52 protein-coding genes and 2 pseudogenes (2 of these 54 only partly in view) are annotated in these 55436 nt (G+C 70.2%); 29 read left to right on the top strand and 25 right to left on the bottom strand.

Features of this window, described 5'->3' with window-relative positions:
• The 3 genes from ACJ7VY_RS14905 to rarD form a co-directional block, all read left to right on the top strand.
• Positions 1-679: the final stretch of a M28 family metallopeptidase gene (locus tag ACJ7VY_RS14905; protein ID WP_240212553.1), read on the top strand. It extends 974 nt beyond the left edge of the window; the window shows 679 of its 1653 coding nt (coding positions 975-1653); its start codon lies off the left edge, out of view; it ends in the stop codon at positions 677-679.
• Between the two features lie 301 nt (positions 680-980).
• Complete coding sequence (yedA, locus tag ACJ7VY_RS14900; protein ID WP_104939797.1) at positions 981-1880, top strand: drug/metabolite exporter YedA; 900 nt, start codon at positions 981-983, stop codon at positions 1878-1880.
• Entirely contained in the window at positions 1877-2788 is a 912-nt protein-coding gene (gene rarD, locus ACJ7VY_RS14895) for an EamA family transporter RarD (RefSeq protein WP_104939796.1), read from the top strand. The genes yedA and rarD overlap by 4 nt, the downstream gene beginning before the upstream one ends.
• Before the next feature lie 44 nt (positions 2789-2832).
• Here rarD and ACJ7VY_RS14890 read toward each other — a convergent pair whose 3' ends face one another.
• From ACJ7VY_RS14890 to ACJ7VY_RS14865, 6 genes are all read right to left on the bottom strand, one after another.
• Positions 2833-3966 carry an alpha/beta fold hydrolase gene (locus ACJ7VY_RS14890; RefSeq protein ID WP_409475943.1) on the bottom strand — a complete coding sequence of 378 codons (1134 nt, stop codon included), beginning with the start codon at positions 3964-3966 and terminating at the stop codon, positions 2833-2835.
• Between the two features lie 191 nt (positions 3967-4157).
• Entirely contained in the window at positions 4158-7013 is a 2856-nt protein-coding gene (locus tag ACJ7VY_RS14885; protein WP_409475942.1) for a TonB-dependent receptor, read from the bottom strand.
• Positions 7014-7253: 240 nt separating this feature from the next.
• Positions 7254-8561, bottom strand: a complete 1308-nt coding sequence (locus ACJ7VY_RS14880) for an ABC transporter permease (protein ID WP_409475941.1) — start codon at positions 8559-8561, stop codon at positions 7254-7256.
• 10 nt (positions 8562-8571) lie between these two features.
• Positions 8572-9732, bottom strand: a complete 1161-nt coding sequence (locus ACJ7VY_RS14875) for an FtsX-like permease family protein (protein ID WP_312345952.1) — start codon at positions 9730-9732, stop codon at positions 8572-8574.
• Between the two features lie 83 nt (positions 9733-9815).
• A complete protein-coding gene (locus ACJ7VY_RS14870; RefSeq protein WP_104939792.1) occupies positions 9816-10502 on the bottom strand; it encodes an ABC transporter ATP-binding protein in 687 nt (228 codons plus the stop codon).
• Between the two features lie 681 nt (positions 10503-11183).
• The gene (locus ACJ7VY_RS14865) at positions 11184-12434 is read right to left on the bottom strand and encodes an efflux RND transporter periplasmic adaptor subunit (protein ID WP_409475940.1); all 1251 of its coding nucleotides are present in this window, start codon (positions 12432-12434) and stop codon (positions 11184-11186) included.
• 203 nt (positions 12435-12637) lie between these two features.
• Here ACJ7VY_RS14865 and ACJ7VY_RS14860 point away from each other — a divergent pair, with 203 nt between their 5' ends.
• The 4 genes from ACJ7VY_RS14860 to ACJ7VY_RS14845 are packed head-to-tail and all read left to right on the top strand — an operon-like array spanning position 12638 to position 16175.
• Positions 12638-13564, top strand: a complete 927-nt coding sequence (locus tag ACJ7VY_RS14860) for an ABC transporter ATP-binding protein (RefSeq protein ID WP_409475939.1) — start codon at positions 12638-12640, stop codon at positions 13562-13564.
• Positions 13564-14349: an ABC transporter permease gene (locus ACJ7VY_RS14855; protein ID WP_312345942.1), complete on the top strand. Its 786-nt coding sequence runs from the start codon at positions 13564-13566 to the stop codon at positions 14347-14349. The genes ACJ7VY_RS14860 and ACJ7VY_RS14855 overlap by 1 nt, the downstream gene beginning before the upstream one ends.
• A 36-nt stretch (positions 14350-14385) precedes the next feature.
• A complete protein-coding gene (locus tag ACJ7VY_RS14850; protein WP_409475938.1) occupies positions 14386-15576 on the top strand; it encodes a sensor histidine kinase in 1191 nt (396 codons plus the stop codon).
• On the top strand, positions 15573-16175 hold the full coding sequence (locus ACJ7VY_RS14845) for a response regulator transcription factor (protein ID WP_104939788.1): 603 nt from the start codon (positions 15573-15575) through the stop codon (positions 16173-16175). Before ACJ7VY_RS14850 ends, ACJ7VY_RS14845 begins: the two co-directional genes overlap by 4 nt.
• 105 nt (positions 16176-16280) lie before the next feature.
• On the opposite strand, the gene ACJ7VY_RS14840 is transcribed toward ACJ7VY_RS14845, so the two are convergent.
• The 10 genes from ACJ7VY_RS14840 to ACJ7VY_RS14795 form a co-directional block, all read right to left on the bottom strand.
• Positions 16281-16817 carry a cytochrome b gene (locus ACJ7VY_RS14840; RefSeq protein WP_240212432.1) on the bottom strand — a complete coding sequence of 179 codons (537 nt, stop codon included), beginning with the start codon at positions 16815-16817 and terminating at the stop codon, positions 16281-16283.
• A complete protein-coding gene (locus ACJ7VY_RS14835; RefSeq protein ID WP_409475937.1) occupies positions 16814-17920 on the bottom strand; it encodes a catalase family peroxidase in 1107 nt (368 codons plus the stop codon). Before ACJ7VY_RS14835 ends, ACJ7VY_RS14840 begins: the two co-directional genes overlap by 4 nt.
• Before the next feature lie 141 nt (positions 17921-18061).
• Complete coding sequence (locus ACJ7VY_RS14830) at positions 18062-19444, bottom strand: leucyl aminopeptidase family protein (RefSeq protein WP_312345931.1); 1383 nt, start codon at positions 19442-19444, stop codon at positions 18062-18064.
• A 46-nt stretch (positions 19445-19490) separates the two neighbouring features.
• Positions 19491-20150, bottom strand: a complete 660-nt coding sequence (locus tag ACJ7VY_RS14825; protein ID WP_409475936.1) for a DUF1294 domain-containing protein — start codon at positions 20148-20150, stop codon at positions 19491-19493.
• Positions 20151-20154: 4 nt separating this feature from the next.
• Entirely contained in the window at positions 20155-20850 is a 696-nt protein-coding gene (locus ACJ7VY_RS14820; RefSeq protein ID WP_409475935.1) for an HAD family hydrolase, read from the bottom strand.
• Positions 20851-20888: 38 nt separating this feature from the next.
• Positions 20889-21998, bottom strand: coding sequence for an AI-2E family transporter (locus tag ACJ7VY_RS14815; RefSeq protein WP_312345925.1), 1110 nt, complete (start codon positions 21996-21998; stop codon positions 20889-20891).
• 47 nt (positions 21999-22045) lie between these two features.
• Positions 22046-22474, bottom strand: coding sequence for a protein sip-5 (locus ACJ7VY_RS14810; protein WP_312345923.1), 429 nt, complete (start codon positions 22472-22474; stop codon positions 22046-22048).
• The gene (locus ACJ7VY_RS14805) at positions 22471-22968 is read right to left on the bottom strand and encodes a phage holin family protein (RefSeq protein ID WP_409475934.1); all 498 of its coding nucleotides are present in this window, start codon (positions 22966-22968) and stop codon (positions 22471-22473) included. Before ACJ7VY_RS14805 ends, ACJ7VY_RS14810 begins: the two co-directional genes overlap by 4 nt.
• Positions 22969-22975: 7 nt before the next feature.
• The gene (locus ACJ7VY_RS14800; RefSeq protein ID WP_104939780.1) at positions 22976-23335 is read right to left on the bottom strand and encodes a hypothetical protein; all 360 of its coding nucleotides are present in this window, start codon (positions 23333-23335) and stop codon (positions 22976-22978) included.
• Positions 23336-23432: 97 nt separating this feature from the next.
• On the bottom strand, positions 23433-24857 hold the full coding sequence (locus tag ACJ7VY_RS14795) for a Do family serine endopeptidase (protein WP_313230134.1): 1425 nt from the start codon (positions 24855-24857) through the stop codon (positions 23433-23435).
• Positions 24858-25318: 461 nt separating this feature from the next.
• On the opposite strand from ACJ7VY_RS14795, the gene ACJ7VY_RS14790 reads away from it, so the two are divergent.
• The 12 genes from ACJ7VY_RS14790 (at position 25319) to ACJ7VY_RS14735 (ending at position 36181) form a co-directional block, all read left to right on the top strand.
• Entirely contained in the window at positions 25319-27472 is a 2154-nt protein-coding gene (locus ACJ7VY_RS14790; protein WP_293756337.1) for an adenosylcobalamin-dependent ribonucleoside-diphosphate reductase, read from the top strand.
• A 141-nt stretch (positions 27473-27613) separates the two neighbouring features.
• Positions 27614-28300: a hypothetical protein gene (locus ACJ7VY_RS14785; protein WP_104939777.1), complete on the top strand. Its 687-nt coding sequence runs from the start codon at positions 27614-27616 to the stop codon at positions 28298-28300.
• 76 nt (positions 28301-28376) lie between these two features.
• Positions 28377-29141, top strand: coding sequence for an NrdJb (locus tag ACJ7VY_RS14780; RefSeq protein ID WP_054667934.1), 765 nt, complete (start codon positions 28377-28379; stop codon positions 29139-29141).
• Between the two features lie 163 nt (positions 29142-29304).
• Positions 29305-30021: a DUF429 domain-containing protein gene (locus tag ACJ7VY_RS14775; RefSeq protein ID WP_409475933.1), complete on the top strand. Its 717-nt coding sequence runs from the start codon at positions 29305-29307 to the stop codon at positions 30019-30021.
• Positions 30022-30217: 196 nt separating this feature from the next.
• On the top strand, positions 30218-30928 hold the full coding sequence (locus ACJ7VY_RS14770; protein ID WP_313230140.1) for a hypothetical protein: 711 nt from the start codon (positions 30218-30220) through the stop codon (positions 30926-30928).
• A gap of 151 nt (positions 30929-31079) precedes the next feature.
• Complete coding sequence (locus tag ACJ7VY_RS14765) at positions 31080-32204, top strand: alpha/beta fold hydrolase (protein WP_104940288.1); 1125 nt, start codon at positions 31080-31082, stop codon at positions 32202-32204.
• Between the two features lie 84 nt (positions 32205-32288).
• Complete coding sequence (locus tag ACJ7VY_RS14760) at positions 32289-32765, top strand: hypothetical protein (protein ID WP_409475932.1); 477 nt, start codon at positions 32289-32291, stop codon at positions 32763-32765.
• 293 nt (positions 32766-33058) lie between these two features.
• Positions 33059-33328: a hypothetical protein gene (locus ACJ7VY_RS14755; RefSeq protein ID WP_104939773.1), complete on the top strand. Its 270-nt coding sequence runs from the start codon at positions 33059-33061 to the stop codon at positions 33326-33328.
• A 49-nt stretch (positions 33329-33377) separates the two neighbouring features.
• Positions 33378-33941, top strand: coding sequence for a DinB family protein (locus ACJ7VY_RS14750; protein ID WP_409475931.1), 564 nt, complete (start codon positions 33378-33380; stop codon positions 33939-33941).
• Positions 33942-33988: 47 nt separating this feature from the next.
• On the top strand, positions 33989-35281 hold the full coding sequence (gene bioA / locus ACJ7VY_RS14745; RefSeq protein ID WP_240212420.1) for an adenosylmethionine--8-amino-7-oxononanoate transaminase: 1293 nt from the start codon (positions 33989-33991) through the stop codon (positions 35279-35281).
• Complete coding sequence (gene bioD / locus ACJ7VY_RS14740) at positions 35278-35928, top strand: dethiobiotin synthase (RefSeq protein ID WP_409475930.1); 651 nt, start codon at positions 35278-35280, stop codon at positions 35926-35928. Before bioA ends, bioD begins: the two co-directional genes overlap by 4 nt.
• A 124-nt stretch (positions 35929-36052) precedes the next feature.
• Positions 36053-36181: a hypothetical protein gene (locus ACJ7VY_RS14735; protein ID WP_256363880.1), complete on the top strand. Its 129-nt coding sequence runs from the start codon at positions 36053-36055 to the stop codon at positions 36179-36181.
• A 76-nt stretch (positions 36182-36257) separates the two neighbouring features.
• On the opposite strand, the gene ACJ7VY_RS14730 is transcribed toward ACJ7VY_RS14735, so the two are convergent.
• Positions 36258-36647, bottom strand: coding sequence for a DUF6165 family protein (locus ACJ7VY_RS14730; RefSeq protein ID WP_104940287.1), 390 nt, complete (start codon positions 36645-36647; stop codon positions 36258-36260).
• 143 nt (positions 36648-36790) lie between these two features.
• On the opposite strand from ACJ7VY_RS14730, the gene ACJ7VY_RS14725 reads away from it, so the two are divergent.
• Positions 36791-37225 (top strand): hypothetical protein, encoded by a 435-nt coding sequence (locus ACJ7VY_RS14725; protein ID WP_409475929.1) that lies wholly within the window; start codon positions 36791-36793, stop codon positions 37223-37225.
• Positions 37226-37318: 93 nt separating this feature from the next.
• Here the strand turns inward: ACJ7VY_RS14725 and ACJ7VY_RS14720 are convergent, their stop codons facing one another.
• Positions 37319-37516, bottom strand: coding sequence for a heavy-metal-associated domain-containing protein (locus ACJ7VY_RS14720; protein WP_104939768.1), 198 nt, complete (start codon positions 37514-37516; stop codon positions 37319-37321).
• A 230-nt stretch (positions 37517-37746) separates the two neighbouring features.
• Between ACJ7VY_RS14720 and ACJ7VY_RS14715 the strand changes: the two genes are divergently transcribed.
• From ACJ7VY_RS14715 to ACJ7VY_RS14705, 3 genes are all read left to right on the top strand, one after another.
• A complete protein-coding gene (locus tag ACJ7VY_RS14715; RefSeq protein WP_409475928.1) occupies positions 37747-40221 on the top strand; it encodes a heavy metal translocating P-type ATPase in 2475 nt (824 codons plus the stop codon).
• A gap of 39 nt (positions 40222-40260) precedes the next feature.
• Positions 40261-40731: a Cu(I)-responsive transcriptional regulator gene (cueR, locus tag ACJ7VY_RS14710; protein ID WP_161614938.1), complete on the top strand. Its 471-nt coding sequence runs from the start codon at positions 40261-40263 to the stop codon at positions 40729-40731.
• A gap of 135 nt (positions 40732-40866) precedes the next feature.
• Positions 40867-41442 (top strand): Ax21 family protein, encoded by a 576-nt coding sequence (locus ACJ7VY_RS14705; protein ID WP_240212416.1) that lies wholly within the window; start codon positions 40867-40869, stop codon positions 41440-41442.
• A 104-nt stretch (positions 41443-41546) separates the two neighbouring features.
• Here the strand turns inward: ACJ7VY_RS14705 and ACJ7VY_RS14700 are convergent, their stop codons facing one another.
• Entirely contained in the window at positions 41547-42017 is a 471-nt protein-coding gene (locus tag ACJ7VY_RS14700; RefSeq protein WP_104939764.1) for a DUF1456 family protein, read from the bottom strand.
• 239 nt (positions 42018-42256) lie between these two features.
• On the opposite strand from ACJ7VY_RS14700, the gene ACJ7VY_RS14695 reads away from it, so the two are divergent.
• The gene (locus ACJ7VY_RS14695; protein WP_161614919.1) at positions 42257-42580 is read left to right on the top strand and encodes a DUF6122 family protein; all 324 of its coding nucleotides are present in this window, start codon (positions 42257-42259) and stop codon (positions 42578-42580) included.
• Positions 42581-42613: 33 nt separating this feature from the next.
• Here the strand turns inward: ACJ7VY_RS14695 and ACJ7VY_RS14690 are convergent, their stop codons facing one another.
• The 3 genes from ACJ7VY_RS14690 to ACJ7VY_RS14680 all read right to left on the bottom strand — a co-directional run bounded on the left by ACJ7VY_RS14690 (position 42614) and on the right by ACJ7VY_RS14680 (position 44870).
• Positions 42614-43048: a hypothetical protein gene (locus ACJ7VY_RS14690; RefSeq protein ID WP_161614920.1), complete on the bottom strand. Its 435-nt coding sequence runs from the start codon at positions 43046-43048 to the stop codon at positions 42614-42616.
• Positions 43049-43145: 97 nt separating this feature from the next.
• Positions 43146-44357, bottom strand: a complete 1212-nt coding sequence (locus ACJ7VY_RS14685) for an NAD(P)/FAD-dependent oxidoreductase (protein WP_293756372.1) — start codon at positions 44355-44357, stop codon at positions 43146-43148.
• Positions 44358-44378: 21 nt separating this feature from the next.
• Positions 44379-44870 (bottom strand): lipocalin family protein, encoded by a 492-nt coding sequence (locus ACJ7VY_RS14680; RefSeq protein ID WP_104939760.1) that lies wholly within the window; start codon positions 44868-44870, stop codon positions 44379-44381.
• 132 nt (positions 44871-45002) lie between these two features.
• On the opposite strand from ACJ7VY_RS14680, the gene ACJ7VY_RS14675 reads away from it, so the two are divergent.
• Both ACJ7VY_RS14675 and ACJ7VY_RS14670 read left to right on the top strand, forming a co-directional pair.
• Positions 45003-45251, top strand: a complete 249-nt coding sequence (locus tag ACJ7VY_RS14675) for a hypothetical protein (RefSeq protein ID WP_104939759.1) — start codon at positions 45003-45005, stop codon at positions 45249-45251.
• A 135-nt stretch (positions 45252-45386) separates the two neighbouring features.
• A complete protein-coding gene (locus ACJ7VY_RS14670; protein ID WP_409476822.1) occupies positions 45387-47801 on the top strand; it encodes a DUF3772 domain-containing protein in 2415 nt (804 codons plus the stop codon).
• 70 nt (positions 47802-47871) lie between these two features.
• On the opposite strand, the gene ACJ7VY_RS14665 is transcribed toward ACJ7VY_RS14670, so the two are convergent.
• Both ACJ7VY_RS14665 and ACJ7VY_RS14660 read right to left on the bottom strand, forming a co-directional pair.
• Positions 47872-49974: a phosphoglycerol transferase I gene (locus ACJ7VY_RS14665; protein ID WP_409475927.1), complete on the bottom strand. Its 2103-nt coding sequence runs from the start codon at positions 49972-49974 to the stop codon at positions 47872-47874.
• A 290-nt stretch (positions 49975-50264) separates the two neighbouring features.
• A pseudogene (locus ACJ7VY_RS14660) lies at positions 50265-52038 on the bottom strand (ABC1 kinase family protein).
• Positions 52039-52095: 57 nt separating this feature from the next.
• On the opposite strand from ACJ7VY_RS14660, the gene ACJ7VY_RS14655 reads away from it, so the two are divergent.
• On the top strand, positions 52096-53004 hold the full coding sequence (locus tag ACJ7VY_RS14655; protein WP_409475926.1) for a DUF808 domain-containing protein: 909 nt from the start codon (positions 52096-52098) through the stop codon (positions 53002-53004).
• A 552-nt stretch (positions 53005-53556) separates the two neighbouring features.
• Here ACJ7VY_RS14655 and ACJ7VY_RS14650 read toward each other — a convergent pair.
• Positions 53557-53961 (bottom strand): hypothetical protein, encoded by a 405-nt coding sequence (locus ACJ7VY_RS14650; protein ID WP_409475925.1) that lies wholly within the window; start codon positions 53959-53961, stop codon positions 53557-53559.
• 252 nt (positions 53962-54213) lie between these two features.
• On the opposite strand from ACJ7VY_RS14650, the pseudogene ACJ7VY_RS14645 reads away from it, so the two are divergent.
• Both ACJ7VY_RS14645 and ACJ7VY_RS14640 read left to right on the top strand, forming a co-directional pair.
• Positions 54214-54510: pseudogene (locus tag ACJ7VY_RS14645) on the top strand (ATP-binding cassette domain-containing protein); the annotation flags it as partial.
• Positions 54511-54799: 289 nt separating this feature from the next.
• Positions 54800-55436, top strand: the start of a protein-coding gene (locus ACJ7VY_RS14640; protein ID WP_409475924.1) for a M16 family metallopeptidase. It continues 2081 nt past the right edge of the window; the window shows 637 of its 2718 coding nt (coding positions 1-637); the start codon lies at positions 54800-54802; its stop codon lies beyond the right edge, outside the window.

Below are 55436 nucleotides of genomic sequence, written 5' to 3'. Positions count from 1 at the left end.
CGGCCAGCCCGACGCCAGCGGTGACACCGTGCGCCATGGCGCCATCGACAACGCCACCGGCGTGGCCTCGGTGCTGGAACTGGCGCGGGTGTTCGCCGCCGGCCCGCGCCCGCAGCGCACGCTGTACTTCATCGCCCTGACCGCGGAGGAAAAGGGCCTGCTGGGCGCCAGCTACTACGCCGAGCATCCGCTGGCGCCGCTGGAGACCACGGCCGCGGTCCTGAACATCGAAATGTTCAGCCCCGACGGCGAGACCGCCGACATCGCCACCTGGGGCAAGGGCCGGGTTTCGCTGGAGGCGGACGTGGACCGCGTCGCGCGGGCGCGCGGCCGCCGCTGGTCGCCGGACCCGAACCTGGAAGCGGGCTTCTTCTACCGCGCCGACCATTTCGCCTTCGCCCGCAAGGGCGTGCCGGCGATCACCGTCGGCGCCGGCCTGGACAAGCGCGACGGCGGCGTCGCCGCCGGGCGCGCGCTGCGCGATGCCTATTTCGCCCGCTGCTACCACCAGGCCTGCGACGCATGGTCGCCGCAGTGGGACCCGCGTGGCCTGGCCGCCGACACGCTGCTGGTCTACGACCTGGGCCTGGAGCTGGCCAACAGCCGGCGCTGGCCGGCGTGGGACCAGGGCGCGGAGTTCGAGGCCGCGCGCGAGGCGAGCGACACCGCCAGGCGCTGACCGCAGGCACGCCGCGGCGCGTGCCTGCGCCTGCTCCGCGGTTGCGTCCACCCGGCGGAACGTGCGCCCGGCGGGCAGGCATCGCGCATGCACGCGGGCGCCTGCGGTTGCGCCTCGCTCCATTGGCCGGCGTGCCGCCGGGCGCGGCTGCGCAGGGGCCAATGCGCAGCCCGGAAAGTAGCGGCGTGGGCGACGCATGCCGGGGGCCGGCCGCGGCGGATACAGCATGCCGTTTTTCGGGCTGATCGGCGGCGTCGTGGTGCCCTAGAATCCGCATTCCCCGGATGGCGGTACCTGCCCCATGTCTGCGCCCCCCACCACATCGGCTGCTCCACGGAGCGGCCTTGTCGTACTGGCCCTGCTCCTCGTGTACGTGGTCTGGGGTTCGACCTATCTCGGCATCCACCTGGCGCTGGAAGGCGGCATGCCGCCGCTGTCGGTGATCTCCGGCACCCGCTTCGTGATCGCCGGCGGGGTGCTGTACGCGCTGCTGCGCTGGCGCGGCGTGCCCGCGCCGACGCGCGCGCAGTGGCCGACCCTGGCGGTGATGGGCTTCAGCCTGCTGTTCCTGGGCAACGGCATGGTGGTCATGGCCGAGCGCGACGTGTCCTCCGGGCTGGCCGCGGTGGCGGTGGCCTCGGTGCCGTTGTGGATGGCGCTGTTCTCCGCCTTCCGCGGACAGAAGGTGACCGCGGGCGAATGGCTGGGCATCGCGGTCGGTTTCGCCGGCGTGCTGTGGCTCAACGCCGGCAGCAGCCTGACCGCGACCCCGGCCGGGCTGGTGTTCCTGCTGGTGGCACCGCTGGGCTGGGCGGCCGGTTCGATCTGGTCGCGCGGGCGCGACCTGCCGTCGCCGTTCATGACCGCCGCCGCGCAGATGCTGTGCGGTGGCGCGATCCTGGTGGCGGCCGGGCTGCTGCGCGGCGAGCGCATGGACGGGCCGCCATCGCTGCAGGGCGTGCTGGCGGTGGGCTACCTGACCGTGTTCGGTTCGATCGTCGCCTTCACCGCCTACGTGTGGCTGCTGCACAACGTGCGCCCGGTGCTGGCCAGCAGCTATGCCTACGTCAACCCGGTGATCGCGGTGGCGCTGGGCGCGTGGATCGCGCACGAGCGCTTCAGTGCGGCGGACATCGGTGCGATGGCGGTGATCCTGGCCGGCGTCGTAGTCATCACCCTGGCCCGGCTGCGCCGCGCATGACGCCCGCGCACGAGCACCGCAACGGCCTGCTGGCGACCACCCTGGCGTTCGTCATCTGGGGGCTGTTCCCGCTGTACTGGCGGTTGCTGATCGAGGTGCCGTCGTTCCTGATCATCGCCCACCGGGTGATCTGGAGCGCGGTGCTGCTGGTCGGCGGCCTGGCCATCGTGCGTGGCTGGGGCTGGCTGCGCGAGGTGTGGGCCACGCCGCGGCGGTTCTGGCTGCTGGGCCTGTCGAGCCTGCTGATCGGCGCCAACTGGAGCCTGTACATCTGGGCGGTGAATGCCGGCCATGTGGTCGAGACCAGCCTGGGCTACTTCATCAACCCGCTGCTGAGCGTGGTGCTGGGCGTGGTGGTGCTGCGCGAGCGCCTGGGCCGCCTGCAATGGCTGGCGGTGGCGCTGGCGGCGCTGGGCGTGGCCTGGCTGACCTGGCAGAGCGGGCGCGCGCCGTGGATCGCCATCGGGTTGTCCATCACCTTCGGCCTGTACGGACTGCTGCGCAAACTGGTGGTGGTCGAGGCGGTGACCGGGCTGGGCGTGGAAAGCCTGTTCATGCTGGCGCCGGCGCTGGCCTTCGCGCTGTGGGCGGAGAACGGCCATGGCGGCGGCTTCATCTCCGGCTGGGGCTGGCGCAACGACGCGCTGCTGGTGCTGGCCGGCGTGGTCAGTGCGGTGCCACTGATCGCCTTCGCCTACGGCGTGCGCCGCATCCCGTTGTCGGTGGTCGGGCTGCTGCAGTACATCGGCCCGACGCTGCAGTTCCTGATCGGCGTGCTGGTCCTGCACGAACCGTTCGCGTCCTCGCAGCTGGTCGGCTTCGGGTTGATCTGGGCCGGGCTGGCGGTGTTCGCCGTCAACGGCGTGCGTGCGGCCGCGCGCTCACGAACCCGGGCGCCCGCCGCCTAGGCCCTGCCGCCCGCCAGGGATGGCGGCCGCGCCGGTGCCGGCGGTCATCGACGGCGCTCCGGCGTGAGCGCTGCCGCGTCCGCCCGGTGCATCCGCCCGGAGGCGGGCGCGGCGGGCAACGGACACGGCCCGCCATCGTTGCTGGCCTGCGCGAACCAGTCCTCGACCACGCCGGAGAGGCGATCCAGCCGCAGCGGCAGGGTCAGGTGGTCCTCGCCCGCCAGTTCCAGATAGCGCGCGCGTGGCGCGGCGGCGGCCAGCGCGCGGCCCTGCGCCACCGGGATGTGGGCATCGTCGCGGCCGTGCAGCAGCAGCACGCAGGCCGGCACCTGCGCCAGCGCCTGGCCCACGTCCACGCGGTCCAGGTCGAGGCCGAGCCGGCGGTCGGCGGCGGCGATGGCCTCGTCCAGCCCGCTGCCGCCGTACTGCCAGCGCGCCAGCGGCAGCGCCAGGTAGTCGCCCAGGCGCTCGGGCGGCCGTGACAGCATGTGCGGCACCATCGCGCGGATCGCCTGGCCGGCGTTGTCGAAGGACTCCATCGCCACCACGCTGCGCAGCCGCGGGCCGAGCTCGCGCGCGGCGAAGATGGCGGTGGCCGCGCCGTAGGACACGCCGAGCAGGTGCACCGGGCCGCTGATCTCGCCGCGGGCATCGAGCGCGCGCAGCGCGGCGGCCACATCCTGGCCCTCGCGCGTGCCGTAGCCGGACGGCGCCTGTCCGGAGCGGCCGTGGTTGCGCAGGTCCAGGGCGATGGTGCGGTAGCCGCCCTGCGCCAGCTGCAGCGCCCACGGCAGCAGCGAGCCGCCGTCCATCATCCAGCCATGCAGCAGGATCACCGTGCCGCGCGGTGCGGGCGGGGCCGCGCCCGCCGCCGGCGCACTGGCCTGCATCGAGAACTCGGGGAAGCGTTCGCCCAGGCCAAGGTAGCGGTAATGCAGGCGGTAGTCGCCCGGATCGAAAGCGAGCCAGTGCAGCGCCACGCCGCCGTCGCCGGGCACCTGGCCCTGGCGGTGCGGCAGGCGCGCGAGCAGGGCATCGATGCGCGCGCTGGGCACCATCGGCGAGGTGCCGCCGGGCGCGGCCAGGCGCGCGCTGAGCGACAGCGGCGGCATCGGCGAAGACAGGGCGAAGCCGGCCAGCATCACGCAGACGCCGGCCAGCGCCAGCGAACGCAGCATGGCGGAGATCCGAAATAGGGGAGGGCGCCACGGTAGCGGCTGCGCCACGGCGGCTCTACCGCGCGTCGATGACAAATGCATGACCGTTGTGTGGTGTTTGGTTTCGCGCCGCGCCGGGCGGGCCGGGCGCCGGAAAAGGCAAAGGCACCTTGCGGTGCCTTTGCCGGTTGCAACGGGTCGGGATCCAGGGATCAGAAGCGCTGCTGGTACTTCATGTACATGAAGCGGCCGATGTCGAAGCCGCCGTAGTAGGTGAAGCTGCTGTTGGGCTGGCTGTACATCACCGGGCCGACGTGCTTGAAGACGTTGTTCACGCCCAGCGACACGGTGCCGTTCCACGGCAGGCTGTAGCGCACCTGCAGGTCATGGAAGGTGTTGGCGCCGACCTTGCGGCTGGGCTGCACGTCGGTGTACGCGGAACGGAAGTCCGGCAGGTTGCACTCCGGGCCGCCATCCAGGTCGTAGGAGCACTTCTCCTTCATGCCCGAGTAGTAGCGCGTGGTCCAGCCGATGCCGAGGTCGCCGTACTGCCAGTCGAGGCTGAGGTTGGAGCGCACGCGGAAGTTGCCGCCCCAGCCGGTGAATTCCTCGACCGGGGTGCTGTCCACGTTGTCGCTCTTGCGCGACAGGTAGTCGACGTAGGTGGTGTTCCAGCTGACCGCGAAGCGGCCGATGGCCAGTTCCGGCAGGCGGTAGCGCACGCCGACGTCATAGCCGGCGGTTTCCTGGTAGCCGGCATTGTTGAGCGAGCGGTTCATGCCGCTGACCTGGCCCTTGTTGCTGCCGGAGGTGTAGCGGGTGAAGCGCGAGCATGCCGAGGCGATGCCCTGCACGTAGCACTGGTTGAGGATGTCGGTGGCCGACTCGCCGACGATGACGTTGTCGATGCGGATCTTCCACCAGTCCAGGCTCAGGTCCAGGCCGCCGACGAAGTCCGGGCTGTAGACCACGCCCACGGTCCAGGTCTTGGCGGTCTCGGGCTTCAGGTCCGGGTTGGAGCCGGAGGTGAAGTCGGTCACCGCCTGCACGCCGGAGGTGCTGGCCAGTTCGCCGTCGCCGGTCTTCTGGCGGAAGCCGGCGCCCAGGCCGGCGGCGGTGCAGCGCGCGGCCACTTCGGCATTGCGCGCGGCGGCGCCGAACGCGCGGTCGCACGGGTCGGTGATGCGGTCGCGGGTGGTCACCGTGCCGCCGTACAGGTCATCCACGGTGGGCGCGCGGAAGCCGGTGCCGTAGGTGGCGCGGACCAGCAGGTCGTCGACCGGCTTCCACTTCAGGCCGAACTTGCCGTTGGTGGTGCCGCCGAAGTTGTCGTAGTCCGAGTAGCGCCCGGCCACGTCCAGCGACAGCTCGCGCGCGAACGGCAGGTCGGCCAGCAGCGGCACCTGCAGTTCCAGGTAAACCTCGTCCAGCGTGTAGTCGCCACGGGTCGGCTGGCCGCTGGTGCCGGCGATCTCGCCGTTCTGCACCATCAGGTCCGGGGTGTAGCTGGCTTCCTCGCTGCGGTGCTCCACGCCCATCGCGGCCATGATGTCGCCGGCCGGCAGGCTGAACAGCGAGCCGGAGAGGTTGGCGCTGACCACCTTGGTGGTGCTCTGGATGTCATCGACGAAGCTGCGGAACAGGTAATCGCGCACGGCCGGGTCGCCGCTGAGCGAGCCGGGGCTGTTGCTGCCCATCGGCGCCAGCGGGTTCCACGGCACGCAGCCCTGGATCACGTTGTCCGGGGTGCCGCAGCGGGCCACGCCGTTGGCATCGATGAAGGAGGCGCCCACCGCCTTGTTGACGTTGGGCTGGTACATGCTCTGCAGCGTGCGACGCTCGCCCTCGTTGCGGTTGAACATGTAGCCGACGTTCCAGTCCCAGAAGCGCGAACCGGTCTCGAAGCTGCCTTCCAGGCCGACGCTGGCGCGCTTGGTGGTCAGGCTGTTGCTGGTCGCGCGCGGGAACTCCTCGGTGCGGTGCGAGAACAGCACGTCCTTGCCCCAGTGGTTGAACGCACTGTCCTTGGACAGCATCGCGCGGGCGCCGCTGGCGGCCTGTGCCGAGGACACCGAGTACGGGTAGCCGGCCAGCTGCTTGACCGACTCGCGCTCGCTGTACAGCACGTCGGCGACCACGCGCAGATCGTCGCTGATCTGGAAGCCGCCGTTGGCGAACGCCGAGCGGCGCTCCAGGCCCGACAGCAGGGTCATGTTGGTCTTGGTGTTGGCGTAGGCCGAGCGGTCGAGCGGCTTGAAGTCCTCCACCTTGGACGGGTCGCCACCGGGGCCGACGCTGAGTACCTTGCCATCGACCGTGACCGAACCCCAGGCGGTGGTGCCGTTGAGGCCGTCGGTCGGGTGGTAGGGGCCGTTCGGATAGGCGGTGAACTCGCGTGCGCCGCCCAGCACCGGGTCTTCCTTCACCTTCTCGGCGCCGATGGTGACCCAGCCACGCGCGAAGGTCTTGCCCCAGGTGGCGCTGTAGGAACGCTTCTGGCCGTCGCCTTCGCCGTACTGGCCGACATAGGCGTTGGCCTGGCCGCCGTCGAAGTTCTTGCGGGTGATGATGTTGACCACGCCGGCGATGGCGTCCGAGCCGTACAGCGCCGAGGCGCCGTCGGTCAGCACTTCCACGCGCTCGACGATCGCCGACGGGATCGAACCCACGTCGGAGTAGCCGCCGGCGCTCACGCCCATGCGGCGGCCGTCGACCAGCACCAGGCTGCGCTCCGGGCCGAGGTTGCGCAGGCTGACGAACATGCCGCCGTAATCGCGCGCCGAGGACAGCGCCGAGGCGCGGCTCAGCGCCGGCGCGCCGGCCGCGGTGACGTCCTGCAGGATGTCGGCGACGTTGACGTAGCCCTTCTTCTCGATCTCGGCGCGGCTCAGCGCGATGACCGGCTTGGCGGTCTCGACGCTGGCCTGGCGGATGCGCGAGCCGGTGATCTCGACGCGGTCCAGGGTGGTGGTGCCGTCATTGCCGGACTGCGCCAAGGCGGGGGCGCTGCATGCGGTGGCCAGGGCCAGCGCGATGGCGGAGCGAAGCGGGGTCGACTTCAGGTACATCGGTTTTCCTTTACTGACTACGAAAAAAAGCGCCCGGGAAGGGCGCCCTGAACAGATGCGATCACCGTTGGGGGAGGGACGCGGCATCCGTGCCATGCAGCTGCGCTGCCCGCCGGGCTTCCAGCGGGCGCGCATCATGGACCAAACGGATCGATGCGTGAAGGGGCAAACTCCGCCATTGCCGGCTGATCGCCGTAGTCGCCAAAGGGGCGGCGCGCGCACGCGCCGCCACCGTGGCCGTCAGGTCTCGCGCAGCGCGGTGGTGATCGGCAGCCGCGCCGCGCGCAACGCCGGGAACAGGCCGCCGACCAGGCCGATGCCCAGTGCCCACTTCAGCCCGCTCCACAGCAGCTCGGGCGAGACGTGGAACTTGAACACCACCGCGCTGAAGTTGCTGCCGATGGTGGACACGCTGTAGCCGTTGAACACCAGCCACGCTACCGCGCAGCCGAGCAGGCCGCCGACCAGCGCCAGCAGCATGGTCTCGAGCATCACCGCGGTCACCACCGGCAGGCCGCGGAAGCCGATCGCGCGCATGGTGGCGATCTCGCGGGCACGGGTGGCCACGGCCGCGTACATGGTGTTGAGCGCGCCGAACACCGCGCCGATGGCCATGATCGCGCCGATCACCTTGCCGAGGATGCTGATCAGCGTGTTCAACCCGCCGCCCTGCTTGCGGTAGTAGGCGCGGGTGGTCTCCACGTCCAGCTTCAGCCGCGGGTCGGCCGCCACCGCCGCCTTGAACTGCTCGAAGCCGGGCTTGCCCTCGGTACGCACGCTGATCGACTGGTAGGCGCCACGCTGGTAGGTGGTGGCCAGGGTCTGCACGTCGGTCCACAGCTCCGAATCGTGCGCGTCGCCGGAGGCGAACACGCCCACCACCGTCCACGCCTGGTTGCCCAGGGTGAGGGTCTTGCCCACTTCCATGTCACGGAACTGGCCCTGCGCGCCCTCGCCGACCACGATCTCGCGCAGGCCCGGCTTGAACGGGCGGCCCTTCACGATCCTGACCTTGTCGTGCACCGCCCAGCCCATGTCGCCGACGCCGCGGAACTGTGCGTTGACGTCGGTGCCGTCGGCACGCGAGACCAGGTTGACCACCTGCGACAGCTCGGCCGACAGCATCGGCCGCCCCTGCGCGTCGCGCGCCACCCCCGGCAGCGTGCCCAGCAGCGGCACCTGGTCGCGGGTGATGACCGAGTTGGTCTCGGCCTGCGAGCCGCCGCGCAGCACGATCGCGGTGGTGTCGTCGCCCGTGCTGTTGAGCGTGGCCTGGAAGCCTTCGCCCATCGCCAGCATCGCCACCAGTACCCCGACCACGCCGGCGATGCCGACCACGATCACCGACGACGCGCCCCAGCGCTGCGGCAGGCTGGAAATGCCGATGCGGGTGGCGGCCAGCGCCAGCCGCCCGCTGCGGGTGAGCGGCAGCCACAATGCGATGGCGACCGCCACGGCCAGCACGCCGACCCAGGGCAGGGCGATCCAGATGCCCAGGCCGATGGCGAGCACCAGCACCACCAGTGCGTTTGCAATGAACTTCTTCATGGCTCTCTCCTCAGCGCCCGGCCAGTGCGTCGACGATCTTCAGCCGCTTGGCGCGCAGCGCCGGCAGCACGCCCACCACCAGGCCGATCAGCACGATCAGCCCCAGTCCCATCAGCCAGGTCTGCAGTGGTACCTGCGGCGGCAGCATGCCCATGGTCTTGGGGGCCATCAGCGGCAGTGCCAGCGCCGCCAGGCCCAGGCCGAGGGCGCCGCCCAGGCCGACCAACAGCACCGATTCGACCATCACCAGCATCAGCACGGTGCCGTCCTTGAAGCCCAGCGTCTTCAGCGTGGCCAGCTCCGGGATGCGCTCGCGCACCGCCTGCGCCATGGTGTTGCCGGTCAACAGCAGCAGGGTGAAGAACACCGCGCCCATGATCGAGGTGACGATCATGCCGATGTCGGCGAACTGCTTGATGAAGGCCTGCTGGAACGCCGACTCGGTCTGGCTCTTGGTCTCGTGGTCGGAATTGGCCGAGATCGCGTCGATCGCCTGGGCCACGCGCGAGGCGTGGTCGGCATTGTCCAGCGTGACCGTGTACCAGCTCACCTGGTTCTTGATGTAGTCGTTGGATTCGTCGAAGTACTTCCAGTTCATCATCAACTGGCGCTCGTCGTTGGCGGCGGTGGCGGTGTTCTTCGAGTGGAAAACGCCCACCAGCTGCAACGGCCAGTCGTTGCTGCCGCCACGCGGGAAGATCGTGGCCTGCAGCGGGATGGTGTCGCCGATCTTCCAGCCGAACTGGTTGGCCAGCGTCGCGCCGACGATGGCACCGGTGCGGGTGTTGTGGAACGCGTCCAGCTGCTCCTTCGGGATCTCGAACTCGCGGTAGACGTCGAAATAGTTGGGCGCCACCGAGAAGTTGGGGAAGAAGTTCTTCGGGTCCTGGTAGATGCCGCCGAACCACATGCCGTAGGTGACGTCGCGCACGCCCTGTACCTGGCGGATTTGTGATTCCAGGCGGATCGGCAAGGACTGGGTGATCGACAGCCGCGAGGCGACGACCAGGCGGTTGGCGCCGGCCACGCTGCTGCCGCCGCTGCTGAAGGCCACGCGGACCGAATCGAGCATGCCGAACAGCAGGAACGCGGTGACCACCGACAGCAGCGTGAACAGGGTGCGGGTGCGGCTGCGGAACAGCTGCGCCCAGATCAGCGAGAAGTACTTCATGGCCTGCCCTCCTGCGCGCCGTGGCGCGGGCGGCGGTGCGCCGAAGCGCAGTGATCGTGTCGAATGTTCATGGCCGGGCTCCTTCAGTGCACCGGGGCGTCGACCAGCTCGCCCTTGTCCAGATGCACGGTGTGGGTGGCGTACTCGGCCGCCTTCGGGTCATGGGTGACCATGATGATGGTCTTGCCGTGCTCGCGGTTGAGCAGCTGCAGCAGGCCCAGCACCTCCTCGGCACTCTGCCGGTCGAGGTCGCCGGTGGGCTCGTCGCAGATCAGGAACATCGGGTCGGAGACGATGGCGCGGGCGATGGCCACGCGCTGCTGCTGGCCGCCGGACAGCTCGTTGGGGCGATGGTCGCGGCGGTCGGCCAGGCCGACCAGGGCCAGCGCGATCTGCGCGCGGCGCCTGCGTTCGCCGGCCGACAGGTTGGTCAGCAGCAGCGGCAGCTCCACGTTCTTCTGCGCGGTGAGCATCGGCATCAGGTTGTAGAACTGGAACACGAAGCCAACGTGGTGGCTGCGCCAGGTCGAAAGCTGGCCGGCGCCGAGCTGGTCGATGCGCTGGCCTTCGATGGCGATCTCGCCGCCGCTGGGCGTGTCCAGTCCGCCGATCAGGTTGAGCAGGGTGGTCTTGCCCGAACCGGACGGACCCATCAGCGCGACGAAGTCGCCGCGGTCGATGTCCAGGTCGATGCCGTGCAGCACCTGCACCTTCTCGGGGCCGCGCTGGTAGGTCTTGGTGATGTTGCGGAGGGTGACGAGGGCGGTCATGGGTGGTCCTCTGCGGTGGTGCGGTGGGTGGCGCTGCCGCGCCGTTCTGCTTTTTCTTCCGCGTGGGCGGGAGCGGTGAATGGGGCGATGCTTCGGCGGTTGCGGTTGCGGTTGCAGTTGCAGTTCTCTTTTGACTTCTTCAGGCCGTAAAGCGGGCCGAGCACCGCAGCGGGGCAGGGGGCGAAGAGGCGCACGTGTCTGAACGAAGCGAGTTGTGCGCCGTCCCCCTGATCCGTGAGGAGAGCAGGGAACCGGCGGGCGCAGCCCGGCGGATCGCGTCACGCCCTGCCTACGCGCCCGACGCGCTACGCGCGCCGGGTCCACTCCGCCGGCGGGATTTTTCGACGAGACATCCCTGTCTCGTCGAAAAACGACGTGCATCCCTGCACGCCGCCCTTCGGGTTTTTCCCGCCGGCTCCGTCGCTGCGGAAGGGGGGCGGAAATCAAAAGCGAGAGCAGAGTCACGAGCAACAGCAACAGCAACAGCAACAGCAGAAATCAGTTCTCAAGACCCTCGTCCTCCGGGGGGAGAAGGCGCGGGCTGCGTGCCACTGGCGCGTGTGCCCTGGAGCGGGGCTTGCGGTGAGGGGCGATGGAGCCCGGATGGATCAGCCACCCCCGGCGCCATGCGTCCTCATCCGCCATCCGGGCACCTTCTCCCCCCGGGAGAAGGGCACCCGGTCATTGCGCCGCGTCGCTGGCCAGTGCCACCTTGTCGCCGTCCCTCAGTGTCGGCGGCGGGTTCACCACCACCGTCTGTCCCGCCGACAGGCCCGACAGCACCTGCCGGTCCTTGCCCATTTCCATGCCGGTCTTCAGCGCCTGCGCCTGCACCGTGTCGTCGCCGCCGACCACGAACGCCACCGTGTCCTGCCCGCGCTGCACGATCGCCGTTGCCGGCACGCGCACGCCCTCGGGCTTCTTCTCGCCGGCGGCCGCCGGCTTTTCGAGGAAGCTCACCCGCACGCCCATCTCCGGCACGATGCGCGGGTCCTTCACCTTCAGCGCCACGCGCACCTTGACCGTGGCCTTGCCGCGGTCGGCGGTGGGGATGATGGCGATCACTTCGGCCGGAATCTTCCAGTCCGGGTAGGCGTTGAGCACGGCTTCGACCGGCATCTTCGGCTGCACGCGACCGATGTAGGCCTCGCCCACCTCGACTTCGATCTCCAGCGAATCCATGTCGACGATGGTGCCGATGCCGGTGCGGGTGAAGCCGCCGCCGGCCGACAGCGGCGAGACGATCTCGCCCGGCTGCGCGGCCTTGGCGGTGACCACGCCGGCGAACGGCGCGCGCACCACGTTGTTGTCCACGCCCAGGTCGGCGATGGCCAGCGCGTCGCGGGCGACGGTGGCGTTGTGGCGGGCGGTGGCCAGCTGCGCGCGCAGGCTGTCGCGCTGGGCCACGGACTGGTCGTACTGCGAGCGCGACACCAGCTGCCGGCCGACCAGCTGCTGCAGGCGCTGGGCGTCGGCCTCGGCCTGGCGCAACTGCGCCTGCAGGCCTTCGACCTGGCTGCGTGCGGCGTCGAGCTGGGCGGCGTTGAGCGCGCGCTGCGCGTTGGCGTCGATCGGGTCGAGGGTGGCCATGACCTGGCCCTCCTCCACGCGCATGCCTTCCTCGATCATCACCTCGCGCACCTTGCCGGTGATCTTGGCCGACACGGTGGCCATGCGCCGCGCCACCACGTAGCCGCTGGCGTCGAGCACCGAGGCACTGGCGCTGTCCTGGCCGATGGCGACCACCGCTGCGGTCTCCACCACCACCGGCTTGCCACGGCTGAAGAAAATGCCGGCGACGATCGCGAGCACCAGCAGCGCCAGCAGCCCCAGCACCCACCACAGCCAGCGGCGCGGGGCGGCGGGGCCGGTCGGCGGCGGCGCCGAGCGGTCGATGCGGAGTTCCTTGAGCAGGTCGGCGGAGGTGTTCATCGGTACCGGAACGGGAGGCGGGAAGAAGTGACGGAAGGTAACCCAAACCGGCCCTGGCGGGCGGCCGGTGGCGGGGACCGATTCTAGGTGGCGCGCTTCCACCGCGCAGGTGACGGGTGTCACCCGCCTGGCCTGACCGCCGCCACTGCGCGCCGGCGGCGCGGCTGGATACCGTGGCGCCATCGATCAGCGGAGGTGCGTGGATGGACGCGAGGGGGCAAGTACTGGCGAGCCTGCGCGGGGTGCGCAAGCGCTATGGCGCGCTGCAGGCGCTCGATGGCGTGGACCTGGACCTGCATGCCGGGCAGGTGCTGGCCTTGCTTGGGCCCAACGGCGCCGGCAAGACCACCACCATCGGCCTGCTGCTGGGACTGCTGCGCGCCGACGCCGGCCAGGTGCGCCTGTTCGGGCGGGACCCGCAGCAGGTGGCGTCACGTCGCGGCATCGGCGTGATGCTGCAGGACGCGGCGCTGCCGCCGACGCTGAAGGTCGGCGAGCTGCTGCGGCTGACTGCCAGCTACTACCCGGCGCCGCGGCCGCTGGCCGGGAGCGCGGCGCTGGCCGGGATCGAGGATCTGCTCGGGCGGCCCTACGGCAAGCTGTCCGGCGGCCAGCAGCGGCGCGTGCAGTTCGCCATCGCGCTGTGCGGACGCCCGCGGCTGCTGTTCCTGGACGAGCCCACGGTGGGCCTGGACCTGCCGGCGCGGCAGCGGCTGTGGGCCGCCGTGCGCACGCTGGCCGGCGAAGGCGTGGGCGTGGTGTTGACCACGCATTATCTGGAGGAGGCCGGGCACCTGGCCGACCGCGTCTGCGTGCTCATGCGCGGGCGCATCGTCAGCGACGGCAGCGTCGACGCGCTGCGCGCCCGGGTACAGACGCGCCGCATCCGCTGCCGGTCCACGCTCGCGGCCAGCGCCGTGGCCGGCTGGCCCGGCGTACGCCAGGTCGATCACGATGGCACCTGGCTGCAGGTCTCCAGCGACCAGGTGGAAACCGTGGTGCGGCGCCTGCTCGAGGCCGATCCGGCACTGGCCGGCCTGGAAGTACAGGCCGCCGGCCTGGACGAGGCGTTCTGCGACCTGACCCGCGACGACCGCGTCGCCTGCTCCGTTCTGCGCGAGGCCGCCTGATGGACACCCTGCCTGCCTGTTCCGCCACCCTGCCGCCAATGCCGCGCGGCCGCGTGGTTGCCGCCTACCTGCAGGAGACGCGCGCCGAATGCCTGCGTTACCTGCGCAGCCCGTCGTTCCTGCTGCCGACGCTGCTGTTCCCGGCGGTGTTCTTCGTGATGTTCGCGGTGGTGCTGGGCGGCCGCGGCGCGGCCGAGGCGCCGCGCTTCCTGCTGGCGTCGTATTCCACTTTCGGGGTGATGGCGCCGGGCCTGTTCGGCTTCGGCATGTCGCTGGCGCTGGAGCGCGACAACGGCCTGCTCACCCTCAAGCGCGCGCTGCCGATGCCGCCGGCCGCCTACCTGCTCGGCAAGACCGCGATGGCCATGCTGATGGCGGCGCTGATCACCTGCCTGCTGCAGGCGCTGGGGCTGACCCTGGCGCACGTGCAGCTGCAGGCGGCGCAGATGCTGCGGCTGGCGCTGGTCTGCATCCTCGGCGCGGTGCCGTTCTGCGCGCTGGGGCTGCTGCTGGGCACTTTGGTCAAGGGCCAGGGCGCGCCGGCCATGGTCAACCTGCTGTACCTGCCCATGGCGTTCCTGTCCGGGTTGTGGTTCCCGTTGCAGATGCTGCCGCCGCTGCTGCGCGCGCAGGCGCCGCTGTGGCCCAGCTACCACCTCAACGCGCTGGCGCAGTCGGCGCTGGGCCTGGGCACCGGCGGCGCCGCGCCGCACGTGCTGTGGCTGGCCGGGTTCACCGCCGTGGTCCTGGCGCTGGCCGTGCACCGCCTGCGCCGCCATGGCTGATGGCATCATCGACGCCTGCGCGACAGGAACCGCCCCGTGAACCACCGCCATATCCCCGCCTGGCTGACGCCCGCCCCCGATTCGGTGGTGGCCGACAACCTCAAGCTCGGCAAATGGCCGTGGATCGACGCCGTGCACCTGCTGTGGACGGTGTGGGTGTTCCTCACGCCGATGTTCGGCGGCGGCTTCACCCTGCGCTGGGTGCTGATCACGCTGTGGTCGTACCCGCTGTTCCTGGTGCTGTTCGTGATGACCCTGGTGGCGTCGCGGCGCAACGCACCGCTGTTCGCGCTGGCGATGATCGTGCTGTCCATGGCGCTGCTGCGCAGCTATCCGTCGGGCATGAACTACTTCGTGTTCGGCTGCGTGATGCTGCGCTCCAACCGCTGCATCAGCGTGCGCCGCTACCTGCTGGAACTGGTGCTGCTCAACACCGGCTTCGTCGCGCTGGCCGCGTGGATCGGTTACCCGTGGCAGGTCGTCGCCTGGATCCCGGCCTTGACCGTGATCATCGGCCTGATCGTCAACGTCGAGCGCGCGAGCAGCGAGAAGGACGCCGCGCTGCGGCTGTCGCACGAGGAGGTGCGCCGGCTGGCGGCCACCGCCGAGCGCGAGCGCATCGGCCGCGACCTGCACGACCTGCTCGGGCACACGCTGTCGCTGATCACGCTGAAGATGGAGCTGTCGCGCAAGCTGTTCGAGCGCGACCCGGCGCGTGCGCGGCGTGAACTGGCCGAGGCCGAGCAGATCGCGCGCGACGCGCTGGCGCAGGTGCGCAGCGCCGTCACCGGCTTCCGTGCCGCCGACATGGCCGCCGAGCTGGCCTCGGCGCACCTGCTGCTGGAGTCCTCGCGGGTGCACCTGCGGCACACACCCCCACCGCCCATGCCGGCCTGGATCGAATGCGGGCTGGCCATGGTGCTGCGCGAGGCGGTCACCAATATCGCCCGCCACGCGCAGGCCAGCGAGGCGCTGATCGCGCTGCGGGTGGAGGACGGGGCGGTGGTGCTGGAAGTGGCCGACGACGGCCGCGGCGGCGTATCCGCCAACGGCAACGGCCTGGCCGGCATGCGCGAACGGGTGGCGGCACTGGGCGGCAGCCTGCGCATCGACTCGCCGCGTGGCGGCGGCACGCGGCTGGCGGTAACCGTGCCGCTCGGCGAACCCGGTGCCGCCCCGGGCACCGCGCCCAAGGCACCCGCACCGGCAATGGAGGCGCGCGCATGATCCGCATCCTGCTGGCCGAAGACCAGGCCATGGTGCGCGGCGCCTTGTCGGCGCTGCTGAACCTGGAACTGGACATCGAGGTGGTGGGCACCGCGGCCGACGGCGAGGCGGCGTGGCGCGAGCTGCAGCGGCTGGCCCCGGACGTGCTGGTCACCGATATCGAGATGCCGGGGCTGACCGGGCTGGAGCTGGCCCAGCGGGTGCAGCGCCATGGGCTGGCGGCGAAAGTGGTGATCGTCACCACCTTCGCCCGCGGCGGCTTCCTGCGCCGCGCCCTGGACGCCGGGGTGCAGGGCTACCTGCTGAAGGACGCGCCGGCGGAAAAGCTGGCCGAGGCCCTGCGCCAGGTGCACCGCGGCGGCCGCGCCATCGATCCGCAACTGGCGGTGGAAGCCTGGTCCGAGGCCGACCCGCTCAACGACCGCGAGCGCCAGGTGCTGCGGCTGGCGGGCGAGGGCCGCTCGGCCAACGAGATCGCCGAACAGCTCGGGCTGTCGCACGGCACCGTGCGCAACTACCTGTCCGACTGCATCGGCAAGCTGGGCGTGGCCAATCGCATCGAGGCGCACCGGCTGGCACGGCAGAAGGGCTGGTTGTAGTCGGGATCCGCCACCGGTCGCCAGGTGGCGATACCTGAGGCGGCGGCAGCGCGAGGCTTTCCGCGGCGCCGCGCGGTGTGGACGCCCACGCCGCGCGGTGGAACCTCAGTCCCTGCCGCGGGCCATCGCCTGGAACACGCCGTCGCGGCGCACCCACAGGTGGAACAGCGCCGCGCCGACGTGCGCCAGCACCGTGGCGAACAGCGCATAGGCCAGCACGCCGTGGGCAGCGCGCAGCGCCGCGTACAGCGCCGGCGTATGCGGCACGATCGCCGGCAGGTGCACGCCGCCCCACAGCACGATGGGATAACCGCCGGCCGACAGCATGGCCCAGCCGATCAGCGGCATCGCCAGCATCAGCGCGTACAGCACCGCGTGTGAGGCCCTGGCCGCCAGTGCCTGCCATGGCGGCAGGTCCGCCGGCAGCGGTGGCGGGCGGTGGCGCAGCCGGTTGTACAGGCGCAGCAGCGCCAGCACGCCGATGGCGATACCCAGCGGGCGGTGCAGGTCGATCAGCAGCGGCCGCAGGTGCAGCGAAGCGACCATGCTCACGCCGATGAACAGCATGGCCACGATCATCAGCGCCATGGACCAGTGCAGCACCCGCGCCAGCAGGTTGAAATGGCCGTTGCCGGTGCTCATCGCGTGGCCTCCTGCGGCTGCGCCGGGGCGCCGGCGGCGCGTTCGCGCTCGCGGCGGTTGAACGACTGCGAATAGATCGCCGAGCGTGCCGCCAGCACCGGGTCATCGCTGCCGCGCATGCCGGTGGGCAGGATCAGCGGGTCGAAGTTCAGTTCGCCGCAGCCGCCCTGTTCCTGCGACTGCATGTGCTCCAGGCTGAGGATGCCGGCCATCACTTCCGGACGCGACGCCGGCCACGGCACCGAGGGATCGTCGACCGCATCGCCGGGGCCGGCGAGGCTGACCACCAGGTTCCAGCGCAGCGGACCGGCGGCCAGCCGGCGCTGCAGGTCCTGGCTGAGGAAATCCGCGTCCGCGTGCGTGCGCGCCTGTGCGTCGAGCTCGACCACCGGCGCCTGCGGCTGCCAGCGCCAGCGCACGGCACGCGTCTGGCCCTGCGCATTGGTGAACCAGAAGCTGTTGATGCCGTTGAACGTGGTGTTGGCCCAGCTGTCGGTCCACGGCGCGGTCCGCGCCCACTGCTGGAACGCCTGCGCGCTGGGGTACTTCGCCAGCACCGCGGCCATTTTCGCCGGGTCGGGCTTGCCGGTGGCCGGATCCGGCACCTGCGCGCGGGTCTGTTCGTAGAACGCCTCGGGCGTGGGCACCGCGAAGAACGGGAAGCTGTTCATCGCCATCCGCCATTCCTGGCCATCGTCGCTGGCCAGGCGCAGGGCGATGCTGCGCACCCGCGCATTGCCGTCGGCGCCATGCGGATCGCCGCCGCCGATCGACAGCCGGCCGAGCACCGGCACCCGCGGCTGCGTGAACACGCGTGCCCGCGACAGCGACGGCGCCTGCGCGCTGGGTTCGAACCAGCCGCTCACGCACACGCCCTTGCTGTGCGCGCGGCGGAAGCCGGGATGGGCCGCGCCGGTCGCCTCGATGGTGTCGGTGAAACGCTGCGCGGTCAGCCGTTCGCGGCCGATCCAGCCGGCCAGCCAGGCAAAGGCCAGCGCGGCGGCACCCAGGATCAGCGCGATCAGCGCGATCCAGGGCAAGGCGGTGTGGCGGCCGGGCGCCTGTGGATCCTGGCCTGCAGGGGGAGGGGGGAGCAGTGGCATGTCGCGGTCCTGCCTGGGTCGAGCATGGGAAGGGCCCGCACATCGTCGCTGAACCGGGCAGCCGGAAAAATTCAATTTTTCGTCAGATATTCCCCGCCCCGGGCAGCGCCGGCCGGACCGCTCCGGCCGGCAGTGCCGGCATCAGCCGTAGCGGGCCTTGAGCATCGCCCACGCCGAGCGCAGCGCCAGTGCCTCGCCGCCGGCCGGGCGCCCCGGGCGGTCGCTGTCGTTCCAGGCGTAGACGTCCAGGTGCGCCCATGCGCGGCCTTCGTCGACGAAGCGCTCCAGGTACAGCGCCGCGGTGACGCTGCCGGCCATGCGCGAGCCGGCGTTGGCCATGTCGGCGATGCCACTGTTGAGGTAGCGCTGGTACGGCCGCCACAACGGCATGCGCCACACCGGGTCGCGGGTCTGCTCGCCGGCCTCCAGCCACTGCCGGGCGAGCGTGTCGTCGTTGGCGAACAGCGCCGGCAGGTCCGGGCCCAGGGCGATGCGCGCGGCACCGGTCAGGGTGGCGAAATCGATGATCGCGTCGGGCTGCATCTCGCTGGCGTAGGCCAGCGCGTCGCACAGGATCAGGCGGCCCTCGGCGTCGGTGTTGTCGATCTCCACGGTGATGCCCTTGCGCGTAGTGATCACTTCGCCCGGGCGGAACGCGTCGGGGCCGACCGCGTTCTCCACCGCCGGCACCACCAGGGTCAGCCGCACCGGCAGCTTCTGCGCCATCACCAGCCCGGCCAGCGCCAGCGCATGCGCGGCGCCGCCCATGTCCTTCTTCATGTTGCGCATGCCGTCGGCCGGCTTCAGGTCCAGCCCGCCGGTGTCGAAGCACACGCCCTTGCCGACCAGCGCCAGGTGCGGGGCGGTGTCCTGGCCCCAGCGCAGCACGATCAGCCGCGGCGCGCGGTGCGAGGCGCGGCCGACCGCGTGGATGGTGGGGAAATTCATCTCTAGCAGTTCGTCGCCGGCGATCACTTCCAGCGTGCCGCCGTGGGCGTCGGCCAGCGCGCGCGCGGCGTCTTCCAGGTGCTGCGGGCCCATGTCCTCGGTCGGGGTGTTGACCCAGTCGCGCACGCGCAGGCACGCGGCGAGCACGTCCTGTACCTCCGCCGACGGCGTGCCCAGCAGTTGTGCCGGTTGCCGTGCCGGCTTGCGGTAGCGGGCAAAGCGGTAGCTGCCCAGGCCCCAGCCCAGGTGCAGGTTGGAAAGCCCGGCGGCATCGAGCGCGCTGGCCAGCTGCCAGCGGCTGCCGGCCGGCAGTGCGAACGGGCCGTGCGCGTAGGCATGGGCATCGGCGCGGTCGCCGACGCCCAGCACCGCGCCGGCCAGCCCGTCGTCGCCGGGCAGCAACGCCACGCTGCCCGGCGCGGCGGTGAACTGCTGGCTCTTCAGCCACGCCTGCGTGGCCGCCGGCTGGGCGTCCAGCCACGCAGCGAACGACGCCTTGTCGAGCACGTGCAGCGGCAGGGCGTTGTTGGCATCGGAGGTGAAACCAATGGATGGCGAAGCAGACATGGGGGTCATTCCTGGTAATGGGGGGCGGTGGCGCGCGATGGCCGGCCGCCCGTTGTCATGATGCCGTTCCGATACGAGGAAGCAGCCAGTAGAGGGCGGCGCAGTTCAGCACCGCGCTGGTCCAGAAGCCGAGCTGGAAGCCGATCTTGCGGGTCTTGTGGCGGAATGCCTGCTGCGCCAGCAGGCCGCCCGGCCAGCCGCACAGCAGGTCGAAGGCGTGCAGGGTGCTTTCGCGCGTGCGCCATTGGCCGTTGCTGGCGGCGTTCTTGTCCCGGGCATAGGCGAAGAACGACACCGTGCCCATCGCCACATAGGCCAGCGTTACCGGCAGCGGCCAGAGCCGCAGCGCGCCGCCGGCGGCCAGCGCGATGAGCGCACAGGCAAGAATGCAACGCTGCACGGCGTCGATCGGCGCGGCCGCGGCACGCCGCTGGCGGGCGGCGGTCTTCGCCGCCACGCGCCGCTGCGCCCGGGTACGCATCACCGCGGCATTGACCAGCGTGACGTCCACCGCGTTCAAACGGCCGCGCGCATCACGCTCGCAATCGTAGCGGATGAGGTCGCCATCGGCGGGGCGGCGGCCGGCCTTTGCAATCGCCTTGATGTGGACGAAGGCGCGCGCCGCGTCGCCGGCACCGGCCTGCGATTGCAGCGGGCGCACGAAACCATGGCCCTTGCCGTCGTTCCACTGTTCGATGCGGCCCAGTTGCGGCATGGCCTCACTCCTGCGCGTCCAGCCAGTCGGCCAGCCCGGTGAGGGTGTCGAACTGCAGGTCCGGCTGCAGGCCGACGTGGGTCCAGGGGTGCGATTGGCGGTTGATCCAGCAGCCGCGCAGGCCCGCGCGGATGGCCCCGGCCACGTCCATTTCGGCGTGGTCGCCCACGTGCAGGACATGGGTGCGCTCGACACCCAGCCGGGCGCAGGCGGCGTGGAAGATGCCCGGGTCCGGCTTGGCCGCGCCGAACTCGCGCGAGCCCAGCTGGAACGCGAACAGGTCGCCGATGCCGATGCGCTGCAGGTCGGCGTTGCCATTGCTGACCGCGGCCACCGGCACGCGCGCGGCGATGCGCCGCAGCGCGTCCAGCGCATCGGGGTAGAACTCCACCTGGTTGCGTGCGGCGTAGAACGCCTCGTAGGCCGGTTCCAGCAGCTCCAGGCCGGCACCGCTCTTTTCCAGCGCTTCGGCCAGGGTGAGGCGGCGCAGCGCGCTCAGGTCGTAGTGCAGGTGCGGGTTGTCGTCGAAGGTGCGCACGCGCAGTTCGCGCATGGCCTCCACCGGGTACATCGCCGCCGTGGCCGGGCTGTGGACGCGCATCCAGTCGTGCAGCACCTGGTCGATGCGGGCACCGATGGGTGCGAACGGCCAGAGCGTGTCGTCCAGGTCGAGGGTGATGGCTAGGACAGGAAAGTTCACCGGGCCATTTTACGGCAGCGCGGCACGCGGCGCCTTGCCTATTCCAGCAGGCGCGCCCAGCCGTGCATGCCGTCCAGCCGCGCCAGCACCAGTTTGGCGCAGACCAGCAGCGGTACCGCCAGCAACAGGCCGACGATGCCCCACAGCCAGCCGAACAGCATCAGCGCCAGTACCAGCATCAACGGCGAGATCGCCATGCGCCGGCCGAGCACGATCGGGGTGACCAGCTGCCCCTCCAGCGTATGCAGCGCCAGGTAGGCCAGCGCCGGCGCCGCCACGGCCAGCGGCTCGCGGAACTGGGTCAGGCCTACCAGCAGCATCAGCGCGATGCCGATCAGCGGGCCCACGTAGGGTGCGAAATTCAGCAGCATCGCCACCGTGCCCCACAGCAGCGCCTCGGGCGCGGCGATGCCCAGCAGCACCAGCACCCCGGCCAGGGCCAGCCCGACCAGGGCATTGATGATGGTGATGGTCAGCACGTAGCGCGAGATCTCGCGCTCCATCGCGCGCAGGATGTCGGTGGTGAAGCGTTTCTGCTGGCGGTTGGGCAGCAGCGCGATCACGTGCCGCTGCAGGGTTTCGCCGTAGATCATGAAGAACAGGGTCAGCAGCACCACCGCCAGTGCCGAGGCGGCCAGCCGCGGCGTGCGCACCAGTGCCTTGTACGGGTCGTCGAGCCGGGTGCGGATCACTTCCACCTTGCGGTTGTCCTCGCCGCCGGCGGCGCGGGCGAAGCTCTCGGCGGCCTGGTTGGCCTGCTGCACCGGCCGCACCAGGTCGCGGACCTTGCGCGACACCTCGCGCAGCTGCTGCGGCGTCTCGGCGAACCAGTCGGCCGCCGGCCCGGCCAGTTGCACCGCCAGCGCGCCGGCACTGGCTAGGCCCAGCGCCAGCACCAGCAGCGCGGCCAGGAAGCGCGGCAGGCGCAGTTTCTGCAGCAGGCGGATGATCGGGTTGCCGACCAGGGCGAAGAACATCGCCAGCAGCACCGGCAGGACCACGTCCTGCGCGGCCCACAGGGTTGCGCCCACCGCCAGCGTGGCCAGCACCAGCAGGGCGGTGGAGGCGCGCGGGCGCGGCGCCGGCGCGACCGGTTCGGTGGAGGCGGCGGTGTCGGGCGCAGCGGTGTCGGACGGCAGTGCGGACATCGGGCGGCACTCCGGTGCGGAAGGGGCGTGGCCGGCGGCCGCGCGGCTCAGGATTCTGACAGTTCGGTGGCGGCGGCGGCCGCCTGCGGCGGCGTGCCCGCGGCCGCGGGCGTCGCCCCTGCCGGTGTACGCGGGTCTGCCTGCGGGGCGTCATCGCCGGCCGCTTCCGCGGTCGCCGCGGCGGCCGCGGCCAGCCCGGCTTCCTGCAGCGTGGCGATCGAGGCCTGCGCCGAGGCGACCAGCCCGGATACCGAGCCGATCATCTGCAGCCAGCGCGCGCCGCTGAAGGCGCCGCCGGGTTCCAGCCTGCCGGCGACAAAGCCACCGGCGAGCCCGGCGATGAGGATGCGGCCCGGCGTCCAGCTGCGGCGCCAGGCCGCTTCCAGCGTGTCCCATTGCCGCACGGTCTCGTCCATGCGTACCTGCACGACGGCTTCGGCGCGGCGCACCCGGCGCTGCAGGGCATCGAAGTTCATGGCGTCCGGTCCCCGGGGATCTCGACGTCGGCGTCGGGGTCGTCCTCGGCCGGTTCATCGAACAGGCCCAGTCGCGACAGCTGCCGGCGGGTGGCATGCATGCCGGTATGGTGGAAGAAGTAGCTGACCCGCCAGATCGCATAGCCGGTGACCGCCAGGCTGGCCAGCGAAGTGACCAGCAGCGACACGAACCAGGACAGGCCCAGCGCGTGCAGCAGGGCGATCAGCGTGGCCGCCAGCAGCAGCCACGCCGAGGCACCGAACACGATGGCCACGCCGCTCCAGGCCAGCGCCCGGCCGAAGGCGCTGCGGGCCAGCGCGAAATCGGCCGAAGCCAGCCGCCGCAGCGAGCGCAGCGTGTGGGTCGCCGCATCCAGCGTCTGCCGGCCGGCGCTGCCGACCTCGCGGATGCTCTCCTCCAGCCCGGGCGCTGCCTTGCCGGCCTCGTCGTTGCCGTTTCCGGTGGCGCCCGATGGTGGCGCGTTGTCGCCCACGCCCGCGTCAGTCGTTGCTGCGGGCGAGCTTGGCGATGATCCAGCCGGCGGCGAACGCCACGCCGAACGAGGCCAGCGGGCGCTCGCGGATCAGGTCGGCGGCGCTGTCGATCAGGTCCTTGCCCTTGTCCATCAGCGCGTCCATCTGTTCCTTGGCGGCGGCGCCCGACAGCTCGGCCGCGGCCAGCCCGGACAGGGCGCTGTCGGACAGCTCGGCCTTCACGTTGGCCTTGCCCAGGCGCAGTTCGTCACCGGCCAGGCCGGCCGCGTCCTTGACCGCCGTGCCGGCGGCGCGCGCGGCCGATTTCAGGTGCGATCCGGCGTCGCCCAGGTGGTCCTTCATGGTGTCGGTGTTCGTGGGGCTCATTGTTTCGTCTCCTTCGGTTCGGGGGGACGCCAGCGGGGCGGCGCAGGGAAAGCAATACCAGCGGCCGGGTGTAAGGAACGTTACGAGCGCCGGCCGATCAGCGCATCAGCAGTTGTCCCGGGGTGGTGCCGCGCACGATGCGCAGCACCAGCTGCGGCGGGCGCGGGCTGAAACTGGCGCGCCAGCTGGCCAGGTCGACGAACTCGCCGCTGCTCGCGGCCAGCACGATATCGCCGCTGGCCAGGCCGGACTGCGCGGCGCGGCTGCCACGCGCCACCTCACTGACCAGGACGCCGTTGAGGCCGGACTGGCGCGCGGACTCGGGCAGGTCGACGAACGTGGCGCCGGACAGGCGCGGGTCCAGCGTATCACCGGTCACCGCGCGCGGCTGTTCCTTAAGCGTGGCCTTGAGCTGCAGCGGCTTGCCGTCGCGGCGCACGTCGAGCTCGACGACGCGGCCGACCGGCTGCAGGCCCTCGAAGTTGTGCAGTGCCTGGGCGTTGTCCACGCGCTGGCCGTTGATCGCGGTGACCACGTCGCCGGCGCGCAGCCCGGCCGCCGCCGCGGCCGAGCCGGCCAGCACGCGGGTGACCAGCGCGCCGCGCGCTTCGGCCAGGCCCAGCCCCTGCGCGATCTGCGGGCTCAGGTTCTGGGTTTCCACGCCCAGCGTGCCGCGCACCACCACGCCCTTGGTGATCAGCTGCTCGACCACGTCGCGGGCGAGGTTGGAGGGAATGGCCAGGCCCAGGCCGATGTTGCCGGCCATGCTGCCCTGCGGGTTGAAGCTGGCGGTGTTGATGCCGACCAACTGCCCGGCCAGGTTGACCAGCGCGCCGCCGGAGTTGCCCGGGTTGATCGAGGCGTCGGTCTGGATGAAATTCTGGTAGCCCAGCCCGCGGATGCCGCTGCGGCCCACCGCCGAGACGATGCCCGAGGTCACCGTCTGGCTGAAGCCGAACGGGTTGCCGATGGCCACCACGAAATCGCCGGTGCGCAGCTGGTCGCTGTCGCCCAGCGGCAGCGCGGTGAGCTTTTCGGCGGGAATGCGGATCAGCGCGATGTCGGTGTCGCGGTCCGACCCGAGGAATTCGGCCTTGACCGTGCGCCCGTCGGCCAGCGTCACCTGCACGTCGTCGGCGTTCTCGATCACGTGGTGGTTGGTCAGCACGTAGCCCCTGGCCGCGTCGATGATCACCCCCGAGCCCAGCGACTCGTTGATGCGCTCCTGCGGTACCTGCGGGAACAGGCGGCGGAAGAACGGGTCGTCGAAGAACGGGTTGCGCACCCGCACCACCTGCTTGGTGTTGACGCTGACCACGGCCGGCATCACCCGTTCCAGCATCGGTGCCAGCGACGGCACCGGCTGGCCGGCGACCGCCGCCGGCAGGGCCGCGGTGGCGGGCAGCATGGCGCCGGTGGAGGCCTGGGCGCGGTTGTCCAGGTGGGCGTTGATGGCACTGGCGGTGAAGCCGCCGAAGGCGGCGGCCAGGGCAAGCGTGAGCAGGGTCGGGAGCGGTCGCATAAGGGCCGGGGTTCCATGCGGGGACGCCGCGCGGGGCGTCCGGGTGGGGCGGGAGTGGCTGAATGGAGTGTGGCGGCAGCGACCTAAATCGACAATGAAACATTCCGCGCCGCCGCAATCGCAGGGGGCGCAAGCCCTGCGCGGATTGCAAGATGCCGGGGGCAGATTTTTCGTTTGACATCACCCAAGCGGTGGGTAAGCTTGGCATCGCCATCAGCCACTAGATGTTGGGTTGATGTGAAATGCGTCCCCAAGAAGTAGGGTTGAGGCCCGGGGTGCAGGCACCCCATAGGAAGGCGTGCAATGACGACGGAAGCGATGCAGACCCCCGGCCCTCGCCGGACCAATCCCCGCCCGCCCGCAGGCGCGTGACCACGCGCCGGCATCGTCGTCGTTGCAGCCCCGCCCGACCGGGGAAACGGTAAACGCACCGCAAGGTGCACAAGGAGAGTTCCACCATCATGAGCACGGTGCGTCTGGAAGTGGTCAGCAACCCAACCCGATCGGACCTTATCCCCCTGCAGCCCGCCTCGCAGGACATCTGGGACAAGAAGTACCGCCTCAAGACCAAGGCCGGGCAGGCGCTGGATGCCGATATCGACGGCACCTACCAGCGCGTGGCCCGCGCCCTGGCCGACGCCGAAGGCAGCGACGACAAGCGCGCCTACTGGTACGAGCGTTTCGTCTGGGCGCTGCGCCGCGGCGCGATCCCGGCCGGCCGCATCACCTCCAACGCCGGCGCGCAGGAACACAAGCCGGCCACCAGCACCATCAACTGCACCGTGTCGGGCACCATCACCGACTCGATGGATGGCATCCTGGAGAAGGTCCACGAGGCCGGCCTGACCCTGAAGGCCGGCTGCGGGATCGGCTACGAGTTCAGCACCCTGCGCCCGCGCGGCGCATTCGTGGCCGGCGCCGGCGCCTACACCTCCGGGCCGATGTCCTTCATGGATATCTACGACAAGATGTGCTTCACCGTGTCCTCGGCCGGTGGCCGCCGCGGCGCGCAGATGGGCACCTTCGACGTGTCGCACCCGGACGTGAAGGACTTCATCCGCGCCAAGCGCGAGGACGGCCGCCTGCGCCAGTTCAACCTGTCGCTGCTGATCACCGACGGCTTCATGGAGGCGGTGGACAAGGACGCCGACTGGCCGCTGGTGTTCCCGATCAACACCAAGGAGCAGGCCGAGCTGGATCCGGCCAGCGGCGAGGAAGTGGTCTGGCGCGAATGGCCGACCCACGAGAACTACATCGTCCGCGACGACGGCCTGGTGGCCTGCAAGGTGTACGGCCACATCCGTGCCCGCCACCTGTGGGACATGATTATGGTCTCGACGTACGACTACGCCGAGCCGGGTTTCATCCTGATCGACCGCGTCAACGAGATGAACAACAACTGGTGGTGCGAGAGCATCCGCGCCACCAACCCCTGCGGCGAGCAGCCGCTGCCGCCGTACGGCGCCTGCCTGCTGGGCTCGGTCAACCTGACCAAGTTCGTGCGCGACCCGTTCACCGACAAGGCCTCGTTCGACTGGGACGAGTACAAGGAAGTGGTGCGCGTGTTCACCCGCATGCTCGACAACGTGGTCGAGGTCAACGGCCTGCCGCTGGAACAGCAGCGCAACGAGATCATGCGCAAGCGCCGCCACGGCATGGGCTTCCTCGGCCTGGGCAGCACCCTGACCATGCTGCGCATGAAGTACGGTTCGCCGGAGTCGTGCGAGTTCACCGAAGCCATTGCCCGCGACATGGCCGTGGCCGGCTGGGAAACCGGCCTGGAACTGGCCCGCGAGAAGGGCCCGGCGCCGATCATGGAGGAGACCTTCGAGGTCACCGCGGCGATGCTGCGGCAGCGTCCGGAGATGCGCAAGGACGGCTGGAAGGTCGGCCAGAAGATCCAGGGCAAGGTGCTGCACGCGCGCTACAGCCGCTACATGCAGCGCATCGCCTCGGTCGCCCCGGAGCTGGTGGACGAACTGGCCGAGACCGGCGCGCGCTTCACCCACCACAGCTCCATCGCGCCGACCGGCACCATCAGTCTGTCGCTGGCCAACAACGCCTCCAACGGCATCGAGCCCTCGTTCGCGCACCACTACAGCCGCAACGTGATCCGCGAAGGCAAGAAGACCAAGGAGAAGGTGGACGTGTTCTCCTTCGAGCTGCTGGCCTACCGCGAACTGGTCAACCCCCGGGCGATGCCGTTCGCCGAGGACGCCGAGTCGCGCCTGCCGGACTACTTCATCGCCGCCGACGACATCTCGCCGAAGGAACACGTGGACGTGCAGGCGGCCGCGCAGAAGTGGGTGGACAGCTCGATCTCCAAGACCGCCAACGTGCCGACCGACTACCCGTACGAGCAGTTCAAGGACATCTACCGCTACGCCCACCAGCAGGGCCTGAAGGGCTGCACCACGTTCCGCTTCAACCCGGCCGCCTTCCAGGGCGTGCTGGTCAAGGAGGCGGACCTGGAGAACACCACCTACCGCTTCGAACTGGAAGACGGCCAGGTGGTCGAGGTCAAGGGCAACGAGCAGATCGAGTACGACGGCGAGATGCACACCGCCGCCAATCTGTTCGACGCCCTCAAGGAAGGCTACTACGGCAAGTTCTGAGGTCGCCTTCGCACGCCGTCCCGCCGCCGCGCGGGACGGCGACGGTGGCCACCACCACCGGGTTGTCGCCTGTGTTCCATGCCCCCCCGCTTCATTCCGCATCGCCAACGTGACCGATCCAACGCCCTTAAGGAGGGCTTTATGAGCAATGGCAATGGTGTGACGGCGACCGTGTCCCAGGTTGCCGAGAACGTGAAGGAAACCGCAGCCAACCTCGGCGACGCCATGGCCGCCACCGCCGGCGATGCCGTTGCCGCGGTCAAGACCCGCGCGCGCAAGGTCGAGGCCGGCGCCACGCGGCAGGTCGCCAAGGTGAAGAAGGCGGTCAAGAAGGCCGAAAAAGTCGTCGCCAAGAAGGCTGCCGCGGCGAAGAAGGAGGTCGGCAAGACCGTTTCCAGCGTGCGCCGCAAGCTGGAGGCCGCCAAGGCCAATGCCAAGGCCGAGGCCGCGGCCCTGAAGAAGAAGGGTGCCGGCAAGCAGGCCGCCGCCAAGAAGGCCGTCGCCGCCGCCGAGAAGAAGGTGGCGAAGAAGGTCGCCTCGGCCAGGAAGACGGTGAAGGCCGCGGAGAAGAAAGTGGCCAAGGCCGTGGCCAAGAAGACCGCCGCGGTGAAGAAGGCGGTGGACAAGGCCGGCAGCAAGGTCGCCAAGAAAGTCGCCACCCGCACCGCCGCCACCCGTAAGGCGGTGAAGAAGGTCGAGAAGACGGTGGCCAGGAAGACCGCTTCCGCAAAGAAGACCGTGGCCAAGAAGGCGGCTTCGGCGAAGAAGACGGTGGCCAGGAAGACCACCGCGGTGAAGAAGGCGGCGAAGAAGGCCGCCCGCAAGTAAGCCGCACCCGCGCCCCCGCCCGCCGCGGGCGGGGGCGCCGCAACCCGCACCACAACGCATAACCAGGACCCGCACCATGGCCGTCAAGATCGACAAGAAAATCAAGGGTTATTCCGTCATCACCCCGGACGACAAGGCCCGGGAAGCGACGGCCAAGGCTCCGGTCGCACAGGCGCAGGACGATGCCCAGGACAGCAACATCGTGCACATGCACGAGCGCATCGAGCGCCCCGACGTGCTGATCGGCAGCACCTACAAGATCAAGTCGCCGCTGGTGGAGCACGCCTTCTACGTGACCATCAACGACATCGTGCTCAACGCCGGCACCGAGCACGAACTGCGCCGTCCGTTCGAGATCTTCATCAACTCCAAGTCGATGGAGCATTTCCAGTGGATCGTGGCGCTGACCCGCATCATGTCGGCGGTGTTCCGCAAGGGCGGCGATGTCACCTTCATCGTCGACGAGATGAAGGCCGTGTTCGACCCCAAGGGCGGCTATTTCAAGGCCGGCGGCGTGTACATGCCGTCGCTGGTCGCCGAGCTGGGCTCCATCGTCGAAGACCACATGAAGTCGATCGGCCTGCTGCACGATCCGGAAATGAGCGCCCACCAGCGCGCGCTGATCGCCGAGAAGCGCAAGCAGTTCGAGGACCGCTCAAAAAAAAACACTGACGCCGTAGTCGCCGCCCCCGCCGGGCGCGATGAGGATGTCCAGGTCACCGGCGAGGGCACCAGCTTCCCGCCCAGCGCCACCATGTGCCACAAGTGCAGCACCAAGGCGCTGGTGGTGATGGACGGGTGCGCCACCTGCCTGAACTGCGGCTACAGCAAGTGCGGCTGACCGGTGGCAACGCCGGATGAGACCGGGGCCGGTGTGCGCGAGCACCCGGCCCTTGTCTTTTCCGCCGGCGGGGAGCAGCCGACGGGGCTGCCTTGCGAGTTGGTGTGGACGCAGGCGTGCTTGGGCGGCTGCGTCGTCCTGTGACCAGTGCCCGGGGGGAAGCATGGAGCAGTTCAAGGGGTGCGTCGGCGTGGATGGCGCCGGCAGCGGATGGATCGCCGTCTGGTGGGGCGGGGGCGGGCTGGTGCATGCGCTGTACCCCGACGCCCAGCAACTTTTCCACACGCACCGGACGGCCCGGGTGATCGCGGTGGATATTCCGATAGGGCTCTGCGAGCAGGGTGGCCGCCCGGCCGATCGCGAGGCGCGCTGCTTCGTTGGCGGCAAGCGGGCCAGCAGTGTTTTCTCCACGCCCGTGCGCGGCATTCTCGATGCGGGCTCGCAGCCCGAGGCATCCCGCCGCCACCGGGAGATCGACGGGCGCGGCTTCGGCGCGCAGTCGTTCGCGATCCTGCCCAAGATCCGCCAGTGGGACCAACTGCTCCAGGGGGACGTGGATGCACGGCAACGGGTGCGCGAGATACATCCGGAGGTGTCGTTCGCTGCGCTCAATGGTGGAGCGGGGCGCGGCCTGGCGGATGGCAAGCGCACCTTCGCCGGTGCGCAGATGCGTGTCAGCCTGCTGGCGGACATCTACGGCCAGGACGCAGTGATGGGGCTGCTGCGTGCGGTGCCGGCGCGTCAGGCCGCGACCGACGACGTACTGGATGCACTGGCGGCGTTGTGGAGTGCCGAACGCATTGCCGCTGGCCGCGCGCGATCGCTGCCGGCGCAGGTGCAGCCGGACCGCACCGGGTTGCCCGCCGCGATCTGGTACTGATCCCCGTGGGAGCACGCGTCGAGGGTGTACCGGCGGCCAGGCGGCGGCCGGTGGACCACCCGCGGTAACGTCCGGCGCTGGCGGTCCGCGCGCCGGCAACGTCGCCTGAACCTCCCGGGCGCGGCAAACCAATGGCAGGGGTGGCGGTCCGCGCATGCGCTCTAGCATCCGCCCATCGCCCCTGCTGGATACGGTCATGCGCATCACTGCCCCGGTCGCGGTCTGCCTGCTGCTGGTCCCGCTGCTGCCGGCCTGCACGCCCGCGCAGATGCGCATGCCCGACGGCTTCACCGCCGATGCGGTGGCCTACGAGGTCAGCGGCCACTCGCCGCGGCGCTTCAACGAACCGGTGCGGTTCGGGCCGTACAGCGCCCTGCGGATGCGCGAGGGCTCGACCTTCTCCTGGCGCGTGCCCTTGCCGGCATTCGACGTGGGCCGCACGTCCCGGCCCTACGATTACACGATGGTGGCGCGCGACCAGCCACCGGTGGAGGTGCAGTGCCGCACGCAGGCATGGACCGCGGGCCGGGGTGGCGAATCACACCGGCTGACGGTCGACCTGACGGCGATGGCCGGGCCGTTGCTCGCATGCGGGCTGCGGATGGATGGCCAGCCCGTGCAGGTGCTGGAGGTGAGGCGCGAGGGCGAGGGCCTGCGCGGACGCCTGCAGTCGCCATGGGGCAGCGACTACGCGGTGCGCGCCGTGTATGCCTACCAGGACACGCCGGTCAGGGGCATGACACCGACCGGTTACGTCATCGCCGGCGATGGCGGCACGCGCGCCGTGGTCGACGTGCTTAACCGCGGCCGGGTGCACCTGGACCGCCGGCTCGACGATGACCAGCGCGTGTACTTCGCCGCGGCCGCCGCCGCGCTCCTGTTGCTCGACCCGGAACTGGGCGAATGAGCCGCTGCCGTCGCCGGCGGGCAACGCGGATCGGGAACGGTCGACCACCGATGCCCCGCGGCGCGGTGCATGACCGCCACGGTCCGGCCGCGGCGGCCGCCAGCATGCCGCTTCCGGCGGTGCCCACAATGCGACCTGGAGGCCAATGCCGATGAACGCATACCGTTTTCGCCTGCCTGCAGCGCTGGTCCTGGCGCTGGCGCCGCTGCTGGCGGCCGCGCAGGATGCCTGCCCGGACCGTTCCAGCTACGCGCCGGCGCGCGGGATCATCGCCGACCTGGGGCGCATCGTCGCGCCCAACGGCGTGCAGGAGGACTACGCGGCGAAGATCGGCGGCATCGCGCAGTGGGTCAACGTGCGCGGCCAGGACCGCGACAACCCGCTGCTGCTGTTCGTGCACGGTGGGCCGGCATCGCCGGTGATCCCCACGCTGTGGCAGTTCCAGCGCCCGCTGGAGGAGTACTTCACCGTGGTCAACTACGACCAGCGCGGTGCCGGGCGGACGCTGCTGCTCAACCCGCAGCAGGAGGTGGCCGGCACGCTGCGCATCCAGCGCTACGTCGACGATGCCATCGAACTGGCCGACTACCTGCGCAGCCGGTACCACAAGCGCAAGCTGGTGCTGGTCGGGCACAGCTGGGGCACCGTGGTGGCGATGCAGGCGGCGCTGCAGCGCCCGGACCTGTTCCATGCGTATGTCGGCATCGGCCAGGTGATCGACGTGCGCACCAACGAGCGGGTCAGTTTCGATTACGGCCTGCGCACCGCGCGCGAGCGCGGCAACGCCGAAGCGGTGCGCGAGATGGAGGCCATCGCACCCTATCCGGGCGACGCGCCGCTCACCCGCGAGCGGATCGTCGTGGCCCGCAAATGGCCACAGCACTACGGCGGCCTGAGTGCGTTCCGCAGCGAGTCGAACTACTTCTTCCAGGGGCCGCGGTTGTCGCCCGACTACGACGATGCGGCGCGCTGCGCGATCAACGCCGGCAGCGAATTCACCCTCGGGCGGCTGCTGGATGAGTTCCTGCAGGTGGACTACCGCGGGGTGAAGCGGTTCCCCATCCCGGTGCTGATGTTCATGGGGCGCCACGACTACACCACGCCCTCGGAACCGACCGCGGCCTGGTTGGCGCAGGTGCGCGCGCCGTACAAGCGCGGCGTCTGGTTCGAGCATTCGGCGCACATGATCCCGTGGGAGGAGCCGGGCAAGACCCTGGTCAGCCTGCTGGAGCAGGTGCGTCCGCTGGCGCTGCAGGGCGAGGCCGGCGAGCGCTGACCTCGCGCGTTGCGGTGCCCGCCGTCACTGGCCCGCTGCCCGCGCACGCTATGATCGGCGTTCCCACGGATGAAGGAACACTGCATGGCATGGGCATCGCGGCATGGAAAGGCATGGGCATTGGCGGGCGCGATGAGCGTACTGGCCGGCTGCGGCGCGCAGGACACGCCGGCGCAGACCACCCCGGCGGATGCAGCGGCGACGGCGGCCCCAGCGGATGCGGCCCCCGGTGTCGCCGCCACGCACGCGTGCATGATCGCCGGCGAGTTTTCGCTCCTCGGCCAGGTCATCCGTTCCCGCGACTGCGTGCAGACCGCGGGTGCCTCCACCGAAGCGCAACTCAAGCGCGTGTGCGAGGGGTTGGCGCAGACCTCGGCGCAGATGGGTGGCAAGGCGGGCGAGATCACTTACATGGACGCCTGTCCAGCGCCGGCGCAGGGCAGTTGCCGGCGCCTGTTCGGCCAGGATTTCGACGGCTTCTACTACGAGCGTTCGGCCGACGACCTGGCCGGCCTGCCGGCCAGCTGCGCACAGGGCGGCGGTACCTGGAAGGCCGACTGACCGCGGCCGCGCCGGCACCGCACGGCCGGCCGCTGCCTGCCTGGCGCGGTGCCGGGCGCGGGCGGCCGATGCGCCGTCCAGCGCCATTGGCGCGGTCCGTGCCGAGCCATGCGCGTGGCTGCCCGCGCCCCGGGAATGCTGCCGCTGCGGTGCGCCGGCCGCGTTCAGCCGCGCGGCGGCGTACCTGGCCGACAACGCCACGCCGGCGACGGCGCGGCGAACCGGTGCACCGCGATTGCGTTGGCCATGCGCTTCGCGCAAGCTCTGGGCTTCTTCATTCCTGGTGACCGTCCATGCAAGACAACATCATCCAGATCATGCCCGCGGCCGGCTGGGTGGCCGTGTTCGACGAGGACGGCGAGGAGAGCGCGCAGGGCGTGGTGTGCTTCGCGCTGGTGGAAAGCGCGATGAAGCGCGAGGTGCGGGCGATGATCGCCGACGGCGCCCAGATCGGCTTCGCCGATGCACTGCCCAACTTCGTGCGGGTGCAGGAGCTGGACGCGTTCGAGGAAGAAGACGACGAGGACGAGGAAGACGAGGACGAGGAAGAAGACGAGGCGTGATGCCCGCGTCGTACCTTTTTCCCCGCGCCATCGCCGGCCCATCCCGGTGATGCCATCGCCCGCCCCGGCGTCGGACACGTTGTTCGACGACGCCTTCGCCTACAAGCGCTGGGCGATGCAGCGCACGCTGGAGGCGATACGCGCCGTGGACGCACGGGCGTTCCCCGCCAGCGTCGCCTTCGCGCGGCAGCAGTTGAACCACATCGTGATCGTGGAGGAGCTGTTCCGCGCGCGCCTGCTGGGCGAGGCGCCGCCGCATGCGGCCACCAACAGCGCCGAGGTACCGGCCCTGGAGGCGCTGGCCATGCGCCTGGAAGCCTCCGACCAGTGGTATGCGGCCCATCTGGCCGCGCTGGCGCCGGCGCAATGGGACCAGGCGCTGCGCTTCCGCTTCGCCGACGGCCGCGACGGCTGCATGACGCGCCGCGAAATCCTGTTCCACGTGCTCAACCACGCCACCTACCACCGCGGCGCCATCGGCCATGCGCTGGACCTGGCGGGGGTGCCGCACCCGGCCGATACCTATACGGTGTTCATCCACCAGGCCCAGCCGCAGCGACGCGCCGGCACGATGCCCGCCGATCCGGATGCAGGCCCGCGGACGACGCGGTAAGGTACGCGCCCGCACGCCGCCGCGCCGGTGTCACGACACACCCGTACATGCTGACCGATCCATTCGACAGGGAGCACCTCTGGCATCCCTACAGCGCGCTGGGCCATGCGCCGCCGGCGCTGAAAGTGGCGCGTGCCGATGGCGTGCTGCTGGAGCTGGCCGACGGCACCCGGCTGATCGACGGCATGGCCTCGTGGTGGTGCGCGATCCACGGCTACAACCATCCGCAGCTGAACCAGGCGGCGATCGAGCAGCTCGGGCGCATGGCGCACGTGATGTTCGGTGGGCTCACCCACGAACCGGCCATCGCCCTGGGCAGGCAGCTGCTGGCGATGGTGCCGCAGCCACTGGATGCGATCTTCTATGCCGACTCCGGCTCGGTGTCGGTGGAAGTGGCGCTGAAGATGGCGATCCAGTACCAGGCCGCGCGCGGCCGACCCGGCCGCCACAACATCGCCACCACGCGCTCGGGCTACCACGGCGATACCTGGAACGCGATGTCGGTGTGCGACCCGGTCACCGGCATGCACGGTCTGTTCGGCGCGGCGCTGCCGTCGCGGCGCTTCGTGCCGGCGCCGGTCACGCCGTTCGACGGGGCCTGGGATCCGGCCGAGATCGCACCGCTGGAACGCCTGTTCGCCGACCACGGCGACGAGCTGGCCGCCTTCATCATCGAGCCGGTGGTGCAGGGCGCCGGCGGCATGCGCTTCTATCACCCGCAGTACCTGCGCGAACTGGCACGGCTGTGCCGCGCCCACGACGTGCTGCTGATCTGCGACGAGATCGCCACCGGCTTCGGCCGCAGCGGCCGGCTGTTCGCCTGCGAACATGCCGGCATCACGCCGGACATCCTGTGCATCGGCAAGGCGCTGACCGGTGGTTACCTGACCCTGGCCGCGACCCTCACCCGCCGCGACATCGCCGACACCATCGCGGCCGGCGAGGCCGGCGTGTTCATGCACGGGCCGACGTTCATGGCCAATCCGCTGGCCTGCGCGGTGGCGCTGGCGTCCACCCGACTGCTGCTGGCGCAGGACTGGCAGGGCAACGTGCAGCGCATCGAACAGGTCCTGCGCGAACGGCTGGCGCCGGCGCGCGCGCTGCCGCGGGTGGCCGACGTGCGCGTGCTCGGCGCCATCGGCGTGATCGAGCTGACCGCGCCGCTGCGGCTCGAGCGCATCCAGCGGCGCCTGCTGGACCTGGGCATCTGGCTGCGTCCGTTCGGGCGGCTGGTGTACGCGATGCCACCCTACGTGATCGACGACGAACAATTGCGGCGGCTGTGCGACGGCATGGTCGCGCTGGTGGAAGGACTGCAGGACGAGGACATGCGGGCATGAACGGCGAGGTGATTTTCGTCGGTGGCATCGACACCGAGATCGGCAAGACCGTGGTCACCGGCTGGCTGGCGCGGCAGTGGCTCGACCAGGGCGGCGAGGTGATCACCCAGAAGCTGGTGCAGACCGGCTGCGTCGGTGCGTCGGACGACATCCTGCTGCACCGGCGGCTGATGGGCTGTGGCCTGTTCGAGGAGGATCGCGACGGTACCACCATGCCGGCGCTCTATGCCTATCCGGCCTCGCCGCACCTGGCGGCGCGGCTGGAGGGGCGCGCGCTGGACCTGGACGCCATCGGCGCCGCCACCGCGCGCCTGCGCGCGCGCTACGCCACGGTGCTGGTGGAGGGCGCCGGCGGGCTGCTGGTGCCGCTGACCCCGGACCTGCTGACCCTCGACTACGTGGCCCGGCAGGGCTGGCCGGTGCTCCTGGTCACCTCCGGGCGGCTGGGCAGCATCAACCACACCCTGTTGTCGCTGGAGGCCATCGCCGCGCGTGGCGTCGCCCTGCACGGCATCGCCTGGAACAGCCGCGACGACGGCAGCGACGAGGTCATCGCCGCCGAAAGCCGCCGCTACCTGCGTGGCTGGATGCAGGCGCGCTTCCCGCAGGCGCGCTGGTACGACGTGCCGCTGCTGGCGCTGGATTGAGCCTCCCGCGCGCCGGAAATGCTCCCGGCCCTTGAAAAACCCGGTGGTCGTCGCGATATTGCAGGATCGAGCAACGACAAAGAGAGGGCTTATGGAAGCCGTCACGACTGGAATGGTCCAGTGCATGAAGTGCAATACGGTGTATCAACCCGCGATCAAGGTGCTGGAGAGCGTCTGCCCGATGTGCCTGTCGATCAAGACCGCACCGGTGCCGGCCGAACAGGCACGCGGCACCCCGGCCGCCCTGCACTGAACCGCAACTGCGCTGTATCCCGCGGGCCAGGTCATCGACCTGGCCTTTTCATTTGCATCGCGCCGGGCCGGGCGGCTTACTCGCCCTGGTACTGCTTTTCCTCGACCAGCGCCGAGCCGGCGACGTGGTTGATCGCGTTCTTGACCGCCACGCGCTCGCCGTTGGTGCCGTAGACGCCGCGCGCCAGGGCGATGAACGCCTCGCCGAAGTCCTGCGCGGTTTCCTTGGCCCGCAGCTGGTCCTGGATGTCCCACATGCGCTCGTTGATCGCCTTGAGCTGCTGCTTGAGCGCGGCCAGTTCCGGGCGCGCGGCCTGCTGCTGCAGCCACAGCGGCCACAGCCCGTCGAGTTCGGTGCGCACGTTGTCCAGCTTGGCCGCGTCGGTGATGCGCTCGGCCTTGATTTCGAGGATGGTGATCTTGTCGATCAGTTCGCCGATCGATACCGGGGTGAGGATGGTCTGCACGTGCATGCCGCCGAAGAAAGTACGGGCGCCATGATAGCGCCCCGGCCCACGGCCCCGCCCGGGCGGAAGTTGCCGATGAACCGATGCCGGCGGCGCCGCGTCGATGCCGGCACAATGCCGCTTTGCCCTGTGCGGAGATCCCGATGCCGATGCCCCCGATCCTGCGGCTGCCCGCCGCCGTGCTGCTGCTGTGCGTGGCGTCCCCCGCCTGGGCCACCGCGGCCACCGACCTGGCGCGACTGCAGGGCGCGTGGCAGCTGCGGTCGGGCGAGTCGCTCGATGGCGACGGCGCGCGCATGGACTATGCCAGCCAGGGCCTGGCCGGCACCAAGGTACTGGCCGACGGGCGTTTCGCCTTCACCAGCACCCGCAACGGCGCGTTCTGGGCCGCGGGCTCGGGCACCTACGAGGGCGACGCCACGCGGTACCTGGAACGGCCGCTGATGGCGTCCTATCCGCTGCAGAACGGCGGCAGCTACGAATTCCGCTACACGCTGGAAGGTGACACCTGGACGCTGGAGTGCTGGGACGGCGGGCGCATGGTCGAGCGCGAAGTGTGGACGCGGGTGGGCCGGTAGGGTCGACTGCGCCGGTGCCGGTCGGGCGGATGCGCGGCTTGCCGCGCATGGGGCTTCACCGGGAATGCCTGATGCCGGAGCAAGCCCCCGCCTTCACGGGTCCTGCCGTGGCGGAAAGCCGGCGTCGTCCAGCGCCGCGGTGAAGCGTTCGGCCGGCTGCGCCGATTCGATGTGCACGCGCTTGCTGGCCAGGTCGATCGTGACCGTCGCGGCCGGGTCTACGTCCTTGATGGCGGCGGTGACGCTGCGCGCGCAGCCGCCGCAGGTCATGTTCTCGATATGCAGGTTCATGGCGGTTTCTCCTTGAGGGGAGGGCAGTCTGGGGCTTGCCATGGTGGCAAGGTCAAGGGGCGGGGCGAGGAGTGAGTGAAGAGGAGTGAGAAGTGAGAAAAAGCCAAAGCGCAAGCAATGCCGCTCTCTCTCACCTCTCACTCCTCTTCACTCACTCCTCGCCCCTTGACCTTCCCATGATGGGAAGCTTCAAGATGCCGCCATCATGGACAACGCCAGGTGAGCCGGTGATGACCCCGAACAGCCAGAACCCCGCCGCCGAGGGCGGCATGACGCAGACCCTCGCGGTCGAGGGCATGACCTGCGCGTCGTGCGTGGGCCGGGTGGAGCGCGCGCTGGCCGCCGTGCCCGGGGTGGCCAGCGCCGCGGTCAACCTGGCCACCGGCCGCGCCACCGTGCGCGGCGACGCCGTGGACCGGCAGGCGCTGGTGCGCGCGGTGGAGAAGGCCGGTTACGCGGTGCCCGCGCCGGCGCCGCTGGAACTGGGCATCGACGGCATGACGTGTGCGTCGTGCGTGGGCCGGGTCGAGCGCGCGCTGGGCAAGGTGCCCGGCGTGCTTTCGGCCAGCGTCAACCTGGCCACCAGCCGCGCGCAGGTGCATGGCGACGCCTCGCTGGATCCGGCCGCGCTCCTCGCCGCGGTCGCCAGGGCCGGTTACGAGGCGCGCGTCCTGCAGGCGGCCGTGGACGAGGACCGGGAAGCGCAGCGTCGCGACGCGGAACTGCGCGGACTCAGCCGCGACCTGCTGCTGGCCGCGGCGCTGACCCTGCCGGTGTTCGTGCTGGAAATGGGGGCGCACCTGGTGCCGGCGTTCCACCACGCCATCGCCAGCACCCTGGGCACGCGCAACAGCTGGCTGCTGCAGTTCGCGCTGACCACGCTGGTGCTGGCGATCCCGGGCCGCCGCTTCTACCGCGCCGGCATTCCCGCGCTGCTGCGCGCCGCGCCGGACATGAACTCGCTGGTCGCGGTCGGCACCCTGGCCGCCTATGGCTTCTCGCTGGTGGCGACCTTCCTGCCGCGGTTGCTGCCGGCCGGCACGGTCAACGTGTACTACGAGGCGGCGGCGGTCATCGTCACCCTGATCCTGCTCGGGCGCATGCTCGAGGCGCGCGCCAAGGGCCGTACTTCCGAAGCGATCAAGCGCCTGCTCAGGCTGCAGGCCAGGACCGCGCGGGTGCGCCGCGAGGGTGGCGCGGTGGAGGTGCCGCTGGCGCAGGTGGCGGCCGGCGACGTGATCGACGTGCGCCCCGGCGAGCGCATCGCCGTCGATGGCGAGGTGGTCGACGGCGACAGCTACGTGGACGAATCGATGATCACCGGCGAGCCGGTGCCGGTGGCCAAGGCGGCCGGCGCGCGCGTGGTCGGCGGCACCGTCAACCAGACCGGCACGCTCGGGGTGCGCGCCACCGCCGTCGGCGGCGCCACCGTGCTGGCGCAGATCATCCGCCTGGTGGAACAGGCGCAGGGCGCCAAACTGCCGATCCAGGGCCTGGTGGACCGCATCACGATGTGGTTCGTGCCGGTGGTGATGGGCCTGGCGCTGCTGACCTTCGCCGTGTGGTGGGCATTCGGTCCATCGCCGGCGCTGACGTTCGCCCTGGTCAACGCGGTGGCCGTGCTGATCATCGCCTGCCCGTGCGCGATGGGCCTGGCAACCCCGACCTCGATCATGGTCGGCACCGGCCGCGGCGCCGAACTGGGCGTGCTGTTCCGCAAGGGCGAGGCGCTGCAGCTGCTGAAGGAAGCGGCGGTGGTGGCGGTGGACAAGACCGGCACCCTGACCGAAGGCCGGCCGCTGCTGACCGACCTGCACGTGGCCGGCGGTTTCGACCGCGAACGCGTGCTCGCGCAGGTGGCCGCGGTGGAAGACCGCTCCGAGCACCCGATCGCGCGCGCGATCGTGGGCGCCGCGCAGGCCGAGGGCCTGGCGCTGCCCCCGGTGCAGGCGTTCGAGTCGGTCACCGGCCAGGGCGTGCGCGCGCAGGTGGACGGGGTGCGCGTGGACGTCGGCGCGGACCGCTTCATGCGTACGCTGGGGCTCGACGTGGCGGCGTTCGCCGAAGTCGCCACGCGGCTGGCCGGCGAGGGCAAGACCCCGCTGTACGCCGCCATCGACGGCACCCTGGCGGCGATCATCGCCGTTTCCGATCCGGTCAAGGCCGACACCGCCGCGGCCATCGCCCACCTGCATGCGCTGGGACTGAAGGTGGCGATGATCACCGGCGACAACCGCCGTACCGCCGACGCCATTGCCCGCCAGCTCGGCATCGACGAGGTGGTCGCCGAAGTGCTGCCGCAGGGCAAGGTCGAGGCGGTCAAGCGGCTGCAGGCCGCGCATGGCCGCCTGGCCTATGTCGGCGACGGCATCAACGACGCGCCGGCGCTGGCCGCGGCCGATGTGGGCCTGGCCATCGGTACCGGCACCGACGTGGCGATCGAGGCGGCCGACGTGGTGCTGATGTCCGGCAGCCTGCAGGGCGTGCCCAACGCCATCGCGCTGAGCCAGGCGACGATGCGCAACATCGGCCAGAACCTGTTCTGGGCGTTCGCCTACAACACCGCGTTGATCCCGCTGGCGGCCGGCGTACTGTATCCGTTGTGGGGCGTGCTGCTGTCGCCGGTGTTCGCCGCCGGCGCCATGGCGCTGTCCTCGGTGTTCGTACTGGGCAATGCGCTGCGGCTGCGGCGCTTCGCGCCCTGATCCTGCCCGGCGGCGACGGAGACGACGATGCAAGACGTGATGAACATCGGCCAGGCCGCCAGGGCCACCGGCATCTCGGCCAAGATGATCCGCTACTACGAGGACAACGGGCTGATCGGCCCGGTCGCGCGCAGCGGGGCCGGCTACCGCGTCTACGGCCCCCGCGACATCCACACCCTGGGCTTCATCAAGCGCTCGCGCGACATGGGCTTCAGCGTCGAGCGCATCGGCGAACTGCTGCAGCTGTGGCGCGACCGCTCGCGCCACAGCGCCGACGTCAAGCGCATGGCGCTGGAGCACGTGGCGGTACTGCAGCAGCGCATCGCCGAGCTGCAGGACATGGTCGCCACCGTCCGCGCCCTGGCCGACTGCTGCGCCGGCGACGAGCGCCCGGACTGCCCGATCCTGAGCGATATCGCCAGCGGCGCCCCGCTGCACCGCCGCTCGCGGCAAAGCACGCGGCCGGCGAACCGTGGCACGGCGCGCGCGTGCCAGAAAACGCCTGAATAGAGGCCTAAAAACGCGTTGCAGTGCGCCTCGCGATTTCAGGAAGGGTTGGGCTGGATAACGGAAAAATTACATCCGGACGCAGGCAGCCGACGAGCCGCCGCGCCACCAGACAGTAATTCCTGAAGGTGTACCCCCATGAAGACGTCCCTGATTGCCCTGGCCCTGGCGGCCGCCCTCCCGTTCGCCGCTTCCGCTGCTGACAACCTTTCCTACAACTATGTCGAAGGCGACTACGTCAAGACCGACGTGTCCGGTCCCGACGCCGACGGCTGGGCGCTGAAGGGCTCCTGGGCCTTCCACCCGAACTTCCACGTGTTCGGCGACTTCACCCAGCAGAAGGTCGACCACACCGACGCCAAGTTCGACCAGTGGCGCATCGGCGCCGGCTACAACCGCGCCATCGCGACGAGCACCGACCTGGTCGCGCGCGTGGGCTACCAGAAGTTCGACCGGCACCACAGCAACCTGGACTTCGACGGCTACAACGCCGAAGTGGGCCTGCGCAACGCATTCGGCGAGCACGTCGAGGTGTATGCCTTCGCCGGCTACCAGGACTACACCAAGAAGCACGGCGTCAACCCGGACGGCGCGTTCTACGGCCGCCTGGGCGGCCAGGTGAAGTTGAACCAGAACTGGGGCATCAACGGCGACATCAAGATGGACCGCCACGGCAACAAGGAATGGTCGGTCGGCCCGCGCTTCAGCTGGTAAGCAGCCCGCACATGGCGTAACAGGAAAAGCCCGGCGATGCCGGGCTTTTTCCTTCATGCACGTGGCCTGCGTACGCAGCGGCGACGCGCCGGTTGTTGCTGCCGTTATGCGCCGCGCACGCGCGCGGTCAGGCCCTTGAGGAAGTTGCGCAGCAACTGGTCGCCGCAGGCGCGGTAGTTCTTGTGGTCCGGCTGCCGGAACAGCGCCGACAGCTCCGGCTTGGACAGCGGAAAGCCGGCCGCGGCGAAGATCGCGTGCATGTCCACGTCCTTGAGCTGGAAGGCGACGCGCAGCTTCTTCAGCACCAGGTTGTTGGTGATGCGGGCCTCGGGCGCGCGCTGCGGCTGCGAATCGTCGCGGCCACGGAAGTGGTAGATCAGCCCGTCGAGGAAACGTGCCAGCGCGGCATCCGGGCAGGGCTCGAACAGCGGCTCGTCGTCGCGCCGCAGGAAGTCGTGCACCTGCGCCGGGTCGACATCGAACGCCGGGTCGGCCAGGTGGATCAGGTCCACCACGTGCCTGTCGCCCAGGTCGAGCATGTAGCGGATGCTGCGCAGTACGTCGTTGTTGATCATCACCACTCCGGAACGGCCGTGGCGCCACTGCCCGGCAAGATGCACAGTGTAACGCCGGCGCCCGCCGGCGGCCGGTACACTCGCTGGCCGATCGCCTTGCCGCCGCGTCATGCACCCACCCGTTCCTGCTGCTTTTTCCACCGCCGTTGCGGCACCGTCCCGCGCCTGGCGCACGCCGCGCGCGGGCCAGGCGCGCCGTCCCGCCGCCGGCGTCGGCCAGCCCATGGGCACCTGAGCGGATGGGACTGCGCGCGATTCTGCACGTGTGCCTGCACGCGGCGGTGCCCGCACTGCTGGCATGGATGTTCTGGCGGCCGCGGTTCGGCCGCGCCTGGGTGCTGTTGCTGCTGGGCTGGGTGATCGACCTGGACCACCTGCTGGCCGATCCGATCTACGCGCCGGACCGCTGCAGCATCGGCTTCCACCCGCTGCACACCGCGCCGGCGGCGGCCGTCTACGCGGGATTGCTGCTGCCGCGCCGCACCCGGCTGTTCGGCATCGGCCTGCTGCTGCATCTGGCGCTGGACGCGATCGATTGCGTCTGGATGCGCTGCGGCGGTTGAGGCCGGCCGTGCCGGCTGCCGGGCAGCGCGGGCTTACCAGCCGTACCAGGGGCCCGGGCCGTAGCCGAACGGACCCACGCCCTTGCCCTGGCTGACATGGATGTTCAGGTCCACCCGGCGGGTCTTGCCCTCGTCGGTGGTGTAGTTCTTGCCGAGATTGATGTCGGCCGCGCTCCAGTGGCTGTTGCCGAACGCCTTGGAATAACCGATGCCGGTGCTGAGGGTGCCGTGCACCTGCAGCTTGTCGTCGGTGACGGTCGCGGCGGCCGCGTCGCGTCGCGGTTGCGGACCGCTGTGGTCGCCGTAATAGGTGCCCGGCGCGTCGGCCTGGTAGGACGGATCGTTGAGGTAGCGCAGCGGCGCCTGCGGCACGCTCAGGTCCAGCGCGCCCGGCGCGGTGTCCGCCGGCTGCGCCGCCGCCAGCGGCGAGGCCAGCAGGCAGGCAAGCATGATGGGGAACCGGTTCATCGCGCGGGTGCTCCTGGCGGGGGCGGTCATGGTGGCAGGTGGGATACGCCGACGCTAGCGCGGCGGCGGTGAACCGGGGCTGTCGCGGCCGGGTGGCTCAGCCCAGCCGCCCGAACCCGAACAACCGCGCCAGGCGGTGCCGGCGCCGCTCGATGGCGGCGCGCAGCAGGCCGGCGCCGAGCATCGAGTAGGTGATGCCGTTGCCGCCGTAGGCCATGGCGAACAACACCCGCGGCCCCCACTGCGGATGCGCGCCGAAGAACGGCAACCCGTCGCGGGTTTCAGCGAAGGTCCCGGCCCAGGCGAACGCCGGGGTCAGCGCCAGCTGCGGGAACAGCCGCTGCAGCTTGTCGGCCAGCCGCCGCGCCTTGCGTTCCACCCGCGCGTCGCGGCGCGCCGGGATGTCCAGCGCGTCGTCCTCGCCGCCCACCAGCAGCCGCAGGTCGGCGGTGCTGCGCAGGTACAGGTAGGGGCGCGCCGATTCCCACAGCATGGTCCGGCGCAGCGGCCCCAGCGCCTCGGCCGGCAGCGGGTCGGTGACGAACGCGTAGCTGCTGCGGTTGCGCGCCACGCGCTGCTCCAGCCACTGCTGGTTGGCATAGCCAGCGGCCAGCACCACGTGCCCGCATCGCACCTGGACACCGTCGCTGGTGGTGGCCACCACCCCGCGCGAGGTCGCGCGCAGGGCGCTGATGGTGGTGCGGTCGAACACCTGCATCCCGTTCCGCTGCAACCGCGCCAGCAGCCGGTGCGCCATCCGGTAGGGGTCGATGCTGGCGGCAAGGTCGCTGAGGATCGCCGCCGGCGCGCTGAACCCGTAGCCGTCCTCGACGTCGCCGGGCTCGAGCCAGCGCACGCCGAAGCCGTGTTTCCTGCGCAGCGCATATTCGGCATGCAGCGCGCTGCGGTGGCGGCGGTGGCTGGCGTAGTACAGGCTGTCGGCACGGCGGAAATCGACCCCGCGCAGGTCCGTGGCCAGCGCCTGCAGCTGGCCGATGGCGTCGGCGCAGGCACCATAGGCCAGCACCGCGGCGTCCTCGCCGTAGTCCGCGGCCAGCTCGGTCATGTGGGTGTCGATCTCGTACTGCAGCAGCGCGGTACTGGCGGCGCTGGAGCCCCAGCCGATGTCGCGCTGCTCGACCACCGCCACCTCGTGCCCGTGCCGGGCCAGCTCGTCGGCGATCAGCGCGCCGGTGATGCCTCCGCCGACCACCAGGACGTCGCAGCGCAGCGCCTGCGCCAGCGGCGGATAGGCGTGCATCAGGCCGTTCCTGACCGCCCAGAAGGGATAACCACTTTTCAGGTCCATGCGCGGGTTCCGCCGGCCGGCTCAGGCGGTGGGGTGGCCGGTATGCGGCGTGTGGATCAGCCGGTCCACGTCGAAGCCCTGCTGGCGCGCATAGGCGATGTAGTGCTGGCGGGTGATCTCGTCCATGCGTGGTTCGCGCGACAGCAGCCACAGGTACTTGCGGTCGGGGCTGCCGACCAGCGCCGCGGTATAGGCGCCATCGACCAGGATCACCCAGTAGTCGCCCTTGGTGAAGGGAATCCAGCGCAGGCCTTCGGGCAGGAAGCTCACCTCCAGGCGGCTGTTGGAGGCGTCCACCGGCTTGGCCTGGCCGATCGCTTCTTCCAGCTCGCCGCCACGCAGGCAGCGGTTGCGCACGCGGATGCTGCCGTCGTCGTCGAGCGTGTAGTGCGCACTGACGTCGGTGGCGTCCTCCGGTTCATGGCGCATCGGCAGGCGGTCGATCTCGTACCAGGTGCCCAGGTAGCGCGGCAGGTCGAGGGCGGGGACGGTGGGCAGCGGTGGGTGGTCCATGACGGCTCCTTTCCGGGCAGGGGGGTGCAGCTATAGGGCAGCGGCGGTGAATGCGGCGTGCGCAGCGGCCGCGCCGCACCCGCGGGCGGCATGCCTGCGCTAGGCTTGCGCTACCGAAAACGGGAGACGCACATGTACGCGGTGATCCTTCTCACGGACCCGGAGCGCTACGCGCGCGAGCGCTGGGAGCAGGTGCCGGACCTGGTCGAGTACGCGGGCGCAAGCTACTCGCTGCGCGCCGGGCCGCGGCAGCCGCTGGCCACCGACCGGCAATGGGATCCGGTGGCGGTGTACGCGCCCGACGAGCTCACCGAGGAGGAATTCCAGGACCTGTACGCCACGCACCGGCCGCACGTGGCCGAGCTCGGCCTGAAGTACTGACGGTCGCGGCGCGGGTGGCGCGCCGTTTGCGGAGCGTGGACGCGCGCTGACTTATAGTCCGCACACGCGCGGTGGTCCGCGCATGCCCGCCGGTCCACCGCCTTGTCCCTCCGCCACCGTTTCCCGTTGCTGCGCATGCTGTTGCTGGTGTTCCTGCTGCTCGGGAGCGGGGTGACGACGGTGGCCGTCGCGGCGGTCGACACGGCCACCGCCGCGGCATCGCCGCAGGCGCGCATCGGCCAGGCCGAGCGTGCGCTGCAGGCGGTGCGCCGCTCGCTGGACGACGCCGACGCGCCGGAAACCCTGCGCACGCTCTCCGAACAGGCGCTGCAGGCCAAGCGTGACGCCGATGCCGCGGTGGCCGCGCTGGTGCCGCAGCTGGAGCAGGTCGATGCGCGCATCGCCCAGCTCGGGCCGCTGGACGACGGCGCCACCGAGGAACGCAGCATCAGCCGCCAGCGCGGCATGCTGGACCAGCAGCGCAGCCAGCTCGACGCGGACATCAAGCGCGGCAAGCTGCTGGCCGAGGATGCGCGGCAGCTGAGCGATTCGATCGAGAAGACGCGCGCCCAGCAGTTCGGCGAGCAGCTCGGGCGCAAAGTGGGTTCGCCGCTGTCGCCGGCGCTGTGGCGCCAGTTCGCCGCCAGCCTGCCCGACGACCTGGGGCGGCTGCGCGGGCTGTACCGGCAGGCGGCGGGCGGATTGCGGACCGCCGTGGCCACGCATGGCTGGACCACGCCGCTGCTGGGCGCCGGGCTGGCCTTGCTGATGCTGTTCCCGCTGCGCCTGTGGCTGCGCCGCCTGGGCCGCCGCTACGCCGCGTCCGATCTTGCCCCGGCCGGGCGCCTGCGCCGTTCCGGGCTGGCGGTGTGGCTGCTGCTGGTCGGTACCCTGCTGCCGGGGCTGGCGGCGATGGGGGTGGTGGCCAGCCTGCACGGGATCTCGGCGATTCCGCCGCGACTGGAGTCGGTGGCCGACACCTTCGTCATGGCCAGCTTCGTGGCCGCTTTCTATGCCGCGTTGGCGGCCGCGCTGCTGGTGCCGCACCGCCCGTCCTGGCGCCTGCTGGGCATCGATGATGTGGCCGCGCTGCACCTGCGCCGGTTCGCCTGGGGCGCGGCGGGCCTGACCTGGGTGTCCGCGCTGCTGCGCGAGATCAACCGCTCGGCGCGGACCTCAGAGGTCAGCACGGTCACGCTCGACGGCGTGGTCGCGTTGAGCTACGTGGCGCTGATCATGGCCGCGCTGGTGACCCTGGCGCGGCTGCACCGGCGCCGCGCCGCCGAAGCCGCGCTGGCCGAGCAACAGGCGGGTGCCGCGAACGACGGCAAGCCGCCGCGGGCCACCCGCAGCGGTTGGCTGGTGCTGGCGCGGCTGGGCGGCCACCTGACCGTGCTGGCGGCGCTGGTGGCCACTTTGCTGGGCTATCTCAACTTCGCCCTGTTCGTCGCCCAGCAGATGGTGTGGGTCACCGTGGTGGTGATGGCGGTCGCGCTGCTGACCCGCTTCGCCGACGACCTGTCGCTGTGGCTGTTCGCGCCGGACAGTGCCTTTGGTCGCACCCTGCGGCTGTCCACCGGCGTGTCGCCGGCGCGGCTGGAGCAGGCCGGCGTGCTGCTGTCGGCCGCGCTGCGCATCACCCTGGTGCTGCTGGGCGTTGCCGCGGTGGTGGTGTGGTTCGGCAATACCGCGGCGCTGACCGCCTGGCTGGACACGCTGAATACCGGCCTGAAGATCGGCGGGCAGACGCTGCGCCCGGCGGCGCTGCTGTGGGCGGTGGTGGTGCTGCTGCTCGGCCTGGGCCTGATGAAGGTGCTGCAGCAATGGCTGGTGGATACCTGGCTGCCGAAGACCGGCCTGGATACCGGTGCGCGCAATTCGATCAGCACGGTCGCCCGCTACCTGGGCATCGCGCTGGCGGTGCTGTGGTCGCTGGCCACGCTGGGCATCGGCTTCGAGAAACTGGCGCTGCTGGCCAGCGCCTTGTCGGTGGGCATCGGCTTCGGCCTGCAGGCGATCACCCAGAACTTCGTGTCCGGCCTGATCCTGCTCGCCGAGCGCCCGGTGAAGATCGGCGACTGGGTGAAGATCGGCGACCAGGAGGGCGATATCCGTCGCATCTCGGTGCGCTCGACCGAGATCCAGGTGGGCGACAAGTCCACGCTGATCGTGCCCAACTCGGAGCTGATCACCAAGACCATCCGCAACATGACGATGGCCAACGCGCTGGGCCGCGTGCAGATCCAGTTCTCGGTACCGCTGGGCGCCGACGTGGGACGCGTGCGGCAACTGCTGCTGGACCTGTTCGCCGGGCATGAGAAGGTGCTGGCGGACCCGGCGCCGTCGGTGTTCATCGACTCCATCAGCGGCGGCCTGGTGGCGCTGAACTGCTTCGCCTACGTGTCCAGCCCGCGTGCCGTATACGGCGTGCGCTCGGACCTGCTGTTCGAACTGCTGCGCGCCACCGCCGAGCAGGGCATCGCGCTGGTGACCCCCACCGACGTACGCGTCCTGCACGCCGATCCACAGCCCGGCGACCCGGCGCATTGAACCGCCGGCCGCGGCGGCACCGGTCGCCGGGCGGCGTCGGCCGGGTCCACGGCAGGGGCCGCGTGGCGGCTCAGGAACGCGGGCGGGCGCGGATCGCCGGCACCAGCGCGTAACGCTCCACCGCCAGGGTCTCGGCGTGGCCCAGCCAGGCACGTATCTCCAGGTCGTCGATCTCCTCGTCCAGGCCCAGCGGCAGGCGGATGCGGCCGTCGCTGTCCGGCTGCACCCATTGCTGGGCCACGACCACCTTGCGCTGCGGCGACACCGCCTCGACCCAGAAGGCGCGTGCCGGGCGCTGGCTGGCGTACAGCTCCAGCACGTACTGGCCGGGACGGGTGGGTTGCGCGGTGCGGCTGATCATGCGCGACTGGCGCACGCTCGGGCGTGGGCCATGGAACGGCTCCAGCGGCGCATCCACGGCGATGCCGCGGCGCAGCTGCGCGTCGCGGTACAGGCGCATGCCCTGGTCGCTGTCCACCAGCAGCGCGCACCAGTCGCCGTCGGCCGAGGCGTCCTCGAACGCGGTGCAGCGGTCCACATAGGCGAGGCGGTGGCTGGGGTCGGCCTCGTCGAAGCGGCGCGAGGTGTTCTCCAAGTACACCGACTCCAGCGCCCACTGCGCGTCGTATTCCAGCAGCACCGGCGGCTGCACCTTCTGCACGCCGACCAGCACCTGGTCGCCGTCCAGGCGCAGCACGCGGGTCTGTTCGCCGAGCCACAACGAGCGCGCGAACGCGCGGTAGCGCGCATAGTCGGACGGATCGGCCCTGAGCGCGGCGACGCTGGCGCTGGCCGCGCGTGGCGTTGCCAGCAGCGAGCGGCCGAAGCCGATCGCGTCGATTGCCGGGTCCAGCAGCTGCAGCAGCGTCGCGCCCGAATCCAGGGTGGTGCCGGCGCTGGCGAACAGCTGGCGCGGGGCGATGTCCTTGCCCAGGAACAGCAGCAGGTTCTCGCGCTGCAGGGTTTCCAGCACGTGGCTCAGGTCGTTGGGCATGGCCAGGTGGTCGGAGGCGACCACCACCAGCGTGTCGTCGCCGAACTCGCTGGCGCGGATGCGGTCCACCAGCCGCGCGATCAGCCGGTCGCTGCACTTGAGCGCATTGAGCAGGCCGATGTCGCCATGCGCGCTGCGGTAGCGCGTGCCCTTGCACGCCACCGGCAGGTGCCCGGCCGGATGGTGGGTATCCATGGTCAGCGCGGTGAGCATGAACGGCTGGCCGGCGCGCGACAGCTCGATGAAGCGGTCGTAGGCGCGTTCCAGCAGCACGTCGTCGTGGATGCCCCAGTTGGAGAAATGCCGGGCAGCGATGCGCTGCTGCCGGAACCAGGCCAGGTCACGGATGTCGTCGTAGCCGTGGCTGGCAAGGAAATCGGCCTTGGCCGCGAACTGGCCGTTGGCGCCGCCCAGGTAGTGGTTGCTGTAGCCCTGCTGTTTCAGATAGTCGCCCAGGCAGAACGCTTCCGGCAGGAAGCTGCCCATGCGGCCCATGCTGTTCTCGTCGCCCTCCGCGGTGGTCAGCGGCACGCCGCACATCGAAGACACCAGCCCGGCGATGGTCCAGCCGCTGCCGTCGGCCGAGGCGATGCCGCGCAGGTCCAGTGCCTGCCCGGCCAGCCGTTGCAGGTTCGGCATCAGCCCGGGGAACACGCGCTCGTCCAGGTAGGTGCGTTCCAGGCTTTCGCCGTAGATCCACACGATGTTCCTGGCACGCGCCAGCGCCCGCTTGGGAACCACGTACTCCGGCGCCACCGCGCTGTAGTCGACCGGTTTCATCTGCTGGTACATGCGCCGCGCGTCGCCGTACAGCGGGCTGCCGACGACCGCGGCCACCAGCAGCGCCGCGAATGCCGCCGTCAGCAGGCCGCCATGGCGTGGCCGGTGCAGGCGCCGCACCCGCACCAGCAGCAGTGGAACCAGCGAAAGCACCGCCAGTACCGCGAACGCGGCGATATACCCGGTGAAGTCGCCGACGCCCGCCCCTTCCATGTCGCTGCGCAGGTGGTAGAGCGTGGCCGAGTTGATGCCATCACCGCTCAGCCGGTCGATCAGCCACCACCCGCTGAACGCCAGCAGCGTCAGTGCCAACAGTGCCGCCTTGACCCGCGCCAGCACGGGTGTACACAGCAACAACAGGAACAGGGCGGGCAGGTACAGCCAGAAAGTCCAATGCATGCGGTCGCTTGGGTAGTGGAGACGGAAGGCGCCTTCGCAAGGGAACAAAGGCGCGATCCACAGGCCCATGTCAGGCTCATGAAACGTGGATGACGGAAATCATGCACAGACGAACCTGACTGAAATGTTTGCAGGAAGCGGCATGGCGCACGCCGCGACACCGCGTCCATCAGCGGCCTGGATTCCCGTGTGCAGGGCATGCGCGCACCGCGCACACACCGCGCCGACGCGTGCGTTTACCGGTGTGCAATGACGCACGGTATCCGCGCGGTGACGCGACCACGCAGGGGTCAGCGGTGCCCGCGTTCCTCGCGCGCCCGTGCACGGGTACGGCGGTCGAACAGCAGCGCGCTGACGATCAGGCCCAGGCCGATCACCACGCCGACCAGGAACAGCAGCATCGCGAACGCCGGGTAGCCGAACAGCGAGAAGCGGCTGGGCACGCGCATCAGCAGCACCGACGACAGCAGCAGCGCGGCGGTGATCAGGCCGGCGGCGATGCGGTTGGCGACTTTCTGGATGTTCTCCATCAGCCGCGATTCCTCCAGCCCGGTGACCTTCATCTGCAGCCGGTTCTCGGCCACCAGGCTGAGGATGTCGGACACCCGCCGCGGGCCGGTGCGCAACAACTGCTGCAGTTCCATCGCCTCGCTGGCGACGTTGGCCATCGACAACGACTTGACCAGACGCGCGCGCATCACGTGCTGCAGCTGGCGCTCGACCACGCTGCGTGTATCCAGCTCCGGTGCCAGCAGCCGGCACGCCCCTTCCAGGTTGAGCAGCGCCTTGCCCAGCAGGCTCAGCTCCGGCGGCGTGCGCAGGTCGCAGGCGGTGGCGATGCGCACGATCTCCAGGACCACGCGGCCCTCGGACAGGGTGTCGTTGGCGGCATAGCGGGCAATCATCTGCCCGGTCAGGCGCAGGTAGCGCTCCTCGTCGTAGTCCTCCAGGCGCGTGCTGATGCCGATGATTTCGTCGGCCACTTCCTCGCCACGCCCGTCCACCGCCGCGAACAGCACCTTGAGCAGCCGTTCGCGCAGGCGCGGCGGCACGTGCGCGACCATGCCCAGGTCGAACACCGCCAAGCGCTGGTCGTCGGTCACCCGCAGGTTGCCCGGATGCGGGTCGGCATGGATCTCGCCGTGCACGAAAATCTGGTCCAGGTAGCCGCGTACCAGCGCCGCGGCCAGTGGCTGCATCGACTGCTCGGTGCGGCGCACCGGCGGGATCGCGTCCACGCGCACGCCATGCACCAGTTCCATGGTCAGCACCCGCCGCCGGCACAGGTCCCACAGCGGCTGCGGCACCCACAGCTCGGGATATGGCGCCAGGTGCTGGCCGAAGCGCGCCAGGTTCGCCGCCTCCGCTTCGTAGTCCAGCTCCATGCGCAGGGTGGTGGCAAACTCGTCCAGCCAGTCGGCGAAGCGCACGCGGCGGCCGACCCGGGTCAGGTGATCGGCGGCGCTGGCAAAGCTGCGCAGCACCGCGATGTCCGAGCGCAGCTGCGCGGCGACATCGGGCTTCTGCACCTTGATCGCCACTTCGCGGCCATCGTGCAGCACCGCGCGATGGACCTGGGCGATGGAAGCGCAGCCCAGCGGCTCCGGGTCGAACACGGCGAACAGCTTGCCGACCGGCGCCTGCAGCTCTTCCTCTATCACCGCGCGCACCTGCTCGACCGGGATCGGCGCGACCTGCTCCTGCATGCGCTCCAGCGCGGCCACGTACTCCAGCGGGATCATGTCCGGGCGCGTGGACAGCACCTGGCCGAGCTTGACGAAGGTCGTCCCCAATGCCTCCAGGTCGGCCACGAACTGCGCCGGATCGGCATCATCGGGCAGCCGGGTGTTGCGTGGTGGCTCGCCGTCCAGCTGCAGCCCGGAAAATACCCCCGAATTGCGATAGCGCAGCAGCAACCGCAGGATCTGCTGGCGCCGGCTCATGCTGCCGACGGTGGTGGGCGCGGCCGGATCTTGTTTCGCTGCGGTCAAGGCGTTCTCCCGTACGGCATGGCCTGGCAGTGTCACCGGCGGCCGGTGGTCGCCGGGTGAACGTGGCGGGCATGTCGCGCGGCGCCGCGATGCGGGACAATCCCGAAGTCCCCAACACTCACGGTGCCCCATGGCTGGAGCCGGCCTGTTCGCCCTGCTCGACGATATCGCGACCCTGCTCGACGACGTTTCCATCCTCACCAAGGTCGCGGCCAAGAAGACCGCCGGCGTGCTTGGCGACGACCTGGCGCTCAACGCGCAGCAGGTCACCGGGGTCAGTGCCGCGCGCGAACTGCCGGTGGTCTGGGCGGTGGCCAAGGGCTCGCTGCTCAACAAGGCGATCCTGGTGCCGGCGGCGCTGGCGATCAGCGCATGGCTGCCGTGGGCGATCACGCCGCTGATGATGCTCGGCGGTGCCTTCCTGTGTTACGAGGGCGTGGAAAAGCTGGCGCACAAGTTTCTGCACGGCAAGGAAGACGCGCAACGCCACACCGAGCGCATCCAGGCGCTGGCCGATGCCGAGGTGGACATGGTCGCCTGGGAAAAGGACAAGGTGCGCGGCGCGATCCGCACCGATTTCATCCTCTCGGCCGAGATCATCGTGCTGTCGCTGGGCGTGGTGGGGCACGTGCCGTTCCTGCAGCGGGTGCTGGTGCTGGCGGCCATCGCCCTGGCGATGACGGTGTTCGTCTACGGACTGGTCGCAGGCATCGTCAAGCTCGACGACATCGGCCTGTGGCTGCTGCGTCGCGGCCGTGCCGCCGCCGCGCTGGGCCGCGGCATCCTGCGCGCCATGCCGTGGTTGATGCGTGGCCTGTCGATCGCCGGCACCGCGGCGATGTTCCTGGTGGGCGGCGGCATCCTCGTGCACGCGATACCGGCACTGGACCACTTGGTGGTGGGCTGGATTCCGTCACCGTCCTGGGAGATCGCGGCCAACGCGCTGGGCAGCGTGGTGGTCGGTATCCTGGTCGGCGCGCTGGTGCTGGCGGCGGTGAGCGGGGTGCAACGCCTGCGGAGCGGCAAGTCGGCGCATTGAGCCTCACATGTCCCGCCGGATGAGGATGTCGCAGGGCGCCATCTCGATGGCGCTTCTCGGGTGCGTGACGTCATGCTTGCCTCGAGCATCTGCAACACCCTCCTGCGCGTGGCCGAGCGGGCGTGGCGGAATGCGTGCAGCAGGCGTCGTTCGACCGGATCGTCGACCAGCTTGGCGTCGGCGACGGAGCAAACTCATCGCGTTCGTGGCGCACCACTTGCGTTGATGCTCTGATGCGATTGATCGCGCTTTCCCTCTGACATCAGCAAGCGCGGGCTGCTGGGTTTGCGCTCATCGAGGGCGGGCCAGGATTGCCGGGCGCCGCGGTTGGTGCTTTTGGCGGTATCTGCCTGCGGGGATCAACGCTGCAGTCAATGGTGGTAGCCGGGTCAGCCCGGGTACTGCGGATGTTGGCGTGATCAGTATTGGTGCCACGGTCGGTGAAGCCGGTGACGCGGGCGTTGCCGGGTGCTTCAATGCGACGGTGACGACCGCTACGGCGCCGGCACCATTGAATGCCAGGATCAGTAGACCCGGCATCTCCGGCCATCCTCACCAGAAAGTTGGCTGTTTGACTGCTACGCAATGTGGGAAATGCAGGGTATGGACATCTACATGACGTGGTTGGCGGTAGTGAGCTGCGTCCTTGTCGTTGGTTTCGCAGCGAGGGGCGCCAGGTCTTTTGGAAAGCTTGGCGCGATTGGCGGGAGTGTGGTTTCGCGTTATTCGCGTGCGGTGCGGTGGCTGGTCGTCGGGTGCTATGTTGGATTTGTTGTTCTTACATTCCTGATGATGCGGGTTCTGGATGATCAGGCCGGGGCGTATGACAGGGCGATAATGGCGCTGGTGTATCTCTTTTTTGCTCTTGCGGTCAGTTTGGTCGTCAATACCAGGTTGGTAGTGCTTGATGACTGCTTCGTGCGTATTGACTTCCTCGGGAATCGGATGCGCTTCCATGGAAGGGATGTTGAATTGGTCACGGTCAATCGCAGGAATGGCGGGTTGTATCGGGTCAGGCTGCGGAAGGGCGGATTCTTCATTTCCCGGAGGATGGAGAATGTGGAGGAGGTCGTGCGGTGCTTGCGGGGAGGAAGCTAGGTGCCAGGGATGCCGGACTGTTTGGGTGTTGGATGGGGGAACGGGACTTGGTAGGTTTCATGGCCTCTTGTCATGCGCCACGGCAAGTCTCCCCGGGTATCCCATGAACCGCTCTCCGGTGGGCAGAAGCAGCGCATCATCCTGGCGCGTGCGCTGTACCGGCAGCCGAAGCTGCTGTTCCTGGACGAGGCGACCAGCCACCTGGACGTGGGCAACCAGCAGTTGGTGAATGCGGCGATCCGGCGGCTGGACGTCACCCGCGTGATCGTCGCCCATCGCCCGGAAACCATCGCCAGCGCTGATCGCGTGCTGGTGATGGAGCAGGGAAGGATCGTGCAGGAGCTGCGCCCGCAGGCTCCGCGGAGCGCGGAGGCGGTGGAAGCCGAAGCAGCAGCGATGCCGGTGTAGCAGGGCGTATCCGTGCATGAAGATGACGATGCCTCATGTACACATGCCTGCCCGCAATGGTGGCGGCCGGATGGCGATGCGTGCGCATGCCGTTGGGGCAGGCGAGGGACGACCTGGGGCGATGCTGTCAGTTTCGACAGTTGCGCCCACAAGCGCGTTCCGGCTCAAATCGTCAGGTTTGCGGCGCATGCGCGCCTTGCAGTGAATGCCGGCGGTGTACGGGCCGGCGTGTCGTGTCGATCATCAGACAAGGGAAATGATGCTGAAACTGTCTTCCTGCGCCCTGGGCGTGGCACTTTCGTTTGCGTTGATGCCGGCGGTATACGCCAAGGGCGAGTCGGCGACGCTGCCGCGGGCCGTGACGGCCGGGCCGTGCATCGAGGGGATCTGCGAGTACCGCCTGCCCAATGGACTGCGGGTGCTGCTGTTCCCGGATGCGAGCAAGCCCACCGTCACCGTCAACCTGGTCTACGGCGTGGGCTCGATGCAGGAGAACTACGGTGAGACCGGCATGGCGCACCTGCTGGAGCATCTGCTGTTCAAGGGCACGCCGAAGCATCCGGACATCCCCGGCGAGATGCAGCAGCGCGGGGTGAGCAAGAACGCCACGACCTCGCTGGACCGCACCAATTACTTCGCCTCGTTCCCGGCCAACGACGACACGCTGGACTGGCTGCTCGGGCTGGAGGCGGACCGCATGGTCAATTCCAGGGTGGCCAAGGCCGATCTGGACAGCGAAATGACCGTTGTCCGCAACGAGATGGAAGCCGGCGACAACAATCCCGCCGGCGTGCTGATGAAGCGCATGCGTTCGGTCGCCTACGACTGGCACAACTACGCCAACCTGCCCATCGGTGCGCGATCGGACGTGGAGAACGTGCCGATCGGCAACCTGCAGGCGTTCTACCGCACCTGGTACCAGCCGG

This window comes from Stenotrophomonas sp. Y-13 (genome assembly GCF_046267925.1).
GTDB classification, from domain to species: Bacteria; Pseudomonadota; Gammaproteobacteria; order Xanthomonadales; family Xanthomonadaceae; genus Stenotrophomonas; species Stenotrophomonas acidaminiphila_A.
This window is presented reverse-complemented; position numbering and strand designations above follow the sequence as displayed.

Coding starts and splice junctions, on each gene's coding strand:
- yedA (WP_104939797.1), top strand. CDS start 981: ATGTCTGCGCCCCCCACCACATCGGCTGCTCCACGGAGCGGCCTTGTC.
- rarD (WP_104939796.1), top strand. CDS start 1,877: ATGACGCCCGCGCACGAGCACCGCAACGGCCTGCTGGCGACCACCCTG.
- ACJ7VY_RS14890 (WP_409475943.1), bottom strand. CDS start 3,966: ATGCTGCGTTCGCTGGCGCTGGCCGGCGTCTGCGTGATGCTGGCCGGC.
- ACJ7VY_RS14885 (WP_409475942.1), bottom strand. CDS start 7,013: ATGTACCTGAAGTCGACCCCGCTTCGCTCCGCCATCGCGCTGGCCCTG.
- ACJ7VY_RS14880 (WP_409475941.1), bottom strand. CDS start 8,561: ATGAAGAAGTTCATTGCAAACGCACTGGTGGTGCTGGTGCTCGCCATC.
- ACJ7VY_RS14875 (WP_312345952.1), bottom strand. CDS start 9,732: ATGAAGTACTTCTCGCTGATCTGGGCGCAGCTGTTCCGCAGCCGCACC.
- ACJ7VY_RS14870 (WP_104939792.1), bottom strand. CDS start 10,502: ATGACCGCCCTCGTCACCCTCCGCAACATCACCAAGACCTACCAGCGC.
- ACJ7VY_RS14865 (WP_409475940.1), bottom strand. CDS start 12,434: ATGAACACCTCCGCCGACCTGCTCAAGGAACTCCGCATCGACCGCTCG.
- ACJ7VY_RS14860 (WP_409475939.1), top strand. CDS start 12,638: ATGGACGCGAGGGGGCAAGTACTGGCGAGCCTGCGCGGGGTGCGCAAG.
- ACJ7VY_RS14855 (WP_312345942.1), top strand. CDS start 13,564: ATGGACACCCTGCCTGCCTGTTCCGCCACCCTGCCGCCAATGCCGCGC.
- ACJ7VY_RS14845 (WP_104939788.1), top strand. CDS start 15,573: ATGATCCGCATCCTGCTGGCCGAAGACCAGGCCATGGTGCGCGGCGCC.
- ACJ7VY_RS14840 (WP_240212432.1), bottom strand. CDS start 16,817: ATGAGCACCGGCAACGGCCATTTCAACCTGCTGGCGCGGGTGCTGCAC.
- ACJ7VY_RS14835 (WP_409475937.1), bottom strand. CDS start 17,920: ATGCCACTGCTCCCCCCTCCCCCTGCAGGCCAGGATCCACAGGCGCCC.
- ACJ7VY_RS14830 (WP_312345931.1), bottom strand. CDS start 19,444: ATGACCCCCATGTCTGCTTCGCCATCCATTGGTTTCACCTCCGATGCC.
- ACJ7VY_RS14825 (WP_409475936.1), bottom strand. CDS start 20,150: ATGCCGCAACTGGGCCGCATCGAACAGTGGAACGACGGCAAGGGCCAT.
- ACJ7VY_RS14815 (WP_312345925.1), bottom strand. CDS start 21,998: ATGTCCGCACTGCCGTCCGACACCGCTGCGCCCGACACCGCCGCCTCC.
- ACJ7VY_RS14810 (WP_312345923.1), bottom strand. CDS start 22,474: ATGAACTTCGATGCCCTGCAGCGCCGGGTGCGCCGCGCCGAAGCCGTC.
- ACJ7VY_RS14800 (WP_104939780.1), bottom strand. CDS start 23,335: ATGAGCCCCACGAACACCGACACCATGAAGGACCACCTGGGCGACGCC.
- ACJ7VY_RS14795 (WP_313230134.1), bottom strand. CDS start 24,857: ATGCGACCGCTCCCGACCCTGCTCACGCTTGCCCTGGCCGCCGCCTTC.
- ACJ7VY_RS14790 (WP_293756337.1), top strand. CDS start 25,319: ATGAGCACGGTGCGTCTGGAAGTGGTCAGCAACCCAACCCGATCGGAC.
- ACJ7VY_RS14785 (WP_104939777.1), top strand. CDS start 27,614: ATGAGCAATGGCAATGGTGTGACGGCGACCGTGTCCCAGGTTGCCGAG.
- ACJ7VY_RS14780 (WP_054667934.1), top strand. CDS start 28,377: ATGGCCGTCAAGATCGACAAGAAAATCAAGGGTTATTCCGTCATCACC.
- ACJ7VY_RS14775 (WP_409475933.1), top strand. CDS start 29,305: ATGGAGCAGTTCAAGGGGTGCGTCGGCGTGGATGGCGCCGGCAGCGGA.
- ACJ7VY_RS14770 (WP_313230140.1), top strand. CDS start 30,218: ATGCGCATCACTGCCCCGGTCGCGGTCTGCCTGCTGCTGGTCCCGCTG.
- ACJ7VY_RS14765 (WP_104940288.1), top strand. CDS start 31,080: ATGAACGCATACCGTTTTCGCCTGCCTGCAGCGCTGGTCCTGGCGCTG.
- ACJ7VY_RS14760 (WP_409475932.1), top strand. CDS start 32,289: ATGGCATGGGCATCGCGGCATGGAAAGGCATGGGCATTGGCGGGCGCG.
- ACJ7VY_RS14755 (WP_104939773.1), top strand. CDS start 33,059: ATGCAAGACAACATCATCCAGATCATGCCCGCGGCCGGCTGGGTGGCC.
- ACJ7VY_RS14750 (WP_409475931.1), top strand. CDS start 33,378: ATGCCATCGCCCGCCCCGGCGTCGGACACGTTGTTCGACGACGCCTTC.
- bioA (WP_240212420.1), top strand. CDS start 33,989: ATGCTGACCGATCCATTCGACAGGGAGCACCTCTGGCATCCCTACAGC.
- bioD (WP_409475930.1), top strand. CDS start 35,278: ATGAACGGCGAGGTGATTTTCGTCGGTGGCATCGACACCGAGATCGGC.
- ACJ7VY_RS14735 (WP_256363880.1), top strand. CDS start 36,053: ATGAAGTGCAATACGGTGTATCAACCCGCGATCAAGGTGCTGGAGAGC.
- ACJ7VY_RS14725 (WP_409475929.1), top strand. CDS start 36,791: ATGCCGATGCCCCCGATCCTGCGGCTGCCCGCCGCCGTGCTGCTGCTG.
- ACJ7VY_RS14720 (WP_104939768.1), bottom strand. CDS start 37,516: ATGAACCTGCATATCGAGAACATGACCTGCGGCGGCTGCGCGCGCAGC.
- ACJ7VY_RS14715 (WP_409475928.1), top strand. CDS start 37,747: ATGACCCCGAACAGCCAGAACCCCGCCGCCGAGGGCGGCATGACGCAG.
- cueR (WP_161614938.1), top strand. CDS start 40,261: ATGAACATCGGCCAGGCCGCCAGGGCCACCGGCATCTCGGCCAAGATG.
- ACJ7VY_RS14705 (WP_240212416.1), top strand. CDS start 40,867: ATGAAGACGTCCCTGATTGCCCTGGCCCTGGCGGCCGCCCTCCCGTTC.
- ACJ7VY_RS14700 (WP_104939764.1), bottom strand. CDS start 42,017: ATGATCAACAACGACGTACTGCGCAGCATCCGCTACATGCTCGACCTG.
- ACJ7VY_RS14695 (WP_161614919.1), top strand. CDS start 42,257: ATGGGACTGCGCGCGATTCTGCACGTGTGCCTGCACGCGGCGGTGCCC.
- ACJ7VY_RS14690 (WP_161614920.1), bottom strand. CDS start 43,048: ATGAACCGGTTCCCCATCATGCTTGCCTGCCTGCTGGCCTCGCCGCTG.
- ACJ7VY_RS14685 (WP_293756372.1), bottom strand. CDS start 44,357: ATGGACCTGAAAAGTGGTTATCCCTTCTGGGCGGTCAGGAACGGCCTG.
- ACJ7VY_RS14680 (WP_104939760.1), bottom strand. CDS start 44,870: ATGGACCACCCACCGCTGCCCACCGTCCCCGCCCTCGACCTGCCGCGC.
- ACJ7VY_RS14675 (WP_104939759.1), top strand. CDS start 45,003: ATGTACGCGGTGATCCTTCTCACGGACCCGGAGCGCTACGCGCGCGAG.
- ACJ7VY_RS14670 (WP_409476822.1), top strand. CDS start 45,387: ATGCTGTTGCTGGTGTTCCTGCTGCTCGGGAGCGGGGTGACGACGGTG.
- ACJ7VY_RS14665 (WP_409475927.1), bottom strand. CDS start 49,974: ATGCATTGGACTTTCTGGCTGTACCTGCCCGCCCTGTTCCTGTTGTTG.
- ACJ7VY_RS14655 (WP_409475926.1), top strand. CDS start 52,096: ATGGCTGGAGCCGGCCTGTTCGCCCTGCTCGACGATATCGCGACCCTG.
- ACJ7VY_RS14650 (WP_409475925.1), bottom strand. CDS start 53,961: ATGGAAGCGCATCCGATTCCCGAGGAAGTCAATACGCACGAAGCAGTC.